This is a genomic window from Dyella sp. 05T440 (assembly GCF_056395965.1).
On sequence record NZ_JBFTKN010000007.1, the window covers coordinates 167,769 to 222,156 of the forward strand.

At 64.4% G+C, this 54,388-nt stretch carries 60 protein-coding genes (2 of these 60 only partly in view); 25 read left to right on the forward strand and 35 right to left on the reverse strand.

What is annotated here, in order from left to right:
- The 5 genes from gph to efp all read right to left on the reverse strand — a co-directional run.
- A protein-coding gene (gene gph / locus AC1DE1_RS11585) for a phosphoglycolate phosphatase (protein ID WP_477177241.1) crosses the window boundary here: on the reverse strand, positions 1–57 show its beginning. It extends 615 nt beyond the left edge of the window; only the first 57 of its 672 coding nucleotides appear in the window; it begins with the start codon at positions 55–57; the stop codon falls past the left edge of the window.
- Entirely contained in the window at positions 54–776 is a 723-nt protein-coding gene (gene ubiG, locus AC1DE1_RS11590) for a bifunctional 2-polyprenyl-6-hydroxyphenol methylase/3-demethylubiquinol 3-O-methyltransferase UbiG (protein WP_441604316.1), read from the reverse strand. The genes gph and ubiG overlap by 4 nt, the downstream gene beginning before the upstream one ends.
- Before the next feature lie 31 nt (positions 777–807).
- Positions 808–1,062 carry a YciI family protein gene (locus AC1DE1_RS11595; protein ID WP_441604317.1) on the reverse strand — a complete coding sequence of 85 codons (255 nt, stop codon included), beginning with the start codon at positions 1,060–1,062 and terminating at the stop codon, positions 808–810.
- A gap of 10 nt (positions 1,063–1,072) precedes the next feature.
- On the reverse strand, positions 1,073–2,413 hold the full coding sequence (locus AC1DE1_RS11600) for a TRZ/ATZ family hydrolase (RefSeq protein ID WP_477177242.1): 1,341 nt from the start codon (positions 2,411–2,413) through the stop codon (positions 1,073–1,075).
- A gap of 177 nt (positions 2,414–2,590) precedes the next feature.
- The gene (gene efp, locus AC1DE1_RS11605) at positions 2,591–3,160 is read right to left on the reverse strand and encodes an elongation factor P (RefSeq protein ID WP_441604319.1); all 570 of its coding nucleotides are present in this window, start codon (positions 3,158–3,160) and stop codon (positions 2,591–2,593) included.
- A gap of 81 nt (positions 3,161–3,241) precedes the next feature.
- Between efp and epmB the strand changes: the two genes are divergently transcribed.
- A complete protein-coding gene (epmB, locus tag AC1DE1_RS11610) occupies positions 3,242–4,252 on the forward strand; it encodes an EF-P beta-lysylation protein EpmB (protein ID WP_477179094.1) in 1,011 nt (336 codons plus the stop codon).
- Positions 4,253–4,404: 152 nt separating this feature from the next.
- A complete protein-coding gene (locus tag AC1DE1_RS11615; protein ID WP_441604321.1) occupies positions 4,405–6,447 on the forward strand; it encodes an EAL domain-containing response regulator in 2,043 nt (680 codons plus the stop codon).
- A gap of 703 nt (positions 6,448–7,150) precedes the next feature.
- Here the strand turns inward: AC1DE1_RS11615 and rplS are convergent.
- The 5 genes from rplS to ffh form a co-directional block, all read right to left on the reverse strand.
- Positions 7,151–7,543, reverse strand: coding sequence for a 50S ribosomal protein L19 (gene rplS / locus AC1DE1_RS11620; RefSeq protein ID WP_204635229.1), 393 nt, complete (start codon positions 7,541–7,543; stop codon positions 7,151–7,153).
- 27 nt (positions 7,544–7,570) lie between these two features.
- Entirely contained in the window at positions 7,571–8,338 is a 768-nt protein-coding gene (trmD, locus tag AC1DE1_RS11625) for a tRNA (guanosine(37)-N1)-methyltransferase TrmD (protein WP_426271161.1), read from the reverse strand.
- A gap of 33 nt (positions 8,339–8,371) precedes the next feature.
- Complete coding sequence (gene rimM, locus AC1DE1_RS11630; protein WP_441604322.1) at positions 8,372–8,887, reverse strand: ribosome maturation factor RimM; 516 nt, start codon at positions 8,885–8,887, stop codon at positions 8,372–8,374.
- Between the two features lie 2 nt (positions 8,888–8,889).
- Positions 8,890–9,144, reverse strand: coding sequence for a 30S ribosomal protein S16 (rpsP, locus tag AC1DE1_RS11635; RefSeq protein WP_109125566.1), 255 nt, complete (start codon positions 9,142–9,144; stop codon positions 8,890–8,892).
- A 142-nt stretch (positions 9,145–9,286) separates the two neighbouring features.
- Entirely contained in the window at positions 9,287–10,669 is a 1,383-nt protein-coding gene (ffh, locus tag AC1DE1_RS11640; RefSeq protein ID WP_441604323.1) for a signal recognition particle protein, read from the reverse strand.
- 172 nt (positions 10,670–10,841) lie between these two features.
- On the opposite strand from ffh, the gene AC1DE1_RS11645 reads away from it, so the two are divergent.
- The 3 genes from AC1DE1_RS11645 to AC1DE1_RS11655 are packed head-to-tail and all read left to right on the forward strand — an operon-like array spanning position 10,842 to position 13,151.
- Positions 10,842–11,660, forward strand: coding sequence for a cytochrome C assembly family protein (locus AC1DE1_RS11645; RefSeq protein ID WP_477177244.1), 819 nt, complete (start codon positions 10,842–10,844; stop codon positions 11,658–11,660).
- A 10-nt stretch (positions 11,661–11,670) separates the two neighbouring features.
- Positions 11,671–12,531 carry a formyltetrahydrofolate deformylase gene (gene purU, locus AC1DE1_RS11650; protein WP_441604325.1) on the forward strand — a complete coding sequence of 287 codons (861 nt, stop codon included), beginning with the start codon at positions 11,671–11,673 and terminating at the stop codon, positions 12,529–12,531.
- 11 nt (positions 12,532–12,542) lie between these two features.
- The gene (locus tag AC1DE1_RS11655; RefSeq protein ID WP_477177245.1) at positions 12,543–13,151 is read left to right on the forward strand and encodes a glutathione S-transferase family protein; all 609 of its coding nucleotides are present in this window, start codon (positions 12,543–12,545) and stop codon (positions 13,149–13,151) included.
- A gap of 124 nt (positions 13,152–13,275) precedes the next feature.
- Here the strand turns inward: AC1DE1_RS11655 and radA are convergent, their stop codons facing one another.
- From radA to AC1DE1_RS11700, 9 genes are all read right to left on the reverse strand, one after another.
- Complete coding sequence (gene radA / locus AC1DE1_RS11660) at positions 13,276–14,658, reverse strand: DNA repair protein RadA (protein WP_477177246.1); 1,383 nt, start codon at positions 14,656–14,658, stop codon at positions 13,276–13,278.
- Positions 14,659–14,763: 105 nt separating this feature from the next.
- Positions 14,764–15,852, reverse strand: coding sequence for an alanine racemase (gene alr / locus AC1DE1_RS11665; protein ID WP_441604327.1), 1,089 nt, complete (start codon positions 15,850–15,852; stop codon positions 14,764–14,766).
- A gap of 210 nt (positions 15,853–16,062) precedes the next feature.
- Complete coding sequence (locus tag AC1DE1_RS11670) at positions 16,063–16,278, reverse strand: hypothetical protein (protein WP_477177247.1); 216 nt, start codon at positions 16,276–16,278, stop codon at positions 16,063–16,065.
- A gap of 10 nt (positions 16,279–16,288) precedes the next feature.
- Positions 16,289–16,441, reverse strand: coding sequence for a DUF3309 family protein (locus AC1DE1_RS11675; protein WP_121878546.1), 153 nt, complete (start codon positions 16,439–16,441; stop codon positions 16,289–16,291).
- 149 nt (positions 16,442–16,590) lie between these two features.
- The gene (locus tag AC1DE1_RS11680; protein WP_441604329.1) at positions 16,591–18,018 is read right to left on the reverse strand and encodes a replicative DNA helicase; all 1,428 of its coding nucleotides are present in this window, start codon (positions 18,016–18,018) and stop codon (positions 16,591–16,593) included.
- Positions 18,019–18,214: 196 nt separating this feature from the next.
- Positions 18,215–18,664, reverse strand: a complete 450-nt coding sequence (rplI, locus tag AC1DE1_RS11685) for a 50S ribosomal protein L9 (protein ID WP_441604330.1) — start codon at positions 18,662–18,664, stop codon at positions 18,215–18,217.
- A 245-nt stretch (positions 18,665–18,909) separates the two neighbouring features.
- Positions 18,910–19,140 carry a 30S ribosomal protein S18 gene (rpsR, locus tag AC1DE1_RS11690; protein WP_017462785.1) on the reverse strand — a complete coding sequence of 77 codons (231 nt, stop codon included), beginning with the start codon at positions 19,138–19,140 and terminating at the stop codon, positions 18,910–18,912.
- Between the two features lie 14 nt (positions 19,141–19,154).
- Entirely contained in the window at positions 19,155–19,592 is a 438-nt protein-coding gene (gene rpsF, locus AC1DE1_RS11695; RefSeq protein ID WP_046972958.1) for a 30S ribosomal protein S6, read from the reverse strand.
- 169 nt (positions 19,593–19,761) lie between these two features.
- Positions 19,762–20,088 (reverse strand): HesB/IscA family protein, encoded by a 327-nt coding sequence (locus AC1DE1_RS11700; protein ID WP_441604331.1) that lies wholly within the window; start codon positions 20,086–20,088, stop codon positions 19,762–19,764.
- 134 nt (positions 20,089–20,222) lie between these two features.
- Between AC1DE1_RS11700 and asnS the strand changes: the two genes are divergently transcribed.
- The 7 genes from asnS to AC1DE1_RS11735 all read left to right on the forward strand — a co-directional run bounded on the left by asnS (position 20,223) and on the right by AC1DE1_RS11735 (position 26,391).
- Entirely contained in the window at positions 20,223–21,638 is a 1,416-nt protein-coding gene (asnS, locus tag AC1DE1_RS11705; RefSeq protein WP_477177248.1) for an asparagine--tRNA ligase, read from the forward strand.
- Between the two features lie 8 nt (positions 21,639–21,646).
- Positions 21,647–22,528 carry a hypothetical protein gene (locus AC1DE1_RS11710; protein WP_477177249.1) on the forward strand — a complete coding sequence of 294 codons (882 nt, stop codon included), beginning with the start codon at positions 21,647–21,649 and terminating at the stop codon, positions 22,526–22,528.
- A 38-nt stretch (positions 22,529–22,566) separates the two neighbouring features.
- On the forward strand, positions 22,567–22,881 hold the full coding sequence (locus AC1DE1_RS11715) for a hypothetical protein (protein ID WP_477179095.1): 315 nt from the start codon (positions 22,567–22,569) through the stop codon (positions 22,879–22,881).
- Positions 22,882–22,906: 25 nt separating this feature from the next.
- Positions 22,907–23,695 carry an SDR family oxidoreductase gene (locus tag AC1DE1_RS11720; RefSeq protein ID WP_477177250.1) on the forward strand — a complete coding sequence of 263 codons (789 nt, stop codon included), beginning with the start codon at positions 22,907–22,909 and terminating at the stop codon, positions 23,693–23,695.
- Between the two features lie 145 nt (positions 23,696–23,840).
- Entirely contained in the window at positions 23,841–25,292 is a 1,452-nt protein-coding gene (locus AC1DE1_RS11725; protein WP_477177251.1) for an aldehyde dehydrogenase, read from the forward strand.
- Positions 25,293–25,306: 14 nt separating this feature from the next.
- Positions 25,307–25,975, forward strand: coding sequence for a carbonate dehydratase (gene can / locus AC1DE1_RS11730; protein WP_477179096.1), 669 nt, complete (start codon positions 25,307–25,309; stop codon positions 25,973–25,975).
- Positions 25,972–26,391 (forward strand): RidA family protein, encoded by a 420-nt coding sequence (locus AC1DE1_RS11735; RefSeq protein ID WP_477177252.1) that lies wholly within the window; start codon positions 25,972–25,974, stop codon positions 26,389–26,391. The genes can and AC1DE1_RS11735 overlap by 4 nt, the downstream gene beginning before the upstream one ends.
- A gap of 279 nt (positions 26,392–26,670) precedes the next feature.
- Here the strand turns inward: AC1DE1_RS11735 and AC1DE1_RS11740 are convergent, their stop codons facing one another.
- The 4 genes from AC1DE1_RS11740 to AC1DE1_RS11755 all read right to left on the reverse strand — a co-directional run bounded on the left by AC1DE1_RS11740 (position 26,671) and on the right by AC1DE1_RS11755 (position 30,616).
- Positions 26,671–26,925 (reverse strand): hypothetical protein, encoded by a 255-nt coding sequence (locus AC1DE1_RS11740; protein ID WP_477179097.1) that lies wholly within the window; start codon positions 26,923–26,925, stop codon positions 26,671–26,673.
- Between the two features lie 198 nt (positions 26,926–27,123).
- A complete protein-coding gene (gene hutG / locus AC1DE1_RS11745) occupies positions 27,124–27,906 on the reverse strand; it encodes an N-formylglutamate deformylase (RefSeq protein WP_477177253.1) in 783 nt (260 codons plus the stop codon).
- 44 nt (positions 27,907–27,950) lie between these two features.
- A complete protein-coding gene (gene gorA / locus AC1DE1_RS11750) occupies positions 27,951–29,297 on the reverse strand; it encodes a glutathione-disulfide reductase (protein ID WP_477177254.1) in 1,347 nt (448 codons plus the stop codon).
- Between the two features lie 59 nt (positions 29,298–29,356).
- A complete protein-coding gene (locus AC1DE1_RS11755; RefSeq protein WP_477177255.1) occupies positions 29,357–30,616 on the reverse strand; it encodes an NAD(P)/FAD-dependent oxidoreductase in 1,260 nt (419 codons plus the stop codon).
- Between the two features lie 80 nt (positions 30,617–30,696).
- On the opposite strand from AC1DE1_RS11755, the gene AC1DE1_RS11760 reads away from it, so the two are divergent.
- From AC1DE1_RS11760 to AC1DE1_RS11775, 4 genes are all read left to right on the forward strand, one after another.
- Positions 30,697–32,031 (forward strand): hypothetical protein, encoded by a 1,335-nt coding sequence (locus AC1DE1_RS11760; RefSeq protein WP_477177256.1) that lies wholly within the window; start codon positions 30,697–30,699, stop codon positions 32,029–32,031.
- 95 nt (positions 32,032–32,126) lie between these two features.
- On the forward strand, positions 32,127–32,699 hold the full coding sequence (locus AC1DE1_RS11765; protein ID WP_441604344.1) for a C40 family peptidase: 573 nt from the start codon (positions 32,127–32,129) through the stop codon (positions 32,697–32,699).
- Positions 32,700–32,844: 145 nt separating this feature from the next.
- Positions 32,845–33,303 (forward strand): MarR family winged helix-turn-helix transcriptional regulator, encoded by a 459-nt coding sequence (locus AC1DE1_RS11770; protein ID WP_441604345.1) that lies wholly within the window; start codon positions 32,845–32,847, stop codon positions 33,301–33,303.
- Between the two features lie 4 nt (positions 33,304–33,307).
- Entirely contained in the window at positions 33,308–33,736 is a 429-nt protein-coding gene (locus AC1DE1_RS11775; protein ID WP_046972943.1) for an organic hydroperoxide resistance protein, read from the forward strand.
- A gap of 736 nt (positions 33,737–34,472) precedes the next feature.
- Here the strand turns inward: AC1DE1_RS11775 and AC1DE1_RS11780 are convergent.
- Together AC1DE1_RS11780 and AC1DE1_RS11785 are read right to left on the reverse strand one after the other, a co-directional pair.
- On the reverse strand, positions 34,473–34,958 hold the full coding sequence (locus AC1DE1_RS11780; RefSeq protein WP_477163498.1) for an FKBP-type peptidyl-prolyl cis-trans isomerase: 486 nt from the start codon (positions 34,956–34,958) through the stop codon (positions 34,473–34,475).
- Between the two features lie 48 nt (positions 34,959–35,006).
- A complete protein-coding gene (locus tag AC1DE1_RS11785) occupies positions 35,007–36,248 on the reverse strand; it encodes an MFS transporter (protein ID WP_441604347.1) in 1,242 nt (413 codons plus the stop codon).
- A 154-nt stretch (positions 36,249–36,402) separates the two neighbouring features.
- On the opposite strand from AC1DE1_RS11785, the gene AC1DE1_RS11790 reads away from it, so the two are divergent.
- From AC1DE1_RS11790 to AC1DE1_RS11800, 3 genes are all read left to right on the forward strand, one after another.
- On the forward strand, positions 36,403–37,068 hold the full coding sequence (locus AC1DE1_RS11790; protein ID WP_441604348.1) for a class I SAM-dependent methyltransferase: 666 nt from the start codon (positions 36,403–36,405) through the stop codon (positions 37,066–37,068).
- A 171-nt stretch (positions 37,069–37,239) separates the two neighbouring features.
- Positions 37,240–38,577, forward strand: a complete 1,338-nt coding sequence (locus AC1DE1_RS11795; protein WP_477177257.1) for a DEAD/DEAH box helicase — start codon at positions 37,240–37,242, stop codon at positions 38,575–38,577.
- Between the two features lie 249 nt (positions 38,578–38,826).
- The gene (locus AC1DE1_RS11800; RefSeq protein WP_477177258.1) at positions 38,827–39,297 is read left to right on the forward strand and encodes a pilin; all 471 of its coding nucleotides are present in this window, start codon (positions 38,827–38,829) and stop codon (positions 39,295–39,297) included.
- Positions 39,298–39,316: 19 nt separating this feature from the next.
- Here the strand turns inward: AC1DE1_RS11800 and rimJ are convergent, their stop codons facing one another.
- Genes rimJ through AC1DE1_RS11815 form a run of 3 tightly spaced genes read right to left on the reverse strand, consistent with a single transcriptional unit; the run spans position 39,317 to position 41,512 of the window.
- Positions 39,317–39,868, reverse strand: coding sequence for a ribosomal protein S5-alanine N-acetyltransferase (gene rimJ, locus AC1DE1_RS11805; protein WP_441604351.1), 552 nt, complete (start codon positions 39,866–39,868; stop codon positions 39,317–39,319).
- Positions 39,865–40,713, reverse strand: coding sequence for an S-formylglutathione hydrolase (gene fghA, locus AC1DE1_RS11810; RefSeq protein ID WP_477177259.1), 849 nt, complete (start codon positions 40,711–40,713; stop codon positions 39,865–39,867). Before fghA ends, rimJ begins: the two co-directional genes overlap by 4 nt.
- 49 nt (positions 40,714–40,762) lie before the next feature.
- Positions 40,763–41,512: an SDR family NAD(P)-dependent oxidoreductase gene (locus tag AC1DE1_RS11815; RefSeq protein ID WP_441604353.1), complete on the reverse strand. Its 750-nt coding sequence runs from the start codon at positions 41,510–41,512 to the stop codon at positions 40,763–40,765.
- 119 nt (positions 41,513–41,631) lie between these two features.
- Here AC1DE1_RS11815 and AC1DE1_RS11820 point away from each other — a divergent pair, with 119 nt between their 5' ends.
- Both AC1DE1_RS11820 and AC1DE1_RS11825 read left to right on the forward strand, forming a co-directional pair.
- Positions 41,632–43,539, forward strand: coding sequence for a DEAD/DEAH box helicase (locus AC1DE1_RS11820; RefSeq protein WP_477177260.1), 1,908 nt, complete (start codon positions 41,632–41,634; stop codon positions 43,537–43,539).
- Positions 43,540–44,327: 788 nt separating this feature from the next.
- Positions 44,328–45,128 (forward strand): dioxygenase family protein, encoded by an 801-nt coding sequence (locus AC1DE1_RS11825; RefSeq protein WP_477177261.1) that lies wholly within the window; start codon positions 44,328–44,330, stop codon positions 45,126–45,128.
- On the opposite strand, the gene AC1DE1_RS11830 is transcribed toward AC1DE1_RS11825, so the two are convergent.
- Both AC1DE1_RS11830 and AC1DE1_RS11835 read right to left on the reverse strand, forming a co-directional pair.
- Positions 45,115–45,471 carry a cupredoxin domain-containing protein gene (locus AC1DE1_RS11830; protein ID WP_477179098.1) on the reverse strand — a complete coding sequence of 119 codons (357 nt, stop codon included), beginning with the start codon at positions 45,469–45,471 and terminating at the stop codon, positions 45,115–45,117. The genes AC1DE1_RS11825 and AC1DE1_RS11830 overlap by 14 nt on opposite strands.
- The gene (locus AC1DE1_RS11835) at positions 45,468–46,409 is read right to left on the reverse strand and encodes a metallophosphoesterase family protein (protein WP_477177263.1); all 942 of its coding nucleotides are present in this window, start codon (positions 46,407–46,409) and stop codon (positions 45,468–45,470) included. Before AC1DE1_RS11835 ends, AC1DE1_RS11830 begins: the two co-directional genes overlap by 4 nt.
- A gap of 162 nt (positions 46,410–46,571) precedes the next feature.
- Between AC1DE1_RS11835 and AC1DE1_RS11840 the strand changes: the two genes are divergently transcribed.
- Together AC1DE1_RS11840 and AC1DE1_RS11845 are read left to right on the forward strand one after the other, a co-directional pair.
- The gene (locus AC1DE1_RS11840) at positions 46,572–47,120 is read left to right on the forward strand and encodes a sigma-70 family RNA polymerase sigma factor (protein ID WP_441604358.1); all 549 of its coding nucleotides are present in this window, start codon (positions 46,572–46,574) and stop codon (positions 47,118–47,120) included.
- Positions 47,107–47,892 carry an anti-sigma factor family protein gene (locus tag AC1DE1_RS11845; protein ID WP_477177264.1) on the forward strand — a complete coding sequence of 262 codons (786 nt, stop codon included), beginning with the start codon at positions 47,107–47,109 and terminating at the stop codon, positions 47,890–47,892. Before AC1DE1_RS11840 ends, AC1DE1_RS11845 begins: the two co-directional genes overlap by 14 nt.
- Positions 47,893–47,894: 2 nt before the next feature.
- On the opposite strand, the gene AC1DE1_RS11850 is transcribed toward AC1DE1_RS11845, so the two are convergent.
- Together AC1DE1_RS11850 and ypfJ are read right to left on the reverse strand one after the other, a co-directional pair.
- On the reverse strand, positions 47,895–48,257 hold the full coding sequence (locus tag AC1DE1_RS11850) for a YkgJ family cysteine cluster protein (RefSeq protein WP_477177265.1): 363 nt from the start codon (positions 48,255–48,257) through the stop codon (positions 47,895–47,897).
- A gap of 91 nt (positions 48,258–48,348) precedes the next feature.
- Entirely contained in the window at positions 48,349–49,215 is an 867-nt protein-coding gene (gene ypfJ, locus AC1DE1_RS11855) for a KPN_02809 family neutral zinc metallopeptidase (RefSeq protein WP_477177266.1), read from the reverse strand.
- A 108-nt stretch (positions 49,216–49,323) separates the two neighbouring features.
- Between ypfJ and AC1DE1_RS11860 the strand changes: the two genes are divergently transcribed.
- Positions 49,324–49,719 (forward strand): MAPEG family protein, encoded by a 396-nt coding sequence (locus tag AC1DE1_RS11860; RefSeq protein WP_477177267.1) that lies wholly within the window; start codon positions 49,324–49,326, stop codon positions 49,717–49,719.
- A gap of 78 nt (positions 49,720–49,797) precedes the next feature.
- On the opposite strand, the gene AC1DE1_RS11865 is transcribed toward AC1DE1_RS11860, so the two are convergent.
- On the reverse strand, positions 49,798–51,351 hold the full coding sequence (locus tag AC1DE1_RS11865) for a hemolysin family protein (protein ID WP_441604363.1): 1,554 nt from the start codon (positions 51,349–51,351) through the stop codon (positions 49,798–49,800).
- A gap of 229 nt (positions 51,352–51,580) precedes the next feature.
- Between AC1DE1_RS11865 and AC1DE1_RS11870 the strand changes: the two genes are divergently transcribed.
- The gene (locus tag AC1DE1_RS11870) at positions 51,581–52,387 is read left to right on the forward strand and encodes a lysostaphin resistance A-like protein (protein ID WP_477177268.1); all 807 of its coding nucleotides are present in this window, start codon (positions 51,581–51,583) and stop codon (positions 52,385–52,387) included.
- Between the two features lie 14 nt (positions 52,388–52,401).
- Here the strand turns inward: AC1DE1_RS11870 and AC1DE1_RS11875 are convergent, their stop codons facing one another.
- Entirely contained in the window at positions 52,402–52,971 is a 570-nt protein-coding gene (locus AC1DE1_RS11875; RefSeq protein WP_441604365.1) for a Maf family protein, read from the reverse strand.
- A gap of 30 nt (positions 52,972–53,001) precedes the next feature.
- Positions 53,002–54,388: the 3' portion of an acetyl-CoA hydrolase/transferase family protein gene (locus AC1DE1_RS11880; RefSeq protein ID WP_477179099.1), read on the reverse strand. It continues 125 nt past the right edge of the window; the window shows 1,387 of its 1,512 coding nt (coding positions 126–1,512); the start codon falls outside the window, past its right edge; it ends in the stop codon at positions 53,002–53,004.

Here is a 54,388-nt window from a genome sequence, read left to right on the forward strand (position 1 = left end):
CAAGGTGCCATCGAGATCGAACAGCACGCCCTGGATGTTTTCGGGAAATGACTTCATGCGGGCTTTCGTGCGCTGATCAGGTAATTGACGGCCGTGAGGCGGCTCAACCACGCCTTGCGGCTGATCGGGTTGTAGCCCAGCCCCGAGACGTCATCGACTTCCAGTCCGGCATGTCGCATCAAGCGTCCCAGTTCCGACGGCTTGAGGAATTGTGCGTAGTGATGCGTGCCACGCGGCAGCATGCGCATGATGTATTCCGCACCGAGAATCGCCGCGCCGAACGCGGCCGGCGTGCGATTGAGCGTGGACATCACCACCACGCCGCCCGGCTTCACCATGCGTACCAGGTCGCCGACCAGGGCAGCCGGATCGGGCACGTGCTCGATCAGTTCCATGCAGCACACGGCGTCGAAAGTTTCCGGCTCGGCGGCAGCCAGTTCGGCCGACGACTGCACGCGATAGTCGATGTCGAGATTGGGCGTTTCCAGTCGCGACTCGTGCATGTGCAGTCGCGCGATCTCGATCACCTTCTCGCCCAGATCGATACCGGTGACGCGCGCGCCGGCCTTGGCCAGCGCCTCGCTCAGCAGGCCGCCGCCGCAACCGACATCGGCCACGCGCGCGCCGCGCAGATCCAGCCGATCGGCGACATAAGCCGCGCGCACCGGGTTGAGATCATGCAGCGGACGGGACTCGCCATCGGGATCCCACCAGCGCGCCGCGAGCTTGCCGAAGCGGGCGATTTCCTCAGGACTGACATTGGTTGCGGCTTGCATCGAAAGCATCCTTCAAAGCTGTGCGCGGAGCTTAGCGCGCGTTCCATTCGTAGACGGTGATGTCCCAGCCGCCACGGGTGTGGGCCGGGTCCTGGTGGACGATGGCCAGGGCCTCGTCCATGTCGACTGCACGCACCAGATAGGCGCCGCCGGACTTGTCGCCGAAGGCACCCGTCATTTCCAGACGGCCGCCGGCGCGCAAGCCTTCAATGAAATCCTTGTGCGGCTGCACGATGGCCGGATCGAAATCCGCGCGTCGCATCATCATCACCAGATAGCGGTTCATCGCGCCCCTCTCAACCCGCATCGATCGCGGCGATGCGTTCGCGCCAGGCATGCGTCTTGGCGAGCACGGCGTCGGTGTCGATATCGGTGAGGAAGCGGCCGGCCAGCTTGCGCACGCCGTTGATCCACACGTCGGTGACCTGATGGCGGCCGACGGCATAGGCGAGCTGCGAGGCGATGTGGAACAGCGGCTGCGTTTCCAGATCGGACAGACGAACAGCGGCCAGATCGGCCTGCTTGCCCGCTTCGATGGAACCGATGCGATCTTCCAGACCCATCGCGCGGGCGCCGTTGAGGGTGGCCGCACGCAGCGCATAGGCCGCATCGAAGGCCGCCGCATCGTTGGCCACCGCCTTGGCCAGGAACGCGGCCGTTCGCATCTCGCCGAACATGTCCAGGTCGTTATTGGAGGCGCAGCCGTCGGTGCCAATGGCGACATTCACGCCGGCCTGGCGCAGCTTCTCCGCCGGGCAGAAGCCCGAGGCGAGCTTGAGGTTCGATTCGGGGCAATGCACCACGGATACGCCCGCTGTTGCGCAAGCCTCGATTTCCGCGTCGTTGAGCTGGGTCATGTGCACGGCGATCAGGCGATCGTTGACCAGGCCGAGCTTCTGCAGTCGCTGGAACGGGCGCAGGCCACTCTTGGCCTTCTCTTCTTCCACTTCATGCGCGGTTTCGTGCGTGTGCAGATGCACCTGGATGTCGAGTTGATCGGCCAGCACGCGGATGCGTTCAAAGCCTTCGTCCGACACGGTGTACGGCGCATGCGGCGCAAACGAGGTGCTCACCAGCGCATCGCCGAGGAAACTGTCGTGCACTTCGATGGCACGATCGAAATATTCGTCCTGCGTCTTCGCCCAGGCCGTAGGGAAATCGATCACCGGCAGACCAACCACGGCACGGAAACCCATGCGGCGATAAGTGGCGCCAATCACGTCCGGGAAGAAGTAGTTTTCGTTGGCGCAGGTGGTGCCGCCGCGAATCATCTCGGCCACCGCCAGTTCCACGCCATCGCGTACGAACTCCGGCCCGATCACCTGGCCTTCGACCGGCCAGATGTGCTTCTGCAGCCACACCATCAGCGGCAGATCGTCGGCGAGGCCGCGCAGCAGCGTCATCGGGTTGTGCGTATGGGTATTGATCAGACCCGGGATCAGCACGTGCTCGCCCAGCTCCACGCGCTCACGCGGTGCATAGGCGGCGCGCGCATCGGCAATCGGCAGCAAGGCCACGATGGCGCCTTGATCCACCGCCACGGCGTGATGTTCGAGCACCACGGCATGCGGTTCCACCGGTACGATCCAGCGCGCTTCGATCAACAGGTCGACGGTTTGCGGGGCGGTCTGGCTCATCCGATAGCTCGCTCTTCTTGTGTTGGATACGACATGGGGCGGATCACCTTGCGGTGGCCGCCCCATGATTGCCTGACTTCGTTACCGCTCAGGCTTCGTCATTATTCCCGCGCACCTGCCAAACAGGGACCACAGGCATGACGCAATGGCAGGCCGCGCAAGGCGCGGGCCGATACGTCACTTGCCGACGCGGCTGACGTATTCGCCCGTGCGGGTGTCGACCTTGATCATTTCATCGGTGCCGACGAACAGCGGCACGCGGACCACCGCGCCGGTTTCCAGCGTGGCCGGCTTGCCGCCGCCGCCCGAGGTGTCGCCACGCACGCCCGGATCGGTCTCGGTGATCTTCAGTTCGACGAAGTTCGGCGCCTGCACGGAGATGATTTCGCCGTTGAACAGCGTCACCACGCACTCTTCCTCGCCCTTCAGCCACTTCACGGCATCGCCCATACCAGCCTTGTTGGCCTGGTGCTGCTCGAAGGTTTCCTGCTGCATGAAGTGCCAGTACTCGCCGTCGGAATACAGGTACTGCATATCGGTGTCGACGACGTCGGCGACTTCGAAGCTGTCGCTGGACTTCATGGTCGATTCGCTGGTGCGGCCGTTCTTCAGGTTGCGGATGAAGATGCGGGTGAACGCCTGACCCTTGCCGGGCTTGATGAAATCGGCGTCGGTAATGACCCAGGGGTCATTGTTGTGAAGGATCTTCATTCCCTTCTTGACGTCGTTGAGACCGGCGGTGGCCATGCTGAACTCCAGATGTGACGCCGCCCGCAGGCAGCTAGAATAGGTGGTTTCCCGGGCACTGGGCCCGTTTCAAGACCCATTATGATAACCGCAAGCCATGCCGCCCGCCTATCTGTGCCCGGACCCGACTGGCGCACGCTGTGGCGTGAGGCCGTCACCGATCCGCAGGAATTGCTGGCCCTGGTAGGGCTGGAAGCGCTGGCCCACCGGTTGCCGGCAGACGATGCCGGCTTTGCCGTGCGCGTGCCGCGCGGCTTCGTGGCCCGCATGCGCCATGGCGATCCGCTCGACCCCCTCCTGCTGCAGGTCCTGCCCCAGCTGGCTGAGCTGGACCAGGTGCCGGGGTTCGGCGTGGATGCGGTGGGCGACATGGCCGCCCGTTCGGCCCAAGGCGTGCTGCACAAATACGAAGGGCGCGCCTTGCTGATCGCCAGCGGCAGCTGCGCCATCAACTGCCGCTACTGTTTCCGTCGCCACTTCCCCTATGGCGACGAGATGGCCGCCGCCGGCCAGTGGCGCAAGGCGCTGGAGCACGTGCGCCAGGACAGTTCCATCAGCGAGCTGATCCTCTCCGGGGGCGACCCGCTGTCGCTGGCCACCACCAAGCTGGACGAGCTCACCCGCGGCCTGGCCGAGATTCCACACGTGACCCGCCTGCGTATCCACACCCGTCTGCCGGTGGTGCTGCCCGAGCGCGTCGACGAGACCTTTGGCCGCTGGCTGGGCGAGCTGCCGCTGCAGAAGGTGGTGGTGCTGCATGCCAACCACGCCAACGAATTCGATGCGTCCGTTGATGCCGCCTGCGCCCGCCTGCGGGAGATGGGCGCCACCGTGCTCAACCAGTCGGTGCTACTGCGCGGCATCAACGACGACGCCGACACCCTGGCCGCCCTGTCCCAGCGGCTGTTCGCGGCGGGCGTGCTGCCCTATTACCTGCATCAGCTGGATCGCGTGCAGGGGGCGGCGCAGTTCGAGGTCGACGATGCCCGGGCCCTCGCCCTGGTCGACGCCATCCGTCAACGCCTGCCGGGCTATCTCGTTCCCAAGCTGGTCCGCGAGGTGGGCGGCGAGGCATCGAAGCGGCCCCTGTAACAGAAGGCCGGCACAGTTGTGGGCCGCGTCACTCCCGGAACAATTCCGCTGGCAGTGACCGGAAGAATCCGTTACAACCACGGATGGCACGCGCCCTGCTGACACGGCAGGTATCAGCAGCAGCGGCGAACAACGGATAGCTCGACGAGCCCATGAAAACCGACCAGGTCATAAAGATACTTTTCATCGAAAAGTCAGTCGAAGACGCGGAACAGATCATCAGCCTGCTGCGCAACAGCGGCATCGCGGTTCGACCGGCACGCGCCACCAGCACCGAGCAGATCACTGCCGCCCTGGACGAGCTGGGCCCTGACATCGTCTTGTTCGACCCATCGGTGGGCACCCTGGAGCTGCGCGAGGTGTCGCGCATGCTCGATGCCCACGGCCGCGACCTCTCGCTGATCGCACTGGTCGGCCAAGTGGACAACGCCACCATCACCGAGCTGTTCGTCAACGGCGCCCGCAGCGTCGCGCTGCGTCCGCAGCCCAAGCAGCTGATGGCGGTGATCCAGCGCGAATTCGATGCGCTCAATGCGCGCCGCCAGTTGCGCCGCCTGGAAACCGCGCTGCGCGAATCCGAGCGCCGCTGCGATGCGCTGCTCGATTCGTCCACCGACGCCATCGCCTATGTGCACGAAGGCATGCACGTGCGCGCCAACCAGGCCTATCTGGACACCTTCGGCTATACCGAGTTCGATGACCTGCTCGGCCTGCCCGTGCTGGACATGATCAGCCCGAACGACGCCGACGAATTCAAGAACACCCTCAAGGGCCTGTCCAAGGGCGAGAAAGTCAACGGCGCCATCGAGCTGCAGGCGCGCCGCGCCGACGCCACCAGCTTCAAGGCGAGCGTGGAATTTGCGCACGCCATCTTCGAAGGCGAGCCCTGCCTGCAAGTGGTATTCCGCCGCCATATGGTGGACGCCAACGTCATCGAACAGCTGCAGCGCGATCCGGTCACCGGCCTGTTCAACCGCTCGCGCATGCTCGAATGCATCGATGAAGCGGTGGCCGCAGCCACCCAGGGCACCAAGGGCCAGTCGCTGCTGCTGATCGAGCCTGACAACTGGCAGAGCATCGTGGCAGGCGTCGGCCTGTCCAAGGCCGACGAGCTGCTGGCCGCTTTCGCCAATCGCGTGGAAGGCCAGCTCACCGCCCAGGACACCGCCGGCCTGCTGGCGGAACACACCGTCGGCGTGCTGCTGCACACCCGCAACGACGAAGGCATCAAGCAGTGGATTGCCGGCCTGCAGCAGGCCATCGCCGGGGGCATCTTTGATCTCGGCTCGCGCTCCATCACCATCACCGCCAGCATCGGCGGCAGCCTGCTGGGCGAGCGCAACGCCAATACCGAACTGCTGCTTAACCAGGCCAGCCAGGCCCTGCGCAACGCGCAGAGCCAAGGCGGCAATCGCAGCGACCTGCATGATCCGGCGGCCCGCGAAAAGGCCGACGAAGAGCGCGAGCGCTACTGGCTGGGCGTGATCGACCAGGCGCTCATTCAGAACGAATTCGTGCTGTACCACCAGCAGACGATCAGCCTGCAGGATGCCGAAGGCGAGTTCTCCGAAATCCTGCTGCGCCTCAATGGCCCGCAGGGAGAGGTACTCCCCGGCTTCTTCATGCCGATCGCCGAAAAGCACAACCTCACCCCGGCGATCGATCGCTGGGTGCTGAACCAGGCGATCGAACATCTGCGCGCCCGCGATCGCATGGGCCAGCCGACGACGTTCTTCGTCAAGCTCACCTCCGGCTCGCTGGAAGACAAGGCGCTGCTTCCCTGGCTGGGCGAACGCCTCAAGCAGGCCGCGCTCAAGCATGGCCAGCTCGTGCTGGAAATGACCGAGAGCAAGGTGGTGACCGCCCTGCGCCCGGCGCAGGAATTCATCCAGGCCTGGCAGAAGTTGGGCGGCCAGTTCGCGCTCGAGCAGTTCGGCTCAGGCCTCAACTCGTTCCAGCTGCTCAACCACATCAATGCCGACTATCTGAAGATCGACCGCAGCTACATGGCCGACCTGCCGCAACAGCAGGAAAGCCAGAAAAAGGTGGCCGACATCTGCCGCCAGGCACGCGAGCTGAAAAAACAGACCATCGCCGAATGGGTGGAAGACGCCGCCAGCACCTCGCTGCTGTTCGCCTGCGGCGTCGACTTCGTACAGGGCAACTTCCTGCAGGAGCCGCAGCGGTTGGCTTGAGGGGGCTCAGTCCCAGGGCGGCCTTTCAAAAAAGCTCGCCTGATGAAGTCACACCGCGAGCACCCGCCCCTCACCACCGTAAAGGTGGCAATGCCCCAGCCCTCTCCCCTGCGGGGAGAAGGGAGAAAAAAACTGTGGGAGCGCACCCTGTGCGCGACAAACCTACGGAGCGATACATCCCAGCGTGGCTGTCGCGCACAGGGTGCGCTCCCACAGGTAAATCGCAAGGGTGACCTCGACGCGCTGACCAAAGCGACGCGTAGCGAGCCCCGCTTTAAGTCCTCAGCGATTCGGGCGCGTTGCGCAGCGCTTTGAACTACCCGCTGTGTACCCTCGGAGGTTGTCCCATGACGACGTGCCTCGAGCGTTCTGGTTTATCCCAACACGATGCTGCGGGCGTTATCAGGCCATTTTCTTTGGGTTACTTTTCTTTTGGGCCAGCAAAAGAAAAGTGACTCGGTCGGCGGCAGCCGATCGAAACGCCCGCCGCGTAGGCGGCATGCTGGCGGAGAGGCGACGACCAAACACCGAGGCTCTGGATGACCAGCCATTCGGCTGTTGAAGGGCGCTTCCGGCCTGCGCCGGGATGACGAGCAGAAATCAGGTCTCTTCGGACGGCGGGCCAAAAAAGCCCAAACAAAAACCCCGCGGATCGCTCCGCGGGGTTTCGTCGAATCGAATCGAATCGAAAGAGGCGCCCGAATTACTCGGCAGCAGCCTTCTTCTTCGCAGCCTTGGCGGCGGACACAGCAGCCACGTCTTCTTTGATGCGGGCAGCCTTGCCTTCCAGGTTGCGCAGGTAATACAGCTTGGCGCCACGCACCTTGCCCTTGCGCTTCACTTCCAGCGAGTCGATGGCCGGGCTGTGCGCCTGGAACACGCGCTCCACGCCCGTGCCGTGCGAGATCTTGCGCACGGTGAAGGCCGAATGCAGGCCGCGGCTGCGCTTGGCGATGACAACACCCTCGAACGCCTGAACGCGCTCGCGGTTGCCTTCCTTCACCTTCACGTTGACCACCACGGTGTCACCAGGGCCGAATTCCGGCAGCTGGCGGGTGATCTGCTCGGCTTCGAACTGTTCGATGATCTTGTTCATGGCAACACCTGTCTAATTTCTGCGCCCTTAATGGGCCGTATCGTCGTGCCGCGTCTGCTGAGCATGCTCGCGGCGGAATTCGTCCAACAGCGCTCGGGATTGTGCATCCAGCGCGCGCTGCGCCAAAAGATCGGGACGCCGCAACCAGGTCCGTCCCAGCGATTGCTTCAGGCGCCAGCGACGAATGGCCGCGTGGTCGCCGGAGAGCAATACGTCCGGCACGTCTCCCAGTGCGTCATGCACCGGCTTTGCATAGTGCGGGCAATCCAGCAGTCCGTCCGAAAACGAATCCTGCTGCGCCGACTGCGCGTCATTCAACGCACCGTCCTGCAAGCGGCCCACGGCATCGATGATCACCGCGGCGCCAAGCTCACCGCCGGACAGCACATAATCGCCGATAGAAAGCTCTTCGTCGACCTCGTGCGCCAGCAGACGCTCGTCCACACCTTCGTAACGCCCGCAGAGCAAGGCGATGCGCGGCAACTTGGCCAGCGCTTCCACCCTACCCTGCGTCAACCTCGCGCCCTGCGGGCTGAGGTAGATCACATGCACCGGTTCCGGTGCGGCCTCGCGCACTGCCTTCAAGGCATCGCGCAAAGGCTGAATCAGCATCACCATGCCGGGCCCGCCGCCACAGGTGCGGCCGTCCACGGTGCGGTAATTGTCGGTGGCGAAATCGCGCGGGTTCCAGGTTTCCACCTGTAGCAGCTCACGCTGCTGGGCCCGCCCCACCACGCCAACGGCAGCACACTGACGCATGAAGTCGGGAAACAACGTGACGACATCGATGCGCATGATCCTCAACCCTTGATGCAGCGCGTGGCGCGCTCAGAATTCAGGATCCCAGTCCACCACCATGCGCCCGTCGGACAAGTCCACCGAACGCACATAAGATCCCTGGATGAAAGGCACCAGCCGCTCGCGCGTACCGTCCTTCACTACCACGACGTCGTTGGCGCCGGTTGCGAACAAATGACTCACTCGCCCCAGTGCCACGCCTTCCGTGGTGACGACCTCGAGACCTTCGAGATCGACCCAGTAATACTCATCCTTGCCAGGAGGTGGCAGCAGCTCGCGGGAGACATAAATGTCCTGCCCGACCAACGCTGCCGCCGTATCCCGGTCGTCCACTCCGGGCAGCTGGGCTACCAGCCCTTTGCCCTGCGGACGACCCTTCACTCCTGCGATCTCCGTTTCCGCACCCGGCGCCGAACTCAGCAGCCAGGGTTGGTACGTGAAGATCTTCGTGCGGGGCTCAGTCCAGGATTCGATCTTGAGCCAGCCCTGCACGCCGTACAGCCCGACGATGCGTCCCACCAGGACGCGCCGACCGGCTGCCGTCATACTCAGGCAGCCTGCTGCTTGCCGGCTTCCTTGACCAGGGCGGCGACCTTGTCGGTCAGCTGCGCACCCTTGCCCACCCACTCCTGCACGCGGGCAACGTTCAGCTCAAGGCGCTTGTCCTTGCCCGAAGCAACGGGGTTGTAGAAACCGACGTTCTCAATGCTGCGGCCGTCGCGCTTGTTGCGCTGATCGGTGACAACGATGTGGTAGAACGGACGGCCCTTGGCGCCGCCGCGCGAAAGACGAATCTTGACCATAAGTAAAAGCTCCAGAGTTGCCGGGATGCCGGCAGCACGCACTCAGCGGTGCGCGGTGAACGCGGCATTTTAATGAATTTTGAGGAAAAAGGAAGAGCTGGCAGGCAAATTCGGCCAGATTGACTGGCCGGGCTGTTCAGTCTCAGCGCATCGGGGGCAAACCACCGCCCATGCCGCCCATGCCCTTCATGGCGCCACGCATCTGGCGCAACAGGCCCTTGCTGCCGCCCTTGGAGAGCTTGGACATCATTTTTTCCATCTGCATGTACTGCTTGAGCAGACGGTTGACGTCGGCCGGCTGCGTGCCCGAGCCGCGCGCCACGCGGGCGCGGCGCGAACCGTTCAACAGATCCGGATGACGGCGTTCTTTCTTGGTCATCGACTGGATGATCGCGACCATGCGCTTGATCTCGCCATCGTTGACCTTGGATTTGACGCTGTCGGGCAGGCCCGATACGCCCGGCAGCTTGTCCATCAGGCCGGCCAGGCCGCCCATATTGGACATCTGCTCGAGCTGGTCGCGCATGTCGTTGAGATCGAAGCGCTTGCCCTTGATCACCTTCTCGGCGAGCTTCTGCGCCTTTTCCTGGTCGACCTTGCGCTCCACTTCCTCGACCAGCGACAGCACGTCGCCCATGCCAAGGATGCGCTGCGCGACGCGGTCGGGATGGAACGGTTCCAGCGCATCGGTCTTCTCACCGGCGCCAAGGAATTTGATCGGACGACCGGTGACATAGCGCACCGAGAGAGCCGCACCGCCGCGGGCGTCGCCGTCGGTCTTGGTGAGCACCACGCCGGTGAGCGGCAGTGCTTCGGCAAAGGCCTTGGCGGTAGTGGCCGCATCCTGGCCGGTCATGGAGTCGACCACGAACAGCGTCTCGACGGGCGTGATCGCGGCGTGCAACGCCTTGATCTCGGCCATCATCGCTTCGTCCACATGCAGGCGGCCGGCGGTGTCGACCAGCAGCACGTCGACCACTTCGCGGCGCGCCGCGGCAATCGCGGCCTTGGCGATATCCACCGGGTTCTGGCCCGCCTCGGACGGGAAGAACTTCACGCCGACCTGCTCGGCCAGCGTGCGCAGCTGCTCGATAGCGGCCGGACGATAGACGTCGCAGCTCACCACCATCACCTTCTTCTTTTTGCGCTCGGTGAGGAAGCGCGCGAGCTTGGCCACCGTGGTGGTCTTACCCGCACCCTGCAGGCCCGCCATCAACACGACGGCCGGCGGCTGCTGGGCAAGATTGAGCTCTGCATTGGCAGTGCCCATCACTGCCGTCAGCTCGTCGCTGACCACCTTCACCAGCGCCTGGCCCGGCGACAGGCTCTTCATCACTTCCTGGCCGACGGCACGCACCTTCACGCGCTCGATCAAGGCCTGCACGACCGGCAGGGCGACGTCGGCCTCCAGCAGCGCAATACGCACTTCGCGCATCGACTCGCGGATGTTTTCCTCGGTCAGGCGGCCACGGCCGCGCAAGCGGTTGACGGTGGTGGAGAGGCGTTGGCTGAGGGACTCGAACATGGTCAGGCCGGTGGGCGGAAAAGGTCGATTATAGCGGGATGGCAACCGCTGGTGCGGGCGTGGGGCGGGCCCGTTCAAATTGGGACGAGGGATGGCCGATCGCACGTCCCCAAACCATGCGGACGGCGCCCCGTCACAACGACGCGCCCCCTCTACCCACCCCAAAGGCCCCATGCCACACTCGCCCGCTATGGCCGCCACCGACCTTTTTGCCCTGCTCGCCATCGTGCTCTACCTCACCGCAGCGACGGCTTTGGCCCGGCCGCTGCTCGGAGGTGGGCAACCATTGAACCGCTCCGCGCTGCTGCTGGCTGGCAGTGCCGTGCTGCTCCACGCCGGCACCCTGCTGGGCGCCCATCGCGGCGCGCTCGACCTGCATTTCTTTTCCGCGCTGTCGCTGGTCGCCTGCGTGGTCTCGGCCTTCACCCTGGTGGTGAATATCTGGCGGCCGGTGGCCGCGCTCGGCGTGATCGTATTTCCGCTCACCGCCTTGCTGCTGGGGCTGGACATCTTTGCCGCTCCCGTCACGGCGCCGCTGCCGCTGGAATGGCAGATCAAGCTGCATGTCACGGTGGCGCTGCTGGCCTTCAGCGTGCTGTCCATCGCCGCGGCGCTGGCCATCCTGCTCGCCGTGCAGGAGCGCGCGCTGCGCCATCGCCAGGTGGGCACCTGGATGCGCGCGCTGCCACCGCTGACGCTGACCGAGACGCTGCTGTTCCGGCTGATCGGCGCCGGTTTCCTGCTGCTCACGCTCACCTTGCTCACCGGCATCCTGTTCGTGGACAACCTGTTCGGCCAGCACTTGATCCACAAGACGGTGCTGTCGATCATCGCGTGGCTGGTGTTCGGCACCCTGCTCATCGGCCGCTGGCGGCATGGCTGGCGTGGCCGTAGCGCGGTCAATCTCACCCTGGTGGGCATGGGCGTATTGCTGCTCGCTTTCTTCGGCACCAAGGCGGTGCTGGAACTGATTCTTCATCGGACGCCATGAAGCGCATGCCATGATCATTCCCGGCCAGTTCGTCCTGACACTCTCCTGTCCTGACCGCGCTGGCATCGTGGCGGCAGTGTCGAACCATCTGGCCGCAAACGGCGGCAACATCATCGAAGCGCAGCAATTCGGCGATGCCGAGACGGGCCGCTTCTTCATGCGCCTGGTGTTCGAAGACGCCGAACGCGACCTCGACGCGCTGAAGCCGGGTTTCGAGGGATTCGCCCAGCAACTGGGCATGCAATGGATGCTGCGCAATCGTGCGCAACGTCGGCGCGTGTTGCTGCTGGTGTCCAAGTTCGACCACTGCCTGGCCGATATTCTCTATCGCTGGCGGATCGGCGAGCTGCCGATGGATATCGCCGGCGTCATTGCCAACCATCCGCGCGAAACCTATCGCCATTTGGATCTCGACGGGATTCCTTTCCACTACCTGCCGGTGGACCGTGACAGCCGCGCCGACCAGGAAGGCGCACTGGCCGCACTGATCGAGCAATCGCAGGCGGATCTGGTGGTGCTCGCGCGCTACATGCAGATCTTGTCGCGCGAGCTGGTGCAAACGCTCGCTGGCCGCTGCATCAACATCCATCACTCGTTCCTGCCCGGCTTCAAGGGCGCCCGCCCGTATCACCAGGCGTACCGCCGCGGCGTCAAGCTGATCGGCGCCACCGCGCATTTCGTCACGGCCGAGCTGGACGAAGGCCCGATCATCGAGCAGGACATCGAGCGGGTCACCCACGCCGATACGCCGGAAGATCTCATTCGCATCGGCCGTGACATCGAGCGCCGTGTGCTTGCGCGCACGCTGCGCCTGTATCTGGACGACCGCGTCCTGCTCAACGGCAGCAAGACCGTCGTCTTTCATTCCTGACGGAGGTGTTCGTGGAACTGATCGGCATGCTCGATTCACCGTACGTACGCCGCACTGCCATTTCGCTGCGACTGCTGGGCATCCCCTTCACGCATCGCTCGATGTCGGTGTTCCGGCATTTCGATGAGTTCCAGCAGATCAATCCGCTGGTGAAAGCGCCCACGCTGGTGCTGGACGATGGCTGCATGCTTACCGAGTCGGGCCTGATCATCGACTGGGCCCAGGCGCAAAGCGATCGCGTCGCATTGATGCCGACGAATGCAGCCGACCGGCAACGCGCACTGCGCCTCACCGGTATCGCGCTCGCCGCCAGCGAAAAAGCTGTGCAGATCGTCTACGAAGACAAGCGCGATCCGGACAAGCGCGACGAAGGCTGGATCAATCGCGTCAAAGGGCAACTGCACGCGGCCCACGACTTGCTCGAGCGCGAGTTGCGTGGTGTCGACGGCTGGATCTTTGGAAGCGCACCAGGCCAGGCCGATGTGACCATCGCCGTTGCCTGGGGCTTCACGCAATTGGTGGCAGCCGATGTGATCGATGCGAAGGCTTATCCGCAGTTGGCGGCGTTTTCAGCGCGCGCTGAACTGCATCCGGATTTTGCGGCGCTGCCGCCTGTGTAAGGCGGCAGATCTACTGTGGGAGCGCACCCTGTGCGCGACAAGCCTACGGAGCGGTGCAACCATGCGTGGCTGTCGCGCACACAGGGTGCGCTCCCACAAAGTACGGCCGGTGCGGCTCGCGGGTTCAGCGGCAGGCGTCGATGGCTTCCGACAAGCGTTCCACGGGGACAATTTCCATGTCGCCGACTTTCGACTTCTTCGGCGCATTCGCCTTCGGCACGATGGCCTTCTGAAACCCATGATGCGCTGCTTCCTTCAAGCGCTCATCGCCATTGGGCACTGGTCGAATCTCTCCGGACAAACCCACCTCGCCGAACGCGACGGTCTTCTCCGGCAACGGTCGATCGCGCAGTGACGAGAGCACGGCCAGCAGCACCGGCAAATCGGCAGCGGTTTCCTGCACGCGGATACCGCCGACCACATTGACGAAGACGTCCTGGTCATACGCCGCCACGCCACCGTGGCGATGCAACACCGCCAGCAACATGGCGAGTCGGTTCTGCTCCAGACCCAGTGCGACACGGCGCGGGTTGCCCAGGGAGGATTGGTCCACCAGCGCCTGCACTTCCACCAGCAAGGGACGCGTGCCTTCGCGCGTCACCATCACGGCGCTGCCCGAGGTCGGGCCGCTGTGGGCAGAGAGGAAAATCGCCGACGGATTGGGTACTTCGCGCAAGCCCTTTTCCGACATCGCGAACACACCCAGCTCGTTCACCGCACCGAAGCGGTTCTTGAAGGCGCGCAGCACGCGGAAGCGGCTGCCGGATTCGCCTTCGAAATAAAGCACGGCGTCCACCATGTGTTCGAGCACGCGAGGACCGGCGATGCCGCCCTCTTTCGTCACGTGTCCGACCAGGAATACCGAGGTGCCGGTTTCCTTGGCGAAGCGCGTGAGCTTGGCCGCCGATTCGCGTACCTGGCTGACGGAACCGGGCGCCGCGGTGAGCAGTTCCGTCCAGATGGTCTGGATGGAGTCGATTACCAGCACGCGCGGGCGGGTGCTCAGGGCCTGCTCGATGATGCGTTCGATGCAGGTTTCCGCCAGCGCATGCAGCGGCGCCAGCGGAAGATCGAGTCGCTGCGCACGCGAGGCGACCTGGCCGAGTGATTCCTCGCCCGTCACGTAGACGCTGGGAATGCGCGCGCCCAGCGTTCCGAGCATCTGCAGCAGCAAGGTCGATTTGCCGATGCCGGGATCACCGCCGATCAGCACCACCGAGCCATCCACCAGGCCACCGCCCAGCACGCGATCGAGTTCGCCGATGCCGGTGAGCGTGCGCATTTCCGCGTCCAGCGCCACGGCCGTCAGCGGCGTCACTTTGGGCGAACCGGCTGCAGCGCCTGCGTAGCCGGTGGTGCTGCGTGCGGCGCCGGCGGATTTCACGGCGGGCTGCACCACGATTTCGCTCAGCGTGTTCCACACGCCGCAGTCCACGCACTGGCCCTGCCATTTGGAATGCTCCGCCCCGCAGTCGGTGCAGACATAGGCGGTCTTGGCTTTGGCCATGCTTGGATTCCTGATCGGAGGTGCGGGCGAATGACCCAGCTTAGCGGGCCTGCATCGCATACCGCGAGACATTCGGTCTGCGTGGATTGAGCGCCTTGCGCTCGCTCAGGCTTCGTCTTCCACGAACAGCACGCGCTTGGTCATGCCGCAGGTGAGGTCATAGGAGATCGTGCCCGCCTGTGCGGCGATGATTTCCACCGGCAACTCCGGACCCCACAGCGTCACGCGATCGCCGACTTTGGCGTGCGGCGCGTCGCGCAGGTCCAGCGTGATCAGGTCCATCGATACGCGACCGATCAAGGGCACCTGGCGATCGCCCACCCGCACCGGCGTACCGGCCACCGCACTGCGTGGATAACCGTCGCCGTATCCCACTGCGGCCACACCCACGGGCATGTCTTCGGGGCAGGTCCAGGTGCCGTTGTAGCCGATGTGCTCGCCTTTGCCGATGCGATTGATCGCGATCAGCCGCGTGCTCAGCGTCATGGCCGGACGGAAGCCGAAATCGGCACCGGTTTTGCCATCCACGACGGAAAGGCCATAGAGCAGGCCACCGGTACGCACCCAGTCGCCGCGCGCTTCGGTCCAGCCCAGCACTGCTGCGGAATTGGACAAGGAGCGCGGCCCGCTCAACCCGCGGGTGGCGTCATTGAAACGACGGATTTGCGCGGGCGTTTCGATGCCGTCGAACACTTCCGATTCGGCGAAATGGGTAAGCAGGCCGATCTCCGGATCGATGCCGGGCATGGCGGCCAGCTGTGCGTGGACGAAGGCGACGGTTTCCGGCGCAAAGCCCAGGCGATGCATGCCGCTGTCCACTTTCAGCCAGACGCGCAGCGGACCACGCGATGGCGACGCTTCCTTCAGCCAGCGCAATTGTTCTTCGTGATGAATCGCGGCATCGAGATTCAGGCGCTGCATCTCGGCGATGTCGCTGGCGTGATCGGGACCGGAGAGCACCACGATGCGCTGGCGATGTCCTGCCGCGCGAAGGCGCAAACCATCACCCAGGGCCGCAACCGCAAAGGCATCCGCCTCGCCATCGAGCGCACGCGCGACGCGCTCCAGGCCATGCCCGTACGCATCCGCCTTGACCACCGCCATGACCTTGGCCGGCGCGGACATCTGCTTGATGCGGGCGAGGTTGTGGCGCAAGGCGCCCAGATGGATGGTGGCGACGGTAGTGCGACTCATGCCTGGCTTTGCGCCCGACCGGGCACGGTGAGGAGTGGGAAAAGTTGGGCCGGAGGGCCTGGAGCAGGACTGGAAGCTTACCAGTCCTGTCCGGCCATCCGGCCCGATGCGCCCAACCTAGACTGCCGGTCCGGCACTCCCGGGGCGCCCCCGTGGCAATCCCCGGGCAACGGCTACCCTCACCAGTAGCCACACCACCCAACATGGTGTTCAGTGATTGTCGCGCGACTGGCAACGCTCCACGGCGACACGACGCGCCTTGTCGTACTCGTGCTGGGTCATCGCACCGGATGCCAGCGCATCCTGCAGGTCGGTCATCTGCTTGCCGCAGGTCTCGTTGTTCTGCACTACGCGAGTGCTGCTGCCACAGCCGGCGAGTGCCAGCGACGCGGCGGCGAGAAGCGCAGGAATGATGATTCGGTTCATGGCATCGCCCTCACAAGACGCCCAGGACCAGGAGCACGATCAGGATGATCACGATCAACCCCAGTCCGCCGCTCGGGCCATAACCCCATCCGCGGCTATACGGCCAGGTCGGCAGCGCGCCAAGCAGAAGCAACACGACGATGAGTAGGAGGATAAGCGACATGTGTTGTGCCTCGTCCGGGAAACCGGTGACGAGGTTGCACCGCAGGATGTGAATCCGGCACGGGATTCATGTGCACTGGATGCATATGCCGGGGACGGTACAGGTGCCGTTCCTTTAACGAAACGGGACCTGTACGTCGGACGACGCGCTTATTCGAATGCGCCGACGAAAGAATCGGGCGCGTAATTCTCGAACTTGGTGTAGTGACCGAGGAAGGTCAGCTTCACCGTGTCGGTGGGGCCGTTACGCTGCTTGCCGATGATGATTTCGGCCAGTCCGCGGTCGGGCGATTCCTTGTTGTAGTACTCGTCGCGGTAGATGAACATGATCACGTCCGCGTCCTGCTCGATAGCGCCTGATTCGCGCAGGTCGGACATCATCGGACGCTTGTCGGCACGCTGCTCCAGCGAGCGGTTCAACTGCGACAGGGCAATCACCGGGCAATTGAGTTCCTTGGCGAGACCCTTGAGCGAGCGCGAGATTTCCGAGATCTCGGTCGCGCGGTTTTCCTTCATGCCCGGCACCTGCATCAGCTGCAGGTAGTCGATCACGATCAGTCCGAGGCCGCCGTGCTCGCGATGCAGTCGGCGCGAACGCGAACGCAGCTCGACCGGCGAGAGACCGGGCGTGTCATCGATGAAGATCTTCGCTTCGGACAGCAAGGCAATCGCATTGGTGACGCGCGGCCAGTCTTCCTCGGCCAGGTCGCCATTGCGCAGGTGCTGCGCGTGGATGCGGCCGACCGAGGAAATCATACGGAAGGCCAACTGCGAGGCCGACATTTCCATCGAGAAGATGGCCACGGCCTTCTTGCCACGCATCGCCGCCGCTTCGGCGATATTCACCGAGAATGCCGTCTTGCCCATCGAAGGGCGCGCCGCGACGATGATCAAGTCGGACGGCTGCAAACCCGAGGTGAGTTCGTCCAGATCCGAAAAGCCGGTGGAGATGCCGGTGAGCTGGCCCTTGTTCTCGAAGCGTTCGGAGAGGATGCGGAAGGCGTCCTTCACGGCCTCGCGCATCGACACGGTGTCTTTCTTGCCGCGCGCACCGGACTCGGCGATCTTGAAGACGGCCTGCTCGGCGCGCTCCAGCACCTCCTGCACGCCCATGCCATCGGGCTGGTAGCCGTCCTCGGTGATGCCGGTGCCGGCGTCGATCAGCTGGCGCAACACCGACTTCTCGCGCACGATTTCCGCGTAGGCGGCAATGTTCGCCGCACTCGGCGTGGTGTTGGCCAGTTCGATCAGGTAGGCGGCGCCACCGACCATGTCGGCCAGGCCGTTGGCCTCGAACCAGTCGCCCAGGGTCACCGCGTCGCACGGCATGCCCTTGCCCGCCAGCTCGGTGATGGCGCGCCAGATCAGGCGATGGTCCTTGCGGTAGAAATCCTGCTCGGCGAGGCGGTCGGCCACCTTGTCCAGCGAATCGGGCGACAGCATGAGGCCGCCCAGCACCGCTTGTTCCGCGTCGATCGAATTCGGCGGTACGCGCAGTGCATCGATGCTGGACAAAGGTTTGCGCTCGGAACGACCGCGGCGCTCGGGGCGGTCGGAACGATCGGAAACGAAGGACATCGAGATTCCTCGCAGCGGTTAGCTGCATTGCCGGCGGCGTGCTGGGTACAGAGCATACGCGGCGCCATCTCAGGCGACGAGACAATAACTCTGTGGATAAGCTGTGGTTCGTTGTGGATAAGCCGCTTACCAAACCCCGAAAAGCAGACGGGCGCCTTGAAGGCGCCCGTCTGGGACTTGCAAGCGACGGGGCGACTTACTTCTCGCCGACCACGATCACCTTGACCTGAGTCTGCACGTCGGCATGCAGAGCGATCACCACCTCGAACTCGCCGGTGTGGCGGATCGGGCCCTCGCCCTGGATCACTTCGCCCTTGTGCACGTCATGACCGGCGGCCGCGAGGGCCTCGGAGATTTCGCGCGGACCGACCGAGCCGTACAGCTTGCCTTCCGGACTGGCGTTGGCGGTGATGGTCACCGACACGCCTTCCAGCTTGGCCTTGCGGCCTTCGGCGCCGGACAGCTGCGAGGCAGCCTTGGCTTCGTACTCGGCGCGGCGCTTCTCGAAAGCTTCGAGGTTGGCGGCGTTGACCGGCACGGCCTTGCCCTGCGGCAGCAGGTAGTTACGGCCATAACCCGGCTTCACGCTGACCTTGTCGCCAAGGTTGCCGAGGTTGCGGACTTTTTCGAGAAGAATCAGTTCCATGGGTATTCCTTTTCGTTAGCACCGGTGTGGCCCGGCGCAGCCTGGACGGTTGTCCGAAGAGTCTTTCACTCCTTCTCCCCTGCGGGCGACCCGAAGGTAGTCCCTGTGGGAGAGAAGGCTGGGATGAGGGGCCAATCTTGCGGCATGGCTAAATCGAAGCGAGCTTCGTAGCAGCTATATCGCGAGCACCCGCCCCTCACCTCAGTCCTCTCCCCGGAGGGGAGAGGAAGTTAAAAGCGCACGACTTAGACGTCGTGGTTATCCGTGTACGGCAGCAGAGCCAGGAAGCGGGCGCGCTTGATAGCGGTCGCCAGCTGACGCTGGTAGCGAGCCTTGGTGCCGGTGATGCGGCTGGGAACGATCTTGCCATTCTCGGTCACGTACTGGCGCAGGGTGTTGAGATCCTTGTAGTCGATCTCTTTGACTTTTTCGGCCGTGAAGCGGCAGAACTTGCGGCGGCGGAAGAACTTAGACATGTCTTGGCTCCTGATCAGTCGTCGCTGTCGCGATCGTTGTCGCGGTCTTCGCGGTCACGGCGTGCCGGACGCTCGTCACCGTCGCTATCGTCATCGCGGCGACGCGAGGACTTGGCGTCATCCTTTTCCTTGGACTTCAGGATGAAGGACTGCTCGGTATCGGCTTCGTCACGGCGAACCACCAGGTGGCGCAGCACGGCGTCGTTGAAGCGGAAGCCCGACTCGAGCTCGTTCAGCGCGTTCTGGCTCACTTCGATGTTGAGCATGACGTAGTGAGCCTTGGCCAGGTTCACGATGGGATACGCCAGCTGACGGCGGCCCCAGTCTTCCAGGCGGTGGATCTTGCCGCCGTCGGTCTCGATCAGCGCCTTGTAGCGCTCGATCATCGCCGGAACCTGTTCGCTCTGGTCAGGGTGGACCAGAAACACGACTTCGTAATGTCGCAGGGACATCGTGTGGTAACTCCTTGTGGATGCGGCCCTTTCAGGCCTGGCAGCCTCCCGCACTATGCGGTGAGGCAAGGTTCCATCCATGCCTTGACGGCCTGGAAAGAAGCGGAAGTGTAAGGGATTTCAGGGGTTTGGGGCAAGCAGATGACGATCTGCCTGCGCGCGCAGTGTCTCAGCCGACGGTGAAACTCTCGCCGCAACCGCATTCGCCGGTGGCGTTGGGGTTGTGAAAGACGAAGCTCGCGTTGAGGCCCTGGCGCTGGAAGTCGATTACGGTGCCGTCGATCAGGGGCATGCTCTTGCCGTCGACGATGAGCTTCACGCCGTCTACCTCGACCATCTCATCGCCCTCACCCACCACTTGAGCCAGGTCGACCACGTAGCCGAAGCCGGAGCAGCCGGTCTTCTTCACGCCGAAGCGCACACCCGCGGCACTGGGCGTGCCGGCAAGGAAGGAGCGCATGCGTTCGCTGGCGGCGGGCGTGATGGTGATGGTCATGGGCGTTGCAACTACCGGAAGGGGAGATTGTCCGAAATCAGACGTTAAGGGTCGAACCTGAACGATCCGTAGATTATCATGCAAGGTTCGTCTTACGTGCCGATATGCCGGCACTCAGCAGGAGTTTCAATCCAATGACGGCGGTTAGCCCGATTCTATCGAGCGTGAAGCAGGCTCTTTCCGGCAGCATCGCTGCCGGCAGTACCGTGACCGTGCGCGGCTGGGTCCGCACCCGGCGCGATTCGAAGGCGGGCCTCTCGTTCGTCAATGTGAGCGACGGCTCCTGCTTCGACCCCATCCAGGCCGTGGTCACCAGCGAGGTGTCCAATTACGAGAGCGAGGTGAAGCACCTCACCGCCGGCGCTGGCGTGATCGTCACCGGCACCCTGGTCGCTTCGCAGGGCAAGGGCCAGAGCTTCGAGATCCAGGCGACGGACGTCATCGTCACCGGTTTCGTCGACGATCCGGAAACCTACCCGATCCAGCCCAAGCAGCACTCGATGGAATTCCTGCGCGAAGTGGCGCACCTGCGCCCGCGCACCAACCTGTTCGGCGCCGTGACCCGCGTGCGCCACACGATGATGACGGCGATCCACCGCTGGCTCACCGAACAGGGTTTCTTCTGGATCAATACGCCGATCGTCACCACCTCCGATGCGGAAGGTGCGGGCGACATGTTCCGCCTGTCCACGCTGGACCTGGCCAACCTGCCGCGCACGCCGGATGGCAAGATCGATTTCCGCAAGGATTTCTTCGGCCGCGAAGCGTTCCTGACCGTGTCCGGCCAGCTCAACGTCGAGGCCTACTGCCTGGCGATGAGCAAGGTCTACACCTTCGGCCCGACCTTCCGCGCCGAGAACTCCAACACCCCGCGCCACCTGGCCGAGTTCTGGATGGTGGAACCGGAAATCGCCTTCGCCGACCTCAACGCCAACGCCGACTGCGCCGAGGGTTTCCTCAAGGCGATCTTCAAGGCCGTGCTGGATGAGCGTCAGGACGACATGGCGTTCTTCGCCGAGCGCGTGCAGCCCGATGCGATCAGCCGTCTGGAAGCCTTTATTGCCGAACCGTTCGAACGCATCGATTACACCGAGGCGGTGGAAATCCTGAAGAAGTCCGGGCAGAAATTCGAATTCCCGGTCGCCTGGGGCATCGACCTGCAGACCGAGCACGAGCGCTATCTCGCCGAGAAGCACGTCGGTCGCCCGGTGGTGGTGATGAACTACCCCGAGCAGATCAAGGCGTTCTACATGCGCCTCAACGACGACGGCAAGACCGTCGCCGCGATGGACGTGCTGGCCCCGGGCATCGGCGAGATCATCGGCGGTGCGCAGCGCGAAGAGCGCCTGGATTACCTCGACCGCCGCATGACGCAATTCGGTCTCGATCCGGCCACCTACGGCTGGTACCGTGATCTGCGCCGCTATGGCACGGTGCCGCACGCTGGCTTTGGCCTGGGCTTCGAGCGCCTGCTGGTATACGTGTGCGGCCTGTCCAATATCCGCGATGCCATTCCCTTCCCGCGTGCGGCGGGTACAGCCGAATTTTGAGATCCCTCATGCGTTATCGACTGATCACTGCCACCGCCCTGTTCGCGCTCACCGTGCTGGCGAGCGGCTGCCACAGCGTGAAAGCGCTGGTGCCGCCCAACCTGCGTCCGCCCGAGAGCACCAACGGCAGCCTGGATCAGGCGAAACAGGCCCTGCAGCAGGCCACTCCCTGCTGCACCACCTTTGCCGACTTCTCCTACCAGGACGCCCTGCCCTGGCAGCCCAAGAAGTTCGCGCTGGGACCGGGCAGCATGGTGGCCAACCTCAACGGCGACCGCAGTTATTTCCTGAGCTTCAGCCTGCCGCGCGAATCGCAGCTGCCGTACCGCGTGGCGGTGAAGTCGGAATTGAACGGCCGCTGGCTGCGCGCCAGCTATCTGTTTGCGCCGACGCTGGTGGTCTTGGACGACGCGTTCCAGCCGATCGACAGCAAGGACGTGAGCCTGTGCGAACACATGGGCTGGACGGACGCCACCACCGGCGCGTTCGGCAGCGTGGACATCACCGACAAACGTGCGCGCTATCTGGTGCTGTACAGCTCGGCCAAGCAGCAATCGGGCAGCACCTACTGGGAGCAGTCGCCGGCAGCATTCTCGGCGGAGGCACCGGTGAAGATGGCGGCGGCCGGCACCTTCAAAGTGCCGCACGGGCCTGACGGCACCGTGTGGATCGGCATGATGGACAAGACCTACCAGGACGCCGTGAACAACGCGATCTGCGCCAAGCCCGAACAGGGCAACGGCGTGTTGAGCACGCTGCGCGAGGCACTTCCGCTGCCCGGCATCGGCAGCGACAGCAAGAAAGCCGAGGCACCCAAGGCTCCCGCGACGTCCAACGGATCCAGCAACAACGACGCTACGTCGGCAACCAATAACTCGACCAACGGCTGAGTTGGGGTCGGCCCACCATCACCCACCACGGACTCGGCATGCTTCCGCTTTATCTCTCGCTCCTTTCCGCCGGCGTCATCTGCTTCCTGCTGCATTTCAGCTCGCAGTACCTCATTGCCTCGCTGCTGCGCCGCCGGCATCCGAACGAGTGGAAGATCATCGCCGAAGCCGACGGCAAGCCCACCAATGCCGTGCGCACGTGGATGCGCCTTCAGCTGGCGCTGCGCTCGCCGGTGCTGCCGGCGCTGGAAGACAACGGCATCACGCGCTGGCGCCTGGTCTGGCGCTACAGTTTGTGGGCTGCGTGGCTGTGCTGGTTTGCCGCCCTCCCCGTGCAATGGACCGCGCGCTAACCCTCACTCCCAACAGGAGCACTCCATGCAGCTGGATTTGAGTGGACGACATGCTCTGGTGTGTGGCGCCTCGCAAGGCATCGGGCGCGCCAGCGCGGTGGAACTCGCCGAGCTGGGCGCCAGCGTCACCCTGCTCTCGCGCTCAGCCGATGCGCTGAAGGCCGCGACGGATGCATTGCCGCGCAAACACGGCCAACAGCATCGCTGGTTTGCGGTGGATATGACGCATACCGATGCATTGCGCAACGCGCTGGCGGATATCGTGGCCGCCCAGCCGATCGAAATCCTGATCAACAACACCGGCGGCCCGCCGGGCGGCCCGGCGCACAGCGCTACCGCCGAGGCATTCGAGAACGCCTTCCGCCAGCACCTGTTGGCAGGCCAGACCTTGGTGCAGGCGCTGCTGCCGGGCATGCGCGCCAGCGGCTACGGCCGCATCGTCAACGTCATTTCCACCTCGGTGAAGGAACCGATCGTGGGCTTGGGCGTGTCCAATACCGTGCGCGCCGCGGTGGCGGGCTGGGCCAAGACATTGGCCAGCGAGCTGGCCGTCGACGGCATCACCGTCAACAACGTGCTGCCGGGCTATACCCGCACGGCACGCCTGGACGAGGTGCTTGCCGGGCGCGTGCGCAGCACCGGCAACAGCGAAGACGAGGTGGCCCAGAGCATGCTCGCCACGGTGCCGGCACGCCGTTTTGGTGAAGCTTCGGAAGTGGCCGCCGTGATCGCCTTCCTGTGCACGCCCGCTGCGGCGTACGTCAATGGCGTGAGCATTGCCGTGGATGGTGGACGTACCCGTTCGTTGAGTTGATCCGAGACCCTGCCCTTGTGGGAGCGCACCCTGTGCGCGACACGGCGAAGCCGTCGCGCACAGGGTGCGCTCCCACAATGATTCAAAACCCCGCATACGCCACCGTCCGGTGCAATCGGAGCCCGCAGGCCTTAAGCTTGCGCAGATGCCTACCCTGCGCCTCGCCAACCTGATCGACGGCCGCCTTCAGGCGCCGCGACTTGATCGCTGGCTGGACGTGTACGAACCGGCCACCGGCCAGGTTTTCGCCCACTGTCCCGACTCCACCGCCGAAGACGTTGCCGACGCCGTGGCCGCCGCCGCGCGCGCCGCGCCCGAGTGGGCGGCAACGCCCGCCGAGCAGCGCGCCAGCCTGATGCATCGGCTGGCCGATCTGATCGAAGCGCGCATGGACGAATTCGTGGCGCTGGAATCGCGCGACAGCGGCAAGCCGCTGAGCCAAGCGCGCAAGCTCGATATTCCTCGTGCGATCTCCAACCTGCGTTTCTTCGCCGCCGCCATCATCAGTTGGGGCAGTGAGTCGCATGCGATGGAAGCCGGTGCGATCAACTACACGCTCCGCCAGCCGTTGGGCGTGGTCGGCTGCATCAGTCCGTGGAACCTGCCGCTGTATCTGTTCAGCTGGAAGATCGCCCCGGCGCTTGCGGCCGGCAATACGGTCGTGGCCAAGCCCTCGGAGATCACGCCCTGCACCGCTGCCTTGCTTGGTGAGCTGAGCATCGAGGCGGGCTTTCCGCCGGGTGTATTCAACATCGTGCAAGGCCGCGGGCCTGCCGTAGGTCAGGCCATGGTGGAGCACCGCTCGGTCAAGGCCGTGTCCTTCACCGGCAGTACGCGCACCGGAGCGCAGATTGCCGCCGTGGCCGCACCGCAATTCAAGAAAGTCTCGCTGGAACTGGGCGGCAAGAATCCTGCCGTGGTGTTTGAAGACGCCGACCTCAGCGACGTCAATCTCGACACCATCGTGCGCTCGGGCTTCGCCAATCAGGGCGAGATCTGCCTGTGCGGTTCTCGCCTGCTGGTGCAGCGCTCCATCTACGATGCCTTCCGCGAGCGCTACCTCGCACACGTGCAGGCGCTGCGCGTGGGCGATCCGAACGAGAGCGCCAGCGATCTTGGCGCACTGGTCTCGCGTGAACACTTCGACAAGGTGATGGGCTGCATTGCGACGGCCCGCGAAGAAGGCGGCCGCCTTCTCTGTGGCGGCGAGCCGGTGACCGTGGATGGCCGCTGCGCCGACGGCTGGTTTGTCGCACCGACCGTCATCGAAGGCCTGGGCAACGACGCCACCACCAACCAGCAGGAAATTTTCGGACCCGTCGTCACCCTGATTCCGTTCGAGGACGAAGCCGAAGCGCTCGCCATCGCCAACGGCACCGGTTACGGCCTGGCCGCCTCGGTGTGGACGCGCGACCTGTCGCGCGCACATCGCTTCGGCGCCCAACTGGATTTTGGCATCGTGTGGACCAACTGCTGGCTGCTGCGCGATCTGCGCACGCCCTTTGGCGGCACCAAGCAATCGGGCCTGGGTCGCGAGGGCGGCGCGGAAGCGCTGCGCTTCTTCACCGAACCCAAGAACATCTGTATTCGCTATTGACTGAGAGCATCGCCGTGAAAAGTCCCCTGCAGAATCTGCTCGACAGCAATCGCCAGTGGTCGGCCGCCATGGTCGAACAGGACCCGCGCTTCTTCGAGCGTCTCGCCCAGCAGCAGGCGCCGAAGTATCTGTGGATCGGCTGCTCCGATTCGCGCGTGCCGGCCACGCAGATCGTGGATCTGCCGCCCGGCGACATCTTTGTGCAGCGCAATGTCGCCAACGTGGTGTCGCACACCGATCTCAACTGCCTGAGCACCATCCAGTTCGCCGTCGACGTGCTCAAGGTCGAGCACATCCTGGTGGTGGGCCATTACGGTTGCGGTGGCGTGCAGGCGGTCCTCGACGATCGCCGCCTGGGCCTGGTCGACAACTGGCTTCGCCATGTCGGCGATGTCGCGCAAAAACACAAGCAACTGCTCACCTCGATCGACCTGATGAATCTGCGCAATGCTCGCCTGTGCGAACTCAACGCGATGGAACAGGTGGTCAACGTCTGCCACACCACCATGGTGATGGATGCCTGGGAGCGCGGGCAGAAGCTCTCCGTGCACGCGTGGTGTTACAGCCTGTTCGATGGACACGTCAACGATCTGGGCATGCATGTGAGTTCGGGCGAAGGACTCAAGCCCGCTTACGAACACGCCATGCAGCGCCTGGGCACGATTCCCGAGTTCAATCGATGAGCAACGTCGTCCGCACCGATCAGGCCCCGGCGCCGGTGGGCGCGTATCCGCATGCGCGGCGAGTCGGCGATCTGTTGTTCCTCTCCGGCGTCGGCCCGCGCACGCCCGGCAGCAATGCGATTCCCGGCAATGTGTATGACGCTGCCGGCAAGCTGGTGGACTACGACATCGAAGCGCAATGCCGGCAGGTGTTTGCCAATGTGCGCGCCGTGCTCGAAGCAAGCGGCGCGCGCTGGGAAGACCTGGTGGACGTGACGGTGTTTCTTACCGACATGGCGCGTGATTTTCCCGCGTACAACAAGCTTTATGCGGAATACTTCGCAGGGGTCGATGCTTGTCGCACGACGTTGGGAATTACTGCATTGCCCACGCCGATCGCCATTGAATTGAAGTGCATTGCTGCACTTAAGGTCTAAGAGCCTCTTCAAAATCTTGTCTCACCAGCCATCCCCCTCACCGTCATTCCGGCGCAGGCCGGAATCCAGTAGCCTCTGTCTCAGGCTTTCGCCAGGCCAATCAACAGAGCATGGCTGGGCACCGCGATAACCAGATCTATCGCTACTGGATTCCGGCCTGCGCCGGAATGACGATGAGGAAAACACAAGCGCACGTACCAGCTTGGAAAGGCTCTCTGGCAACGCGCATAAAAAAGCCCCGGCATGCGAATGCCGGGGCTTTCCTTTTACAAGAGCCGCTTAGTGACTGGCTTCAGTCTGCGGCAGCGTGGACTTGGCCGTGCGCTTGGCGGACTTGCTGCCCTTGGGCTTGGGCTGGCCATTGTTGGTGGACTTGCTCTTCTTGTGCTTGTGTGACGACGAGCTGGCGGGCGCTGGTGTGGCCGAAGCCGACTTGGCGGCGGGCGCAGGCTGCGGGGCTGCGTCCTGAGCCAACAGGGTACCGGTGAAAGCCATGCCTGCCAGCAGCAGGGAAGCGATCGCGAACTTGCGCATGTGTGTGAGCCTCGACGTAATGAGCCTGATGTTCGTGCCGCGCACCGATCGGAATGGGCCGATCCGTGCATCGCGACGGCTAAAACATCGCACGTTTGGCAGCAGCCCGGAACTGGATTTTTCCAGCATGCGCGCGAGATTTCCGCAGGCCACGTCTTGACATTGCAAGACCCTAACAAGGGTCGAATGTTTTTGCGCTCACGCCACGCAGAGCGCGAGCAGGCGCGCGATGGTTTCCTGCACTTGCACGGCGCTGGCTTCGGCATACGCGAAGCTGTCTTCGTCCATGTAATTGATCTGCGATAGCTCCAGCTGCACGGCCTGCACGCCGCTGTCGGGCTGCCCGTAATGACGCGTGATGTAGCCACCCTTGAAGCGTCCATTCACCACGAAGCTATAGCGGGATTGGGTTTCCAGCACATCCTTGAGCTGCTGCTGCAAGGCCGCCGAGCAGCTCGCCCCTTCGGCCGTGCCCAGGTTGAAATCGGGCAACTGACCCTCGAACAACATCGGCACGCGGCTGCGGATGGAGTGCCCGTCCCAGAGCACAACACGGCCGTGCGCGGCACGCAATCGTTCAAGTTCTTGCGATAGCGCGTCGTGATACGGACGCCAATACGCATTTACCCGACGTTGTATTTCTTCCGCCGTCGGTTCAGCTCCATCGAGGTAAAGCGGCTCACCATCGAAGCCGATGGTGGAGACAAGACCGGTTTCGCGCTTGCCGGGATACAGCGCATGACCGTCCGCGGGACGATTGAGGTCGACCACGTAACGCGATGCCACCGGACGGATCACGCTCGCACCCAGTGCGTTGGCGAGCGGCTCGTACAGCCGCCCCACGTGCCAGTCGGTATCGACCGAGCGCTGCGCGTCGGGCCGCATGCGCGCGGCGATGTCATCGGGAATATGGCTGCCGTCGTGCGGCAGGCTGATGAGCAGCGGCGCGGTGCCGCGATGTAGCGTGTAGGTGGCAGTCATGGGTGAAGTTTACCGTGGCGCGGGGAAAGCCGACGTTGGCTCGCTCAGTTGATCAACACCAGTTCTTCGGCCGAACTCGGATGGATGGCAATGGTGTCTTCCAGATCCCGCTTGCGCAGGCCCATTTTCAGCGCGACCGCAAAGCCCTGCAGCATTTCGTCCGCGCCTTCGCCGAGCACATGGATGCCCACCACGCGCTCGTCGTCGCCTTCGGTGACGATCTTCATCAGGGTTGGATGTTTCCGCCCTGCCACGGCCCATTTCATCGGCGTGAATTTCGCGCGATGCACATGCACTTTGTCACCATGGAATTCGCGCGCCTGCGCTTCGGTGAGGCCGACGATCGCCAGCGGTGGTTCAGCGAAGACGACACTGGGAATATTGTCGTAGTCGAGCCGACTGTCGGGTTTGCCGCCGAACAGTCGATCGGCCAGTCGCCTGCCCGCCGCCACCGCCACCGGTGTGAGTTCCGGGCGTTCGGTGACATCGCCGACGGCGAAGATGCCTTCGACATTGGTGGCCTGCCAGGCGTCGGTGACGATGTGGCCCCATTCGTCCACGTTGACGCCGGCGGCATCGAGATCCAGCCGGTCGCTGTTGGGTACGCGGCCAATCGCCCACAACACCGCGTCATACGGGCCGCATGGACCATTGACGTCATCGTCGATCATGAGGTTTTCGCCATCGCGATGCAGGCCCGTCACTTTCACCTGGTTGGTGATGCGGATGCCCGCGTCGCACATGTGCTGCTCAAGCGCATCGACCAGTTCCGCATCGAAGCTCGTGAGCATGCGATTGCGCACGTGCAGCGTCACCTCGCTGCCCAGCGCGTTGAGCAGTCCCGCGAATTCGATGGCGATGTAGCCCGCGCCAATGACGGCAATGCGCTTGGGCAAGGTGCGCAGCGCAAAAATGTCATCGGACACCATGCCCAGATCGAAGCCGGGTATATCCAGGCGATGCGGACGGCCGCCGGTGGCAATCACGATTTGCGGGGCACGCAATTCTTCTCCGCACGAAGTGGCAATCGTGTTGGCGGACACGAAGCGCCCCGTTTCGGTGAACACCTGGATGCCGCCCTCTTCCAGGCCCATCGCGTAACGATGGCGGATGTTGTCGATGTAGTGCTGGCGCAGCTGGCGGAAATGTTCCCAGTCGAGCGCGCCGGGCTGGGACGCAAAACCATAGTCCACCGCGAGCCGTTGCTCCTGCGCCAGCTGGCCGGCGAACCACAGCGCCTTCTTGGGCACGCAGCCGACATTGACGCAGGTGCCGCCCAGTGCGTTGGGTTCAAGCAAGGCGACGCGTGCGCCATGGCGCGCGGCACGGAATGCGGCCCCCAGGCCACCCGAACCACCACCCAATACGATCAGATCAAACGTTTCCGCCATGCCGCTCTCCGGTTTGCGCCATTGAAGTTAAGCGAGTCTGCGAGCAGGCCGCGTCAAGATCACACGCCAAAGCGCGACGGTGCGTACGGCGAGGGATCGATTGCTGGCGTCGCGCCGCGCAACATCGATGCCACCAGTTCGCCCGTGGCCGCCGACATGCTCACGCCAAGCATGCCGTGCGCCGTGGCAAAGGTGAGATTGGACCAGCGGGAGCTGGGGCCGATGATTGGCACCTCGTCCACACTCATCGGACGCCAACCCCACCACTCTTCCTTCAGTTCGGGCCCTTCGGGCACGTGCAGCCCCTGGGCGGCGCCTCGACGCAGCGCATCCAGACGCGTGCGATTGAGGCCCTCGGCATAGCCGGAAAACTCCATCGTGCTGCCCAGTCGGAAGCCGCTGTCCCAGGTGGTGACGCACACGGCGGCCTCGCGCAATACCAGCGCGTGGCGCGGCGCCACGGCGGGACGCGAGTAGGTAATCGAATAACCCTTGCCCGGCTGCATGGGCAGCCGCAGGCCGAGCGAGCTCGCGGTCAGCGGCGACCAGGCACCGAGCGCCATCACCACACGCTCGCCACGGAACACGCCGCGGGTGGTGCGCACGTGGTCGATACGATTGCCGTCAAGGCCAAAGCCGTCGATGCGGGCGCCCGATTCGACGATGCCACCCAGCTCCGTCACGCGGCGCGCGAGTTCGGCGGCGTAGCGGTCTGGTCGCAGACGTGCGTCGTCCGGATGGAATAGCCCGCCGGCAACGCCGGGTTTAAGCGCGGGCTCGCGCTCTTCCACGGCCTCGCCGCTCAAGCGCTCCACCGCTACACCCAGGCGATCGAGCACCTGGGCGTGGTGACGCTCGTCTGCCTGCAACGCCCCTGCCGAGCGGTAGACATACAGCTCGCCTTCTTCGCCGAACTCGCAGTCGAACCGCTCGTCGCACACGAGGCCCGCAAGTAATCCGCGCGAGCGTTGCAGGATGGCTGAACGTGCTTGCGCGGCATGTTCGAAATCGCGCCAGTTGCAGTGGCGGGCAAAGCCGAGCAGCCAGCGCAGGCGCGGGCCGTCAAAGCGTGGGTTGAGGTAGAGCGGTGCATCCGCCCGGAGCATCGAGCGCAACGCCACGCCAAACATGCCCGGCATGGCCAGGGGCGCCGCGTGGCTGGGGGTGATCGTTCCACAATTGCCGTGCGAACTGCCGCAGCCCGGGGTACCCTGCTCCAGAACGCGCACGGTAGCCCCAGACTTCAGCAGGTAGTAAGCGCAGGCCAGGCCGATGACGCCGCCGCCGAGAACCAGCACATCACTGCGTGAATCATCCATCGGACTATTGTAGCGTCGCCATGACCCACTCCTGACCTTGAGAGATTAGCGCGATGGGAACGTCAGAGCAGTCCAGCAGGATGTTGGTACGGTGGCGCTCGGCGATGCGCTGCACGGCGGTGCTGGCGGCGTGCGCGGCCGGTGCGGTGCACGCCCAGGCCGCCAAGCAACAACCCGCGCCGACACAGACGGCCACGCAACCCGAGGGGCCGGCCACCGCATCCTCGGCCACCGCCGTGAGTCGCGACCTGTTCACGGAAACCGCGCACATCAAGAACGACCTTGCGCGCTACCTGTACCTGCGCGAAGTGATGCCCCAGCTCACCAAAGACGATCGCCTCATCGATCAGCAGCTGCTGGCGACCGTCGAGGACGAGCTCGGCTTCTACGACGAAGCCATCAACGACTTTCCGTTCGACAACCGCGTGCAGACCCCGGTGACCCTGCCCACGCCGGCCGACTGGGTGACCGCCGACGCGGCGACCGAGATCGCCAAGCTGACGACAGACCGGCGCATCGTGTTGATCAACGAAGCTCACCACGACGCCCATACCCGTGAGCTCACGCTGGCCTTGCTGCCGAAGCTGCGCGCGGAGGGCTTCACCTATTTCGCTGCCGAGGCGCTGGCCAACGGCGACACGGAGCTCATGAAGCGCGGCTATCCCATTGCCAGCAGCGGCAGCGAGTATCTGCACGAGCCGATCTATGGCCAGATCATCCGGGAAGCGATACGACTGGGCTTCAAGGTGGTGGCCTATGAGTCCGACGCCGATGCCCTGGCTGATCGCGAATCGGGCCAGGCGCAGCTGCTCTATCGCCAGGTGTTCAAGAACGATCCCAAGGCGCGCCTGTTCGTGCATGCCGGTTACGCCCATATCGACAAGGCCGTCGGCAACCTGGGCAAGACCATCAAGCCGATGGCCATGCAGCTCAAGCAGCTGACTGGATTCGATCCGCTGTCGATCGACCAGACTCGGTGGCGCGACATCGGCCCGATGCCCAAGACGGATCTGTACAACCAGCTGTCCGCCGCCTTCCCCGTCGACAAGCCATCGGTGCTGCTCAGCCGCCAGAACGGCAGCGTGTGGGCGTCGGACCCGGATCGTCACGACGTCGACGTGATCCTGCCGCGTTCCGGCCACCAGCGCCGCCCCCACTGGCTGGAACTGGGCGGCGCACGGCAGACCCGGGTGATCTCCAGTGAGATGTGCCAGCGCCAGTTCCCCTGCATCGTGGAAGCCCGCTACGCCAATGAGAGCGACGACGCCATCCCGGCAGATCGCTACGTGCTGCTGACCGACAACGTGATGAACTCGCTCTACCTGTGGCCGGGCGAGTACAGGCTCAGCAGCCGCGACCGGGAAGGCCGCAAGCTCAGTGAGCGGCGCATCACCGTGAACCAGCCCGGCTCATGACGTCCGGAGATCGCACCTCCAGCGATCACTTAGAACTTTCTTCCAACTTATTGATTTGATAACCTCGGGCTCGTCTCAAGACCAGGGAAGACGAGATGCGCCCCAACTTCGCCCATCCTGCCTGTGCGCACTTGGCATGGTGGCGTCTTGCGCAACGCGCCCTGGTCGTCGGTGCTGTATTGCTGCTCGCGGCCTGCGCCAGCAGCAGCCGGCGCCCCGAGCCCACCTACAAAGATTCCCGCTCCTCCCTGGCCAATTTGCCCGCTCGCGCCCCTAGCGGCGCCACCGGTACGGCCAACGATGTATTGTTCCGCGCCATCGCGCTGGTCGGCACGCCGTACCGCTGGGGCGGCAATACGCCCGACAGCGGCTTCGATTGCAGCGGCCTGGTCGACTACATCTATCGCAATGCGGCGGGTCTGAGCCTGCCCCATAGCTCCCGTGAAATGTCGCAATTGAGCGGCGAGCGGGTTCGCCAGATGAACGAGCTGATGAGCGGTGACCTGGTCTTCTTCGGTGGTTCGGGTGGCATCAGCCACGTGGGCGTCTACGTAGGTAAAGGCCGCTTTGTGCATGCGCCCAACAGCGGCGGCACGGTGAGGCTGGACGATATCGACGGCCCCTACTGGCGCGACCATTTCGAGTTCGGCAAGCGACTGCTCGACTGATCCGTCGCTCGTCGGGCCAGCCAGCGCGCCGCCACGCCTGTCGCGCTTCACACCCCGCATTCCCAGGCCACTTTAGGCTCCGCCTATCGTCGCGATTGAGAAATTGAATTGTACACAATTTAATTTTGCGCCTAGTATCTCTCGCATGAAACGGCAACCGACCCCCAATCAGCTCCTGCTCGACCAGCAACTGTGCTTTGCGCTGTATGCCGCGTCGCGCTCGGTGACGGGGCTGTACCGGCCGCTGCTCGAACCGCTGGGCCTGACCTATCCGCAGTACCTGGTGATGCTGGTGCTGTGGGAACGCGACGGGCTCACCGTGGGCGAACTCGGCCAGCGCCTCCAGCTGGATTCCGGAACGCTCACTCCCCTGCTCAAGCGTCTGCAGACCGCGGGCCTGGTGGCACGCCAGCGCCGCAAGGAAGACGAACGCGTGGTGGATATCCGACTCACCGACGCTGGCCTCGCCCTACGCGACAAGGCCAGCGGCATTCCCGAATGTCTCGCGCAGTGCATGCAGCTCTCACTCGATCAGATGCAAACCCTGCGCGATGAACTGAAACGACTTACCCAACAGATCCAACTCTCCCCAAGCGAGGACTAAACCCATGAACATCAGCAAGATTCTCTACACCGCCACCGCCACCGTTCACGGCGGCCGCGAAGGCCACGCCAAGAGCGACGACGGCGTGCTCGACCTGCAGCTGGTCGTGCCCAAGGGCCTGGGTGGCCCGGGTGGCCAGGGCAGCAACCCGGAGCAGCTGTTCGCCGCCGGCTATGCCGCCTGCTTCGAAGGCGCCGTGCGCTTCGTGGCGCGCCAGCAGAACGTGACGCTGAAGGACGCCTCGGTGACCGCGCACGTGGGCATTGGTCCGCGCGAACCGACGGGCTTCGGCATTGCGGTGAAGCTGGAAGTGAATCTGCCGGGTATCGACCGCGCCGTGGCGCAGGAACTGGTCGACACAGCGCATCGTGATATCTGCCCGTATTCGCATGCGACGCGCGGCAATGTGGATGTGGAAATCACGCTGGTCTGATCTGGTATTCCAGGTTGGAAACGATGACGGCACCGCGAGGTGCCGTTGTTGTTTGTGGCCCGTGTCGATGCGAGGCGGGAGCAGCGATGTGAGCGATCTGCAGGTCTGGAGATTTCGCTTCGTAGGCGTCGCGCACAGGGTGCGCTCCCACAAATATGTGGTCGCAACCTTGGAGCCGTGCCACGGCGTGCGAAACCCTTGTAGGAGCGCACCCTGTGCGCGACCAACCAACGGAGCGGCACACCCACGCGCCGCGGTCGCGCACAAGGTGCGCTCCTACAAGGGAACGGCAACGGCCAGACCTCGGCTTTGGCTCGAGGCTCTTGGCTCTCGGGGTCCCCGTATGACGCGGCGGGCGGGTGGAGGAAAGCCCGAAGGGTGGCCGCATGGATGCGGCCAGTTTTTCGACAGGACAGGGATGTCCTGTCGAAAAACCCCGTAACCCGCACGCGCACCTGGAGGGCCAACGGCCCGGAAGGCGCGTCATCCGGGGGGCCCTTTCTTTTGGTTACTTTTCTTTGGGCAAGCAAAGAAAAGTAACTCGGGCCGCGGCAGCGGCACGAAAGCCCGCGGCAGGCGAGCCAGATCGCCGCTTCGCGACAACCGAACGCAAAGTCACTGGATCCCGGCCTACGTCGGGATGACGAACGAAAAAAGCCGCCCCGTTTGGAGCGGCTTTTACGCGGCCTACTCTTATCCCAATCCTCTCCCCAAGAGAGAAGAGAAAGAGAAAAAGTCAGTGCGCCTCCGCACCCGGCGGATGCGCATGCCCATGCGAAATCTCTTCCTCAGTCCCATCGCGCACTTCATTGATGGTCACATCGAAATTCAGCGTCTTCCCCGCCATCGGGTGATTGAGGTCAACGTCGACCGTGGTCATGCCGACCTTCTCCACCACCACCACGCGGTGGCCGCCTTCCTTCAGCGCCAACACCGTGGTCATGCCCGGCTTGAGCTTGGCAGCCTGCTGGAAGTACTTCTTCGGCACGCGCTGGGTCATGCCCGGCTGGCGCTCGCCATAGCCCTCGGCAGCGGCGACTTCGACCTGCAGGTTTTCGCCTGCCTCATGGTCTTCCAGCGCCTTTTCCAGGCCCGGGATCAGCTGGCCGTGGCCGAGCAGTACCCATAGCGGTTCGTTGCGGTCGAGGGAGCTCTCGACCTTTTCACCGTCCACCGTCAGCGTGTAGTGGAGCGAGATGACCTTGTCCTTGCCAGCCTTCATTGCATGTCTCGTGATGGATCAAACGCTGAATTCTAGCAGCCTGCCCGGCTACTCGCCCGTGCCCGGCGGGGAGCGGCCAAAGCGGGCGCCACGGGCCTCGGGACCCACCCAGGCCAGGAAGGCCAGCAGCACGGCGACGGCGGCCATCCAGGCCGACATGGCGAAAGCCAGGCCGCCATGTTGCCGGGCGATCCACAGCTGGGCATTGGCCGTCACGGCCGCCAGCAGGTTGCCGGTCTGGTAGGCAAAGCCGGGCAAGGTGCCCCGCATGCCCTCGGGTGCCAGTTCGTTGAGATGCGTCGGCACCACGCCCCAGGCGCCCTGCACCATCACCTGGATCAGGAACGCACCCAACGCCAGCAGCGCCAACGTATTGCCGTACATCCACAGGGGAATCACCGGAATGGCGAGCAAGGCGGCCAGGATGATGGCCTTGCGCCGGCCGATGCGCTCCGACAACGCGCCGAAGAACAGGCCGCCCACCAGTGCACCGAGATTGAGCATCGCCACCAGCATGAAGGCCGCGCCCGAGCCGGTGGGCAGATGCAGGCCCTCCTCCTCGAAGGTGTGGTACAGGTCCTGCGAGCCGTGGCTGAACATGTTGAACGCCATCATCAGCAGCATGAGATAGAGGGCGAGCTTCCAATGGCCGCGCATCGATTCGAGCAGGCCCTTCTTGTCCTTGGCCGCGCGTTCCTGCTTCCACACTTCCGACTCCGGCACGCTGCGGCGGATGTACAACACCAGCAGCGCGGGCAACGCGCCGACGATAAACAGCCCACGCCAGCCGATGTGATCGACCAGCAGCCAGTTCACCAGTGCGCCCAGGAAGAACCCGACCGGGTAGCCGCTCTGCAACAGGCCCGACACCACGCCGCGCGCCTTGGGCGGAATCGATTCCATCGCCAGCGATGCGCCGATGCCCCATTCGCCGCCCATCGCCACGCCAAACAGGAAACGCAGCACCAGCAGCATGGTGAGCGAGGTGGAGAATGCCGTGGCCAGCTCGAACACGGAAAACAGAATCACATCGAGCATCAGGATGGGACGCCGGCCATAGCGATCGGCCAGGCGCCCGAACAACAGCGCACCGATGGGACGCGCCGCCAGCGTGAGCAACAGACCGAATGCCACTTCCTGATTGCCGACGTGGAATTCCTGCGCCACGCCCACGATTACGAAGGTCAGCAGGAAATAATCGAACGCATCCAGCGTCCAGCCCAGGAAGCTGGCCAGCACGGTGTGCCGCTGGGTGGTGGTGAGCTCCCGAAAGGGCGCGAACGGCGACATGTGTTGCTCCACGGTGAAGGATCACGACCGCCCGGGCGGCTCGCAGGGCGCCAAGCGAACCATCACCGCCGCCCTAGCGCAAGCCGGGAGTAGTGCCGGCCAAAGTTTGAAGGCATGCTCGCCTTCACATCACGCAGCCATGGAGTGGGCTGACATGTCGCCCATGGATGCCACCCTGTATCGCATCGCCAACTCGTACGACCACTGGCTCCAGCGCCGCTACGTCAAGGGCAAGCTGGCGGCCGACCCTGCGTACGCGGCGACGGCGGCCCTGGTGATGAACCGGCCGATGCCACTGCTGGACATCGGCTGCGGCATCGGCCTGCTCGGCCAATACCTGCATGCGCGCGGCGTCGTCACGCGCTACCTGGGCGTGGACAACGACTCGCGCAAGATCGACGCTGGCAACCGCGCCTTGCGGCAATCGGGTCTCGATGGCGTGCTGCAGCTGCGCCAGACCGATGGTGTGGCGGAGCAACCCATACGCGGCCATGTGGCCCTGCTCGATGTGCTGCACTACCTGCCCCGCGACGGCCAGCGTGCATTGCTGGAGAACGCCATGGTGCATGTCGCCCCGGGCGGCCTGCTGGTGATACGCAACGTGCTGCGCGAACGCAGCTGGCGTTATGCCCTCACGCGCGTTTCGGAGTTTTTCCTGAGCGCCAGTGGCTGGATGCGGGTGGGCGCCCAGCACTATCCCAGTGCCGATGAGCTGCGCGGGCAGCTCGAGGCCGCCGGTCTTTCGGTCAGCATCCGCTCGCTGCACGGCAAGATGCCGTTTGACAGCTACCTGGTGGTGGCAGAGCGGGCACGGGCCTGAAGACCCCGAAACCAGGGCTTCACACCCCGCCCTGGCGACCCGGTTTGGCAAACCAAGCAGCTAATTCAGAATTGCGCTATACTCCCCTGTCACGACCTTCCGTCGTGCCTCCCCCTTACTGATACTGCAACGCGGTTCGATTCGAACGCTCCGGGTTGCTCTGGAGCTTCCATGACTTTCGAATCGCTGGGCCTTGCGCCCGCGTTGTTGCGCGCGCTTGCCGACCAAGGCTACGCCGTCCCTACCCCCATCCAGGCTGCGGCCATTCCGGTTGTACTGGAAGGCGGCGACCTGCTCGCTGCTGCCCAGACCGGTACCGGCAAGACTGCGGCGTTCGCGCTGCCGCTCTTGCAGCACCTGTCCAACGCCGGCGCCACCCAGACCCGTCGCCCTCGTGCCCTCGTGCTCACGCCCACGCGTGAACTGGCGGCCCAGGTGCACGAGAACCTGCGCGACTACGGCAAGTACCTGCGCGTCAGCAGCACCACTATCTTTGGCGGCGTCAGCATGGCCCCGCAGATGCAGGCGCTGCGTCGTGGCGTCGACGTGGTCATCGCCACGCCAGGCCGCCTGATCGATCACATGCAGCAGCGCTCGCTGGATCTGTCCGGCGTGGAAGTGCTGATCCTGGACGAAGCCGACCGCATGCTCGACATGGGCTTCCTGCCCGCGTTGAAGCGCATTCTGTCCGCCGTGCCCAAGCAGCGTCAGACGCTGCTGTTCTCGGCCACTTTCGCGGGCCCGATCAAGGCGCTGGCGATGCAGTTCATGCATCAGCCGCGCGAAGTGTCGGTGACCCCGGCCAATAGCGTGGCCACCACCGTCACGCATCACGTGCATCCGGTGGACGCGGGCAAGAAGCGCGACCTGCTGCTGCACGTGCTGTCGCAGGACAGCCGCCGCCAGACCCTGGTGTTCAGCCGCACCAAGCACGGCGCCGACAAGCTGGTGACGTTCCTGGGTGCTGCCGGCCTGCGCGCCGCCGCCATCCACGGCAACAAGAGCCAGAATGCGCGCACCCGTGCACTGAGCGATTTCAAGACTGGCCGCGTGACTGTGCTGGTGGCGACCGATATCGCCGCGCGCGGCATCGACATCGATCAGCTGCCCATCGTGATCAACTTCGACCTGCCGATGGTCGCGGAAGACTACGTGCACCGCATCGGCCGCACGGGTCGTGCCGGTGCCGAGGGCATGGCCGTGTCGCTGGTGAGCCATGACGAGTCGGGCCTGCTGCGTGACATCCGCAAGCTGCTCAAGCAGGACATCGCCTTCAGCGACGTGCCGGGCTTCGAGCCGTCGCATCCGCTGCGCACGGACGCCGCCGCACCGCGTCCGGTGCAGGGCCAGCGCCAGGCGCGCCCGGCTGCTCGCCCGCAGGGTGGCCGTCCGCAGGGGTCGCATCGCCCGCACGGTCATGGCTCGGGCCATGGCTTCGGCGGCGGCGAGCGTCCGGCCGAAGGCAACCGCAAGCGTCAGCGTCGCGGTCGCCCCGCTGCCAAGGCGTAAGCACGCCCCATGGTGAGGCCTCGCGCTCAGGCGCCGAGGCCTCACGCTGTACCAACAGCCCCACTGGGCTGTGCAAGTTACCTGCGCTATTTCCTGAACCGTGACGCGTCATGTTGGCCCGAGTGCCAACGAACTATGCGAAGGTGTGCGCACGCCCTTGTGGCGTAGCTGCCCAAATAGCTTTGACGAATCTCTCATTCGCTTGCCACGGGATTTGTCCAAACATAGTCACGGTAAAGGAGCATCGAGATGAGCGGCGAACGATCCAAGCCCATCATGATCGGCCTTGCACTACTCGCCATCGTGGCCGTGGTCGCCACCATAGCGATTCCCACCTGGCGCAATCATCACGTGTCCGAACGCCTGGACGAAGCACTCCAGTCCGGTGAAGCGGCAAAGCTGGTAGTGATGGAAGCCGCCACCGTGCGCGGCGGGCTGAGCCAGCTCAAACCTGGCGACCTCACCTTCAACGCCACATCGTCGGTCAGTGCGTATACGTCGAAGATCGACGTCTCCGAAACCGGGCGCATCACCATTGCGACGCAGAACACCGGCGCGACACCCGACCCCGTTTTTCTTCTCACACCCCTGGACAATTCAGCGGCCGGCGGCAATGCCCCGGTGGTGTGGAGTTGCGACATCATTGCCGGCGCCACCCAATGGATGCCTGCACGCTGCACGCGCCCCGCATTGCCGGCGCCGGCTGCCACCAAGGGCTGAGTCGCGCGCGCCAGGGTAGCTACGGCTCTCGAATGCGCGAGGTGAGCACGTGGTCTTCCCACACGCCGGCGATCTGCAGGTAGCGCTTGGCATAACCTTCGCGCTCAAAACCAAGCCGCTCCAGCAAGCGACCGCTGCGTTCATTGCGCGGCATGTAGTTGGCCATCACACGATGCATGTCCAACTGATGGAAGGCCCAAGGCAGCGCCGTTTCCAATACTTCCTGCATCAAGCCCTGCGATTGCCTGCGCTGGGCCACGCTATAACCCAGGTGACAGGCCTGGAACGCACCGCGCACCACGTTGGCGAAGGTGAAGCTGGCGAGGATTTCCTGGCCCGACAGGTCCAGCGCAAAGAACGGATAGGCCCGATCCAGCCGCACGGCCTCGCGCGATTCCGCCAACGTCTGCACGCAGTGGTCAAGGGTGTAGTAAGCGTCGTCGCGCAACGGTTCCCAGGGCGCCAGATGCTCGCGGTTCTGCTCGCGATAACGCAGCAGTTTCCACGCATCGGCCACCTCGACCAGCCGCAGCACCGCGCGGCGCGTGGTGATGGGATGCAACACGCTCACAACGCCCCCAGCGCCTCGGCGTGATGACGAAGGTGGTCGTCGATGAAACTGGTGATGAAGTAGTAGCTGTGGTCGTAACCGCCATGCCGGCGCAGCAGCAACGACTGGCCRCCTTCGGCGCAGGCCTGGTCAAACAACTCGGGCTTGAGCTGCGTGGCGAGAAAGCCATCGGCTTCGCCCTGGTCGATCAGGATGGTGCCGTCGAAACGGTGCGTGCGCACCAGTTCGCAGGCGTCATAGTCCGCCCAGGTTTTCACATCGTCGCCAAGGTAACGCGGGAATGCCTTCTGCCCCCACGGCACCTGGCTAGGCGCCACGATCGGCGCGAAGGCCGATACCGAGCGGTATCGATCCGGATGGCGCAAGGCGATGGTGAGCGCGCCGTGGCCACCCATCGAATGGCCGGTGATGCCGCTGCGGGCGATATCGGCAGGAAAGTGCGCTGCAATCAGCGCGGGCAGTTCATCTACGATGTAACTGTGCATGCGAAAGCGCGATGACCAAGGCGACTGCGTCGCATCGAGATAGAAGCCGGCGCCTTCGCCGAATTCCCAGTCGCCGGTGGCGCCGTCCAAACCGGTCTGGCGCGGGCTGGTATCGGGCATCACCAGGATCAGCCCCAACTCGGCGGCCAGCCGCTGGGCGCCGGCCTTGATCGTTGCGGTTTCTTCCGTGCAGGTCAGGCCGGCGAGGAAATACAGCACCGGGCACGCCTGCTGTGCCGCTTGCGGCGGCTGGAACAGCGCAAAGCGCATCGGTCCGCCGCAACTATCCGATTGATGTCGGTAAAACCCCTGCACGCCACCGTGGCAGCGTTGCTCGGAGATCGTTTCGATCCCTGTCATGGTCAATCCTTGTGCTGAAACAGAGCCTGCCAATGATAATGCGCTTGTCTCAGCGCTCCTGGTCGGTGGGCCGCATCAGCACTTCGTTGATGTTGACGTGTGAAGGACGCGACACGCAGAACGTGATGGCCTCCGCCACGTCCACCGACTGCAGCTGGCGCATGCTGTCGGCCCACGCGTTGAGGTTGTCCTTGGTGACAGCGTGGCCGATGTGGTCTCGCAGTTCCGTCTCCACCACGCCGGGCTCGATCACGGTGACGCGGATATTGTGCTGGTACACCTCCCGGCGCAACGCTTCGGAAAACGCCACCACGCCGAACTTGGTCGCCGAATACGCGGCGGCGTTGGGATTGGCCACGCGCCCGGCCGTCGACGAGATATTCACGATGTGCCCGTCGCGGCGCTGGCGCATGCCGGGCAACGCAGCCTGCGTGGAGGCGATGAGGCTGAGCACGTTCAGCTCCAGCATGTGACGCCAGCGGCCGAGATCGGCCTCTTCGACCGGCTCCAGATACATCACGCCGGCGTTGTTCACCAGAATGTCCAGGCGGCCGTAGCGCGCCTCTGTCTCGGACACGATGCGCTGGGCTTCGTGCTCGTCGGCGAGATCGGCCACGAGCACGAGCGGATCGGCGCCCAGCGCTTGCAGCTTCACGGCCAGCGCCTCCAGACGGTCGCGACGACGGGCCGCGATAGCAACCTTTGCCCCCGCCTCAGCCAGGTCCAGCGCGGTGGCCTCACCTATCCCCGACGAGGCGCCAGTGACCAGCGCAACTCGACCATCAAGACGTCCAGACATGAATAATCCTCACCCAATAGCCATCAGCTAGCACAAAAATCCCGGCGCGACCGGGCCAGCCTGTTACAATACCGTCATTCTCCCGCATGCCCTCGTGCATGCCATGTCGAGGTTCCCCCATGTCCTCCCCGTCTTCCGATTCCCAGCCGGCAGCCGTCGGCTTTGCTGCGCTTGGCCTTCATCCGGAGCTGCTGCGCGCACTCACCGATGTCGGTTATGAGTCGCCCTCGCCGATCCAGGCCGCCACCATTCCGCCGCTGCTGGAAGGTCGCGACGTGCTTGGCCAGGCGCAGACCGGCACCGGCAAAACCGCCGCGTTCGCGTTGCCGATTCTTTCGCGCATCGATTTGAAGCCCGGCAAGCCGCAGGCGCTGGTGCTGGCGCCGACGCGCGAGCTGGCCATCCAGGTGGCTGAAGCGTTCCAGCGTTACGCCACGCACATGCCAGGCCTGCAGGTGCTGCCGATCTATGGCGGCCAGAGCTATGGCCCGCAGCTGCACTCGCTCAAGCGCGGCGTGCAGATCGTGGTGGGTACGCCCGGCCGCGTGATCGACCATCTCGATCGCGGCACGCTCGACCTGTCCGAGCTGAAGTTCCTGGTGCTCGACGAAGCCGACGAAATGCTGCGCATGGGCTTCATCGACGACGTCGAGAAAGTGCTGCAGGCGACCCCGCCGCAGCGCCAGGTGGCGCTGTTCTCCGCCACCATGCCCACGCCGATCCGCAAGATTGCGCAGCAGCATCTGAAAGATCCGCGCGAAGTGACGATCAAGTCGTCGACCACCACCGCGGCGAATATCCGCCAGCGTTACTGGTTCGTCAGCGGCATGCACAAGCTCGACGCGATGACCCGCATCCTCGAGGCCGAGCCGTTTGACGCGATGATCATCTTCGCGCGCACCAAGTCGGCCACCGAAGAACTGGCCGAGAAGCTGCAGGCGCGCGGCCTCGCCGCCGCTGCCATCAACGGCGACATCGCGCAGGCTCAGCGCGAGCGCGTGATCCAGCAGCTCAAGGACGGCAAGCTCGACATCCTGGTGGCCACCGACGTGGCCGCGCGTGGTCTGGACGTGGAACGCATCAGCCACGTGATGAACTACGACATCCCGTACGACACCGAGAGCTACGTGCACCGCATCGGCCGTACCGGTCGCGCGGGTCGCAGCGGTGAGGCGATCCTGTTCGTCACGCCGCGCGAGAAAGGCATGCTGCGCGCGATCGAACGCGCCACCCGCCAGCCCATCGAAGAGATGAAGCTGCCGACGGTGGAAGCAGTCAACGACGTGCGTATCGCCAAGTTCAAGCAGCGCATCAGCGACACCATCGCGGTGGGCGAACTGCAGCTGTTCCAGCAGCTGATCGAGCAGTACGAGCAGGAACACAATATCCCGGCCGTCGAAATCGCTGCCGCGTTGGCACGCATCGCCCAGGGCAACCAGCCGCTGCTGCTGACGCCGCCGGCCAAGCGCGAATTCACCCCGCGCGAACCGCAGGGTCGTGAACGCGAGCATGGCCGTGACCGTGGCGATCGCGAGCATCGGGGCGATCGCGAGCATCGCGGTGAACGCGAACATCGTCCGCACGATCGCGACAGTGGCCCGCGCGATTTCACGCCGCGCCCCGTGCGCCCGCATCACACGGAAGAAGGCAAGCGTACCTTCCGCGTGGAAGTGGGCCATGAGCACGGCGTCAAGCCGGGCAACATCATCGGCGCCATCGCCAACGAAGCCGGCCTGGAAAGCGGCCATATCGGCCGCCTGAGCATCCGCGGCGAATACAGCCTGATCGACCTGCCCGACGGCATGCCGGCCGAAGTGTTCCAGCACCTGCAGAAGGTGTGGGTGAGCCAGCAGCAGCTGCGCATCAAGCCGTGGGACGGCGATGACAGCGGCGCCGGCGATGCCGCTCCGCGTCGCCAGGGTGGCGGTTTCCGTCCGGGTGGCGGCTTCAACAAGAAGCCGGGTGGCGGAAAGCCGCGGCCGCAGGGGCATAGCGGTGGGAATAAGGGGCCGCGTCGCGCGAAGTAAGCGCGGGGCCTCGTGTGCCTGACGTCGAGGCCACATCAAGAACCAAATCGCGCCCGGCATCGCCGGGCGTGTTTTTTGTAGGAGCGCACTTGTGCGCGACCAGCCTACGGAGCGGTACATCCAGGTGGTGCGGTCGCGCACAAGTGCGCTCCTACAAGGCGACGCAGGTTCGTGGATGGCGGATCAATCTTGTCGGTCGGCTCTTCTGTGGGAGCGCACCCTGTGCGCGACAACCCTACGGAGCGGTGCACCGCAGCGTGGCTGTCGCGCACAGGGTGCGCTCCCACAGACAAGCGCCAGGCCGGGCGCGGCAGCGAGTTTGTGTGCCAAAGCCGATGCGCAGCGATGCAGCGCTTTAAGCCCTCTTCGCCATGGCGCGTTGCGGTGTAGTCCAATCGCATGTCGGACGATCGCCACGCTTCCGAGCCCTTCGAGCGACAGGAGATCGTATTCAACACGACACTACGAGCCCTTGCTCTTCTAGGCCATTCTCTTTGGGTTACTTTTCTCTTGGGCCAGCAAGAGAAAAGTGACTCGAGCGGCGGCAGCCGCTCGAAACGCCCGCCGCGCTGGCGGCAGCGCGACAATCGAAGCGCAAAGTCACTGGATTCCTGCCTTCGCAGGAATGACTAGCTGAAAGGCTGAAAGCAGGCGTCATGACGACGAGCACGAAGTGGCATGGCGAAAGCCCCCATCGTTCCCCTCCAGTGACGCATCGTTCACCCCACGCACGCTGCAATTCCCCGCCAAATCCCTAACCTAGGGTGGTCCCCAAAAGGTACGCCACCATGACCACCCTCCCCAGCCTCTACATCTCCCACGGCTCGCCCATGACCGCGATCCAGCCCCGTCGCGTGGGCGAGCGGCTGGCCGAGCTCGCGCGTGAACTGCCCCGGCCCAGGGCCATCGTGATCGCTACCGCGCACTGGCTGGCGCGCCAGCCGCAGGTGGGCGGGGCCACACGTCCCGAGACCATCCACGATTTCCATGGCTTTCCGCAGGCGCTGTTCGACATCCAATATCCGGCGAAGGGGGAGCCGGCACTCGCTGCCCATGTCACCGAACTGCTCGACAAGGCCGGCCTGCCGACCACGCTCGATCCCACGCAGGGCCTGGATCACGGCGCCTGGGTGCCGTTGCGCCTGCTCTACCCCGACGCCGACATCCCTGTCGTTCCCCTCTCCATCCAGCCGCAGCTGGGGCCTGCCCATCAATACGCGGTGGGTCGCGCGCTGGCACCTTTGCGCAACGACGGCGTGCTGGTGATCGGTTCGGGCAGCATCACGCACAACCTGCACGATTTCCGCGCCGGCTACAGCGAAGAGCGCGAGGCGCCGTACGTACGACCGTTCATCGAATGGATCGAGAACAAGTTGTCCGCGGGTGACGTGCCCGCCCTGCTCGACTATCGCCGTCGGGCGCCGTTTGCCGAACGCGCGCATCCCACCGACGAACACCTGCTTCCGCTGTTCGTGGCGCTGGGCGCGGCGGGCGAGGGCTCGCACGCCCAGCGCATCGATGCCGGTATCGAATATGGCCTGCTCGCGATGGATATCTACCGCTTCGACAGCGCCGTCACTTCACGATAATCGTGCCGACCATCATGGGATGGATGGCGCAGTAGTACGCATAGGTGCCAGCGTGGTCGAACGTGATGGCGTAGCTGTCGCTGGTGTCGAGCGCCTTTGACGTCGCAAACTGATTGCCTGCACTGACCACCACGTGCGGTTCTTCATCGAGATTGGTCCACACCACGCGCGTGCCCGCCGTAATGGTCAAGGTTTTCGGAGCAAACGCGAAATCCTTGATGTCCACCACGGCGGGCTTGGCGGGCGTGCTCTTCGCTGCGCTGGCAGCCAGCGCCGGCGAGGTTGTCGCGGCGGCCACGACCAAGGTCGTGATCACCGAAAGCGACCATGACATCACGTTCATGCCATCACCTCTTCGGTCACGGCCAGCGCGTGGCTGCCCTGCACGTGGCGCACGTCGCGTATACCCAGATAGCGATGCAGGTCGTTCGGGGCGACGTCCTTCATTGGCCCGGGCGCAGGCGCCGTGCCAGGCGCGGGCTGCGGATAAGCCGTGGAGCGCGCGGTGTAGAAGGTGATGCTGCCTTCGACCTTCTGCTGGATCTGGTGGATGTGGCCGTTGAGCACGCTCACCGAACCGAAGCGACGCAGATAGCTCACCGCTTCATTGCTGTCGTCCGTGCCCCAGCCCCAGTCCGGATAAAGCGGCCATAACGGCATGTGCGCGAACACCACCAGCGGCGTGTCGGCGGAAAGTCCGGCGAGATCCTTCTTCAGCCATGCCAGCTGATCGGCGCCGAGCGAGCCCAAGCCACCGGCTTTCAGATTCAGCACGTTGATCAGTCCCACGAAATGCACGCCGTGATGGTCGAAGCTGTACCAGCCGCCACTTTGTTGGCGTTCGCCGAAACGGCGGAAGTATTCGGCGCCGTTGTCGCCGATCACGTCGTGTTCGCCGGGCACGTAGAACACCTTGGCCATGCGCGCGTCCTGCATGATGCCGGACAGCGCGTCGAATTCCTCCGGTCGCGACAAATGCGTAAGGTCACCCGTATGCAGCACGAAATCGGGCTCCTTCTTCTGCGCGTTGATCATCGCCAGCGACTGTCGCAGCGTGCCGGCCACATCCATGTTCGGCGCCTTGTGAAAGCCGATATGCGAGTCGCTGATCTGCACGAAGCTGAAGGTGGAGTCGGCAGCAGTGGCCGCTCCCTGTGCCGTCAGCGGCTGGGCTTTCAATACGCCGCCGTGCATCAGCCATAGCGTGCCGGCACCGGCCCACGCCATGCATTTGAGGAACTGGCGGCGGTCGCCGGCCTCGAGGTCTTGAATGTCGTCCATGGTCGGATCTCCGCTAGTGGCGGCAGACACTTCGTCCGCGCCCTAAGCCAAATACCCGCCGATGCACCGGTCTATTCCCGGCACGTGCCGCGAAAAGCGCGTTGGAATAAAGTGGCCGCAACCGGGGTATACCCACTTATGCCATCCCAGCCGACCGCCAGCATGAGAGCCGCCGACGCCGCACGAAGCGCACGCTTCGAGGCGCAGGTGGTCCCGTATCTGGACGCGGCGTACAACCTCGCCCACTGGCTGGCACGCAATCCCAGCGATGCACAGGATGTCGTGCAGGAAGCGATGCTGCGCGCGCTGCGTTATTTCGACAGCTTCCGTGGTGGCGACGTGCGGGTGTGGCTGCTGGCGATCGTGCGCAACACGTTTTACACGCTGCGCAGCCGCACTCCGCAGGATGCGCTGCACGACGAACTGGACGAGGCGGTGCATCCGCTCATCGACGATGGCCCGTCGCCCGAAACCCTCACCCTGCTTGCCGTGGACGTCGGCGCACTGCAGGCGGCGCTGGAACGGCTGCCGTCGCCCTTGCGCGAAATCCTGGTACTGCGTGAACTGGAAGAATGCTCATACAAGGAAATCGCGACCATCACCGGACAGAAGATCGGCACGGTGATGTCCCGTCTTGCGCGTGCCCGCGATCGCTTGCGGGCCGAACTCACCTGCCGGCCCAAGGAGGTACGCCGTCATGATCTGCGATGACGCCGGGCTGCTACTGCACGCCTATCTCGACGACGAACTGGATGCTGCCAGCAGTGCTGCGATGGCTCGCCACCTGCACGAGTGCAGCGCGTGCAGGTCACGTTACGAGACTTACGCCATCATGCAGAAGGCCTTGTCCGAACCGGCGCTGTACCGTCGCGCGCCGGATGCCTTGCGAGCCCAATGGACGACGCCTGCGGCAGCTGCGGCGCCTCCAAAGGTGACACCGATCACTGTGCGGCGACGCACACCTGTCGCGTTCGCAGCGGCAGCGGGCTTTGCCGCTGCGGTGCTGCTCTCCGTGCCGGCGTGGCTCCATTGGCTGCCCACGCGAGGCGCAGACGACGCCATCGTCGCCCAGGCCATTTCCGGCCATGTGCGCTCATTGCAGGGCGAACATCTGATGGACGTGGTGTCGACCGACCAGCACACGGTCAAGCCATGGTTCGAGGGCAAGCTCGATTTCTCGCCGCGGGTAAAGGATCTGGCCGCCGAAGGCTTTCCGCTGGTGGGTGGCCGCCTGGATGCACTGGAAGGCCATAGCGTGGCCGCGCTGATCTACAAGCGTCACCTGCATGTGATCAACCTGTTCCAGTGGCCCGCCGAAACTCGCCCGACCGCGCAGGCCGCCAGCCAGGAACACGGTTACACGGTAATCCGCTGGACCGGCGACGGCATGCACTACGTGGTCGTCTCGGACGTCAACGAAGGTGATCTGAAACAGTTCGTGCTGGCCTTCCAGAACGAGGCCAACCCGCTGATGGGGCGCTGAGCTCAGTCGCCGGACACGGCCTGCGGCCAGTGTTCCGGCGTGAGCGGCGGCAGGCCGTGCCCCAGCCGCGCCTTGTCGCACTGGGCACTTGGACGGCCGAACTCCCACGACGGTTCCACCTCGCGACACACCGAAGGCCGACGCTCGTAGATGCCGCAATGGGCCGCAGTCCCCACCGTGCCCTGCAAAGCAACGCAGCGCGGCCGCGAGGCCTGGGTGCCGCGCATGACCAGGCGATGCGGGTCGAGTGTCTCGGTGAGTTCTGGCGGCACCACGCCATCCAGCGACGCGTCCGCCTCGGACCAATGGAAGGCCACGCGGAAATAGGCGCAACAGGCACCGCAACTGAGGCAGGGATGCAACATGCAGATCGTTCGAAAGCGCACCCCGAGGCGCGCAGGCGGCCATTCTAAAACGTCAAACGCCCGCATGGCGGGCCTTTGACGTGCTGTTCGCTCAGGGCTCGCCGGCGAAGGTATTGCAGCTGGCGATATCGCCGCTCTGGAACCCGGCGGTAAACCATTTCACGCGCTGCGCCGAGGTACCGTGGGTGAACGAGTCCGGCACCACCCTGCCCTGCGCCTGCTGCTGGAGCGCGTCGTCGCCGATCTTGCTGGCCGCGTTGAGCGCCGATTCGATATCGCCCGGCTGCAGCCACTGCAGGCGCTGCTGGCTGTGGTTGGCCCACACGCCGGCGAAACAGTCGGCCTGCAGCTCCTGGCGCACTGACAAGCCATCGGCGCCTTCCATCCGCGCACCACGGCGACGCGCCTGCTCCACCTGGTCGAACACGCCAAGCAGGTTCTGCACGTGGTGGCCCACCTCGTGCGCAATCACGTAGGCACGGGCGAAGTCGCCGGCAGCTTGGAAGCGGCTTTGCAGTTCCTCGAAAAACGCCACGTCGAGGTAGACCTTCTGGTCGCCGGGACAATAGAACGGCCCCACTGCTGTCGACGCTGCACCGCAAGCGGTACGCACGCCGCCGCTGAACAGATCCAGCTTGGGATCGACATACTGGCGCCCGTGCGCCGTGAAGATATCGCCCCAGGTTTTCTCGGTGGAACCGAGAACCCTTTCAATGAATTCCTTGGTCTGGGGATCGACATCGGTCGACTGCCCGCTCGGCGCAGCGACCTGCTGACCACCGCTGTCGACCTGGCTCAACAGCGCAGTCGGATCCTTGAAAAACACCAGCCCCAGGATGGCCAGGACGACGATGCCGCCAATGCCCAGTCCGCGACCGCCGCCGAAACGGGGACCGCCACCACCACCGCCGCTGTCGACCTCGACGTTCTGACTCCGCTCGCCCTTCTGCCAATCCATAGGAAGGCCCTCGCTCATCCAACGATGGCAAGACGATAACCCCTCGCGCCCCCTCCCGCCATTGGCACGCGATGGCTACAGTGGGCGACCTTTCCCTGAGTACCCGCCATGATCCAGCACCTGCCCGCCATCGTCGTCCTGCTGACGGTCCTGCTCCAGTTCGGCACGGTCTGGGCCACCGGACATGCCCGCGAGAAATATGGCGTCAAGGCGCCGGCCATCGACGGGCATCCGGCGTTCGAGCGCGCCTGGCGGGTGCAGATGAACACGCTGGAATCGACCGTGATCTTCCTGCCTACCCTGTGGCTGGCGGTGCAGTACGGCTATCCGCTGTGGGCTGGCGTGGCGGGCCTGGTCTGGGTGGCCGGCCGCGTTTGGTACGCGGTGGCTTATCTGCAGGATGCGGCGAAGCGTGGGCCGGGTTTTATGGTGTCTTCGATGGCGTGGGGCGTGACGCTGATATTGGCTGTTATTGGTTTGGGGCGTGCGCTCTTGATCGGTTGAGGCGAAAGGCGTCGCGCACAGGGTGCGCTCCCACAGGGCAAGGTTGTTGTGGGAGCGCACCCTGTGCGCGACGCTCTCTCATTCGATCGGATTCACCTTCAGCCGCTCGATGCGTGCGCCGTCCATCGCCACCACTTCGAAACGCAGGCCTTCGCTGGTGAAGGCATCGCCTGCGCTGGGCAGTCGGCCCAGCTGCTGTAGCACGTAACCCGCCAGGGTAGAAAAACTATCGTCGCCGGTCAGCTTGAAACCGAGCAGGTGTTCGACGCGGCGCAGGTCGAGGCTGGCGTCGAGCAGCCAGGCTCCGTCGGTCTCCTGCACGGCGGCGGGATCACCGCTCTCATCGTCGGGAAACTCGCCCGCGATCACTTCGAGCACGTCGGTGGGCGTGACCAGTCCGAGCACGCTGCCGTATTCGTCCACCACCAGCGCCACTTGCAGCGGTGAGCGGCGGAACTCTTCGATCAGGCGCAGCACGCTCAGCGATTCGAGCACGGTGAGCGGCTTGCGCACCACCTGATCCACGTCGATATGGCCGTGTTCGAGCAGGCTCGCCAGCAGGTCGCGCGATGATGCCACGCCCACCAACTGGTCGAGATCATCGCCTGCCACCGGCAGCCATGCATGACTGGATGCAGTGACTTCCGCGCGCAACTGCTCGACGTTTTCGCGCGGGTCGATCCAGTTGATTTCCGGCCGCGGCGTCATGATGGAACGCACCGGCCGATGCGCCAGATCCAGCACACCCTGCACCATCGCCAGCTCGTCCTTGCCGAACATGGCGACGTTGCCTTCGGGTTTCGCCGCGGTGGCTTTGGGCGCGACATCTTCGTCGTCGCCGCCGGCGCCCAGCAGGTTCAGCACCGCCAGCGCGGTGCGATCGCGCAACGTGCGTGCGCTGCCCAGCAGGCTGCGCTGGCGATTGCGGCGCATGGTCTGGTTGAACGCCTCGATCAGGATCGAGAAGCCGATCGCCGCATACAAATAGCCCTTCGGTATATGAAAACCGAAGGCCTCCGCGACCAGGCTGAAACCGATCATCAGCAGGAACGACAGGCACAGGATCACCACGGTCGGCCGCGCATTGACGAAGTTGGTGAGCGGCTTGCTGGCGCTGATCATCAGGATCATCGCGACCACCACGGCAATCATCATCACCGAGAGATGATCGACCATGCCTACCGCGGTGATCACCGAGTCGATCGAGAACACCGCATCGAGTGCAACGATCTGGGCGACTACCAGCCAGAAACGCGCCGGTGCGCGCTTGGCCGCATCGTCATGGTCGGCCGCCTCCAGGCGTTCGTGCAGCTCCACGGTCGCCTTGAACAACAGGAAGGCGCCGCCCAGCAACAGGATGATGTCTCGCCACGAGAACGATACGGCGCCCAGCGTGAGGACGGGCGTGGTGAGCTTCACCAGCCATGACATCGCGCCCAGCAGCGCCAGTCGCATGACCAGGGCCAGCAAGAGGCCGAGCACGCGGGCCTTGTCGCGTTCTTTCGCCTGCAGCTTGTCGGCGAGAATCGCGATGAAGACGAGATTGTCGATGCCAAGCACGATCTCCAGCACCACGAGGGTGAGCAGACCTGCCCAGACAGTCGGGTCGGACAGCCAGTCAAATGCAAACATGGGCTGGCGCCTGAGCGCCGATTTCCTCCTTGGATCGTCCCGTCACTATACAAGGCGATCCCGTGAACGCGATGACAGCCAGCGGGCCGAGCGCGGCACACCTGCGCGGACCGTGCCAAAGGACAGGATTGGCACGCGCAGCAGCAGGGTCTAGCGTGATCGTGTCCGTCGGCAGGGGTGAAACCTGCCGACGCAACCACTCTGCGCGCGTGCGCTCTGGATCGACTCGATGGACGCGAACCGCCTGACTGATCTGCCCGTTTCGCCATCCCCATCGACCTCGCGCGCGCCCAGTCCCGGACAAGCCATCGCCCTGATCGTGCTGTATTTCGTGCTCCAGCTTGCCGTGGGTAGCGCGATCACGCTGATCGCCGGCATCGTCGGCGCGTTGCGCGGCGGCGGCGGGCTCGGTGCGATCATTCCCATGGGTCGTCACTGGCTGGGCCAGTCGGATATGACAGCGGCAGCCGTGATCGCGACGCTGCTGATTTCCGCCTCGGTGATCGTGCACTTCGCGCGGCGCTGGTGGCCTGAGCGATGGACCGAGGGTGCGCCGCCAGGACTGGGCTTCACGTCTACTCCACATATCGCCTTCTACGTGGCGGCACTCGCCGCGGGCGTGATGATGCCCATCGTCGGCGGCATGCTCACGCAATGGCTGGCGCAGGGACACGAGGTGAGCCAGGACATCAAGCAACTGGGAGCCAATACCTCGATGGCCTTGCGCCTGCCGCTGGCCGTGCTGGTGATCAGCCTGGGTCCGCTGGTGGAGGAACTATTGTTCCGCGGCGTGCTGCTGTCGGCCGTGGCGCGCTACACCGGCAATGGCATGGCCATCGTGCTGTCGGCCTTGCTGTTTGCCTGTGTGCATCTGCCGGATCTTTCGTTTCTCTGGTACGCCCTGCCCAACCTGGCCCTGCTCGGCCTCATCCTTGGCTGGTTGCGCGTGCAGTCGGGGTCGATCTGGCCGGCCGTGGTCGCCCATGGCATGAACAACCTGCTCGCCGTGGTGTCGTGGTTCGTGATGAGCCACTGAGCTTGACGCTTGGATCAGGCAGCAATCAGCGAGTGCGCTCGCAGCAGTCGCGCGGTCTCGTAAATCGGCATGCCCATGACACCCGAATGGCTGCCATCCAGGTGTTCGATCAGCTTGGCGCCATGCCCCTGGATGCCATAGGCACCGGCTTTGCCGAATGGTTCGCCGGTGGCGATGTAAGCGGCAATGGTCGCGTTGTCCAACGGCGGCATGCTCACGCGCGAAAGACTGGTATCGGACCATTCGCCTGAACGCGTGACCAGCCATACGGTGGAGATCACTTCGTGCACGCGGCCCGAGAGGCGACGTAGCATGCTGGCGGCATCCTCCGCATCGTCGGGCTTGCCGAACACTTCGTCATCGAGCACGACCTCGGTATCTGCACCGAGCACGGCGGCGCCGGTCTCTTCCAGTGCAGCGAGTCCGGCGCGGGCTTTCTCGCGTGCCACGCGGCTTACGTAGTCGCGCGGCGTTTCACCCAGCAAGCGCTGCTCGGGTACATCGACATCGACAATGCGGAAGTTCACGCCGATCTGTTCGAGCAGCTGACGACGGCGCGGCGATTGGGAGGCGAGATAGAGCATGTGCAACAACCCCGGGGGAGGCAGGAACCCCTAAGGTCTCATATCGCCGCTGTCGAGGAAACGCTGGTGCCACGACAGCGCCTCCTGCAACAGATGCGGTGTGTGCTTGCCGCGGCTGTCATGCAGCGCGCGATCGACATAGTCCTGCAACATCGGGCGATAGTGAGGATGCGCGCAGCGCTCGATCACCACCTTGGCGCGCTGGCGCGGCGAAAGGCCGCGCAAATCGGCCAGGCCCTGCTCCGTCACGATCACCGACACATCATGCTCGGTGTGATCGACATGGCTCACCATCGGCACGATGCACGACACTGCGCCGTTCTTGGCGGTACTGGGCGTGAGGAAGCACGACAAAAAGCCGTTGCGCGCAAAGTCGCCCGATCCGCCGATGCCGTTGATGATGCTGGTGCCGGCGACGTGGGTGGAATTGATATTGCCGTAGATATCCGCTTCCACCATGCCGTTCATCGCGATGCATCCCAGGCGGCGCACCAGTTCCGGATGATTGGAGATCTCCTGCGTGCGCAGAATGATGCGCTGACGGAAGAAATCGATCTTGGCCAGAAAGCGCTCGATGCCCGCCGGACTCAACGAGAACGAAGTGGCCGAGGCCACCGACAACACATCGTTCTCGAGCAGATCGAGCATGCCGTCCTGGATCACTTCGGTGAATGCGCTCAGTCCGCTGAAGCCGCCCTCTTGCAGCCCCGCGAGCACGGCGTTGGCGATATTGCCCACACCGGATTGCAGTGGCAGCAGCTGCGGATGCAGCCGTGCCTTGGCGATTTCGTGACGGAAGAAATCGATCAGGTGTCCCGCGATCTGACGCGAGCAATCATCCAGCGGCGCGAACGCGCTATTGCGGTCGGGAGCGTTGGTCTCGACCACCGCGATGACTTTGCTTGGATCCAGCCGCAGATATTTTTCGCCAATGCGATCGTCCGGCCTCAGCAGCGGAATCGGCTTGCGGTGCGGCGGCAGCGCCGTGCCGTAGTAGATGTCGTGCATGCCGTCCATTTCGAGCGGCTGCCAGTGATTGACCTCGACGATCACCTTGTCGGCCAGATCGAGCCAGGTCTTGTTGTTGCCCACCGACGAGGAGGCCAGCAAGCTGCCATCGGGCATGATCGCGGTGGCTTCGATCACGGCCAGATCGAGCTTGCCGAAGAAGCCGAACCACGCGTATTGCGCGACGTGACTGAGATGGATGTCCAGGTAATCCATCTCGCCGCGATTGATGCGTGCGCGCAGCTCCGGATCGGACTGATACGGCAGGCGCAGATCGATGCCGTCGGCACGCGCCAGCGCACCATCGAGTTCGGGTGCCGTGGATGCGCCAGTCAACACGCGCACGCGGAACGGTTCGCCATGCTCGTGCGTCGCCACCATGCGCGCGGCGAGCGCCTGAGGCACCGCT

What these genes read in the sequence shown, in the direction of transcription:
- AC1DE1_RS11775 (WP_046972943.1), top strand. Translation starts at nt 33,308, where the DNA reads ATGAACATCAGCAAGATTCTCTACACCGCCACCGCCACCGTTCACGGC.
- AC1DE1_RS11835 (WP_477177263.1), bottom strand. Translation starts at nt 46,409, where the DNA reads ATGGACGACATTCAAGACCTCGAGGCCGGCGACCGCCGCCAGTTCCTC.
- AC1DE1_RS11600 (WP_477177242.1), bottom strand. Translation starts at nt 2,413, where the DNA reads ATGAGCCAGACCGCCCCGCAAACCGTCGACCTGTTGATCGAAGCGCGC.
- AC1DE1_RS11615 (WP_441604321.1), top strand. Translation starts at nt 4,405, where the DNA reads ATGAAAACCGACCAGGTCATAAAGATACTTTTCATCGAAAAGTCAGTC.
- AC1DE1_RS11825 (WP_477177261.1), top strand. Translation starts at nt 44,328, where the DNA reads ATGACCACCCTCCCCAGCCTCTACATCTCCCACGGCTCGCCCATGACC.
- AC1DE1_RS11860 (WP_477177267.1), top strand. Translation starts at nt 49,324, where the DNA reads ATGATCCAGCACCTGCCCGCCATCGTCGTCCTGCTGACGGTCCTGCTC.
- rpsR (WP_017462785.1), bottom strand. Translation starts at nt 19,140, where the DNA reads ATGTCTAAGTTCTTCCGCCGCCGCAAGTTCTGCCGCTTCACGGCCGAA.
- AC1DE1_RS11725 (WP_477177251.1), top strand. Translation starts at nt 23,841, where the DNA reads ATGCCTACCCTGCGCCTCGCCAACCTGATCGACGGCCGCCTTCAGGCG.
- AC1DE1_RS11715 (WP_477179095.1), top strand. Translation starts at nt 22,567, where the DNA reads ATGCTTCCGCTTTATCTCTCGCTCCTTTCCGCCGGCGTCATCTGCTTC.
- purU (WP_441604325.1), top strand. Translation starts at nt 11,671, where the DNA reads ATGATCATTCCCGGCCAGTTCGTCCTGACACTCTCCTGTCCTGACCGC.
- AC1DE1_RS11755 (WP_477177255.1), bottom strand. Translation starts at nt 30,616, where the DNA reads ATGGATGATTCACGCAGTGATGTGCTGGTTCTCGGCGGCGGCGTCATC.
- ffh (WP_441604323.1), bottom strand. Translation starts at nt 10,669, where the DNA reads ATGTTCGAGTCCCTCAGCCAACGCCTCTCCACCACCGTCAACCGCTTG.
- AC1DE1_RS11795 (WP_477177257.1), top strand. Translation starts at nt 37,240, where the DNA reads ATGACTTTCGAATCGCTGGGCCTTGCGCCCGCGTTGTTGCGCGCGCTT.
- rpsP (WP_109125566.1), bottom strand. Translation starts at nt 9,144, where the DNA reads ATGGTCAAGATTCGTCTTTCGCGCGGCGGCGCCAAGGGCCGTCCGTTC.
- AC1DE1_RS11760 (WP_477177256.1), top strand. Translation starts at nt 30,697, where the DNA reads ATGTTGGTACGGTGGCGCTCGGCGATGCGCTGCACGGCGGTGCTGGCG.
- AC1DE1_RS11865 (WP_441604363.1), bottom strand. Translation starts at nt 51,351, where the DNA reads ATGTTTGCATTTGACTGGCTGTCCGACCCGACTGTCTGGGCAGGTCTG.
- AC1DE1_RS11780 (WP_477163498.1), bottom strand. Translation starts at nt 34,958, where the DNA reads ATGAAGGCTGGCAAGGACAAGGTCATCTCGCTCCACTACACGCTGACG.
- AC1DE1_RS11840 (WP_441604358.1), top strand. Translation starts at nt 46,572, where the DNA reads ATGAGAGCCGCCGACGCCGCACGAAGCGCACGCTTCGAGGCGCAGGTG.
- AC1DE1_RS11670 (WP_477177247.1), bottom strand. Translation starts at nt 16,278, where the DNA reads ATGAACCGAATCATCATTCCTGCGCTTCTCGCCGCCGCGTCGCTGGCA.
- gorA (WP_477177254.1), bottom strand. Translation starts at nt 29,297, where the DNA reads ATGGCGGAAACGTTTGATCTGATCGTATTGGGTGGTGGTTCGGGTGGC.
- ubiG (WP_441604316.1), bottom strand. Translation starts at nt 776, where the DNA reads ATGCAAGCCGCAACCAATGTCAGTCCTGAGGAAATCGCCCGCTTCGGC.
- AC1DE1_RS11820 (WP_477177260.1), top strand. Translation starts at nt 41,632, where the DNA reads ATGTCCTCCCCGTCTTCCGATTCCCAGCCGGCAGCCGTCGGCTTTGCT.
- AC1DE1_RS11700 (WP_441604331.1), bottom strand. Translation starts at nt 20,088, where the DNA reads ATGACCATCACCATCACGCCCGCCGCCAGCGAACGCATGCGCTCCTTC.
- AC1DE1_RS11790 (WP_441604348.1), top strand. Translation starts at nt 36,403, where the DNA reads ATGTCGCCCATGGATGCCACCCTGTATCGCATCGCCAACTCGTACGAC.
- epmB (WP_477179094.1), top strand. Translation starts at nt 3,242, where the DNA reads ATGATAACCGCAAGCCATGCCGCCCGCCTATCTGTGCCCGGACCCGAC.
- AC1DE1_RS11785 (WP_441604347.1), bottom strand. Translation starts at nt 36,248, where the DNA reads ATGTCGCCGTTCGCGCCCTTTCGGGAGCTCACCACCACCCAGCGGCAC.
- AC1DE1_RS11800 (WP_477177258.1), top strand. Translation starts at nt 38,827, where the DNA reads ATGAGCGGCGAACGATCCAAGCCCATCATGATCGGCCTTGCACTACTC.
- AC1DE1_RS11735 (WP_477177252.1), top strand. Translation starts at nt 25,972, where the DNA reads ATGAGCAACGTCGTCCGCACCGATCAGGCCCCGGCGCCGGTGGGCGCG.
- AC1DE1_RS11720 (WP_477177250.1), top strand. Translation starts at nt 22,907, where the DNA reads ATGCAGCTGGATTTGAGTGGACGACATGCTCTGGTGTGTGGCGCCTCG.
- AC1DE1_RS11830 (WP_477179098.1), bottom strand. Translation starts at nt 45,471, where the DNA reads ATGAACGTGATGTCATGGTCGCTTTCGGTGATCACGACCTTGGTCGTG.
- radA (WP_477177246.1), bottom strand. Translation starts at nt 14,658, where the DNA reads ATGGCCAAAGCCAAGACCGCCTATGTCTGCACCGACTGCGGGGCGGAG.
- AC1DE1_RS11710 (WP_477177249.1), top strand. Translation starts at nt 21,647, where the DNA reads ATGCGTTATCGACTGATCACTGCCACCGCCCTGTTCGCGCTCACCGTG.
- AC1DE1_RS11680 (WP_441604329.1), bottom strand. Translation starts at nt 18,018, where the DNA reads ATGTCCTTCGTTTCCGATCGTTCCGACCGCCCCGAGCGCCGCGGTCGT.
- rplS (WP_204635229.1), bottom strand. Translation starts at nt 7,543, where the DNA reads ATGAACAAGATCATCGAACAGTTCGAAGCCGAGCAGATCACCCGCCAG.
- rimM (WP_441604322.1), bottom strand. Translation starts at nt 8,887, where the DNA reads ATGACGGCAGCCGGTCGGCGCGTCCTGGTGGGACGCATCGTCGGGCTG.
- AC1DE1_RS11850 (WP_477177265.1), bottom strand. Translation starts at nt 48,257, where the DNA reads ATGTTGCATCCCTGCCTCAGTTGCGGTGCCTGTTGCGCCTATTTCCGC.
- AC1DE1_RS11645 (WP_477177244.1), top strand. Translation starts at nt 10,842, where the DNA reads ATGCCACACTCGCCCGCTATGGCCGCCACCGACCTTTTTGCCCTGCTC.
- AC1DE1_RS11740 (WP_477179097.1), bottom strand. Translation starts at nt 26,925, where the DNA reads ATGCGCAAGTTCGCGATCGCTTCCCTGCTGCTGGCAGGCATGGCTTTC.
- AC1DE1_RS11815 (WP_441604353.1), bottom strand. Translation starts at nt 41,512, where the DNA reads ATGTCTGGACGTCTTGATGGTCGAGTTGCGCTGGTCACTGGCGCCTCG.
- trmD (WP_426271161.1), bottom strand. Translation starts at nt 8,338, where the DNA reads ATGCGCATCGATGTCGTCACGTTGTTTCCCGACTTCATGCGTCAGTGT.
- hutG (WP_477177253.1), bottom strand. Translation starts at nt 27,906, where the DNA reads ATGACTGCCACCTACACGCTACATCGCGGCACCGCGCCGCTGCTCATC.
- AC1DE1_RS11675 (WP_121878546.1), bottom strand. Translation starts at nt 16,441, where the DNA reads ATGTCGCTTATCCTCCTACTCATCGTCGTGTTGCTTCTGCTTGGCGCG.
- AC1DE1_RS11875 (WP_441604365.1), bottom strand. Translation starts at nt 52,971, where the DNA reads ATGCTCTATCTCGCCTCCCAATCGCCGCGCCGTCGTCAGCTGCTCGAA.
- AC1DE1_RS11845 (WP_477177264.1), top strand. Translation starts at nt 47,107, where the DNA reads ATGATCTGCGATGACGCCGGGCTGCTACTGCACGCCTATCTCGACGAC.
- asnS (WP_477177248.1), top strand. Translation starts at nt 20,223, where the DNA reads ATGACGGCGGTTAGCCCGATTCTATCGAGCGTGAAGCAGGCTCTTTCC.
- rpsF (WP_046972958.1), bottom strand. Translation starts at nt 19,592, where the DNA reads ATGTCCCTGCGACATTACGAAGTCGTGTTTCTGGTCCACCCTGACCAG.
- rplI (WP_441604330.1), bottom strand. Translation starts at nt 18,664, where the DNA reads ATGGAACTGATTCTTCTCGAAAAAGTCCGCAACCTCGGCAACCTTGGC.
- alr (WP_441604327.1), bottom strand. Translation starts at nt 15,852, where the DNA reads ATGAGTCGCACTACCGTCGCCACCATCCATCTGGGCGCCTTGCGCCAC.
- AC1DE1_RS11595 (WP_441604317.1), bottom strand. Translation starts at nt 1,062, where the DNA reads ATGAACCGCTATCTGGTGATGATGATGCGACGCGCGGATTTCGATCCG.
- AC1DE1_RS11770 (WP_441604345.1), top strand. Translation starts at nt 32,845, where the DNA reads ATGAAACGGCAACCGACCCCCAATCAGCTCCTGCTCGACCAGCAACTG.
- AC1DE1_RS11765 (WP_441604344.1), top strand. Translation starts at nt 32,127, where the DNA reads ATGCGCCCCAACTTCGCCCATCCTGCCTGTGCGCACTTGGCATGGTGG.
- efp (WP_441604319.1), bottom strand. Translation starts at nt 3,160, where the DNA reads ATGGCCACCGCCGGTCTCAACGACGTCAAGAAGGGAATGAAGATCCTT.
- AC1DE1_RS11870 (WP_477177268.1), top strand. Translation starts at nt 51,581, where the DNA reads ATGGACGCGAACCGCCTGACTGATCTGCCCGTTTCGCCATCCCCATCG.
- ypfJ (WP_477177266.1), bottom strand. Translation starts at nt 49,215, where the DNA reads ATGGATTGGCAGAAGGGCGAGCGGAGTCAGAACGTCGAGGTCGACAGC.